Source organism: Streptomyces sp. CB01635 (assembly GCF_002803065.1).
Lineage (GTDB): Bacteria > Actinomycetota > Actinomycetes > Streptomycetales > Streptomycetaceae > Streptomyces.
The window spans coordinates 1-54,722 of record NZ_NNBL01000043.1 but is presented as its reverse complement, the minus strand read 5'-3'; the positions used below and the strand labels follow the sequence as shown (position 1 = coordinate 54,722).

61 protein-coding genes, 2 tRNA genes, 1 other RNA gene and 1 pseudogene (1 of these 65 running past the window's edge) are annotated in these 54,722 nt (G+C 70.3%); 38 read left to right on the top strand and 27 right to left on the bottom strand.

The genetic code is table 11. The features are described 5' to 3' along the window. Positions 1-82, bottom strand: partial view of a GNAT family N-acetyltransferase gene (locus CG723_RS43765; RefSeq protein ID WP_100599141.1) — the start only. The gene continues 791 nt to the left of window position 1, outside the view; 82 of the gene's 873 nt are visible here — the first part of the coding sequence; its start codon is at positions 80-82; its stop codon lies beyond the left edge, outside the window. Positions 83-378: 296 nt separating this feature from the next. On the opposite strand from CG723_RS43765, the gene CG723_RS43755 reads away from it, so the two are divergent. From CG723_RS43755 to CG723_RS43725, 7 genes are all read left to right on the top strand, one after another. Next, entirely contained in the window at positions 379-1,356 is a 978-nt protein-coding gene (locus CG723_RS43755; protein ID WP_100599147.1) for a DUF2797 domain-containing protein, read from the top strand. A 198-nt stretch (positions 1,357-1,554) separates the two neighbouring features. Beyond that, positions 1,555-1,878 carry an antibiotic biosynthesis monooxygenase family protein gene (locus CG723_RS43750; RefSeq protein WP_324907644.1) on the top strand — a complete coding sequence of 108 codons (324 nt, stop codon included), beginning with the start codon at positions 1,555-1,557 and terminating at the stop codon, positions 1,876-1,878. 127 nt (positions 1,879-2,005) lie between these two features. Next, a complete protein-coding gene (locus CG723_RS43745; protein WP_234374847.1) occupies positions 2,006-2,845 on the top strand; it encodes an amidohydrolase family protein in 840 nt (279 codons plus the stop codon). A 100-nt stretch (positions 2,846-2,945) separates the two neighbouring features. After that, positions 2,946-3,695 carry a response regulator transcription factor gene (locus CG723_RS43740; protein WP_234374846.1) on the top strand — a complete coding sequence of 250 codons (750 nt, stop codon included), beginning with the start codon at positions 2,946-2,948 and terminating at the stop codon, positions 3,693-3,695. Beyond that, a complete protein-coding gene (locus tag CG723_RS43735; RefSeq protein WP_100599136.1) occupies positions 3,692-5,173 on the top strand; it encodes a sensor histidine kinase in 1,482 nt (493 codons plus the stop codon). The genes CG723_RS43740 and CG723_RS43735 overlap by 4 nt, the downstream gene beginning before the upstream one ends. Before the next feature lie 26 nt (positions 5,174-5,199). Continuing rightward, on the top strand, positions 5,200-6,537 hold the full coding sequence (locus CG723_RS43730; RefSeq protein ID WP_100599135.1) for a bifunctional glycosyltransferase family 2/GtrA family protein: 1,338 nt from the start codon (positions 5,200-5,202) through the stop codon (positions 6,535-6,537). Further along, positions 6,534-8,762, top strand: coding sequence for an ArnT family glycosyltransferase (locus CG723_RS43725; RefSeq protein ID WP_100599134.1), 2,229 nt, complete (start codon positions 6,534-6,536; stop codon positions 8,760-8,762). Before CG723_RS43730 ends, CG723_RS43725 begins: the two co-directional genes overlap by 4 nt. Here CG723_RS43725 and CG723_RS43720 read toward each other — a convergent pair. Beyond that, positions 8,759-9,619, bottom strand: coding sequence for an endonuclease/exonuclease/phosphatase family protein (locus CG723_RS43720; protein WP_100599133.1), 861 nt, complete (start codon positions 9,617-9,619; stop codon positions 8,759-8,761). The two genes, CG723_RS43725 and CG723_RS43720, sit on opposite strands and share 4 nt — an antisense overlap. A 137-nt stretch (positions 9,620-9,756) precedes the next feature. On the opposite strand from CG723_RS43720, the gene CG723_RS43715 reads away from it, so the two are divergent. Together CG723_RS43715 and CG723_RS43710 are read left to right on the top strand one after the other, a co-directional pair. Further along, positions 9,757-11,265, top strand: coding sequence for an MFS transporter (locus CG723_RS43715; protein WP_100599132.1), 1,509 nt, complete (start codon positions 9,757-9,759; stop codon positions 11,263-11,265). Positions 11,266-11,353: 88 nt separating this feature from the next. Further along, positions 11,354-12,139, top strand: a complete 786-nt coding sequence (locus CG723_RS43710) for a TetR/AcrR family transcriptional regulator (protein ID WP_100599131.1) — start codon at positions 11,354-11,356, stop codon at positions 12,137-12,139. Positions 12,140-12,143: 4 nt separating this feature from the next. Here the strand turns inward: CG723_RS43710 and CG723_RS43705 are convergent. The 5 genes and pseudogenes from CG723_RS43705 to CG723_RS43685 form a co-directional block, all read right to left on the bottom strand. Then, positions 12,144-12,242 (bottom strand): annotated as a pseudogene (locus CG723_RS43705) (PPOX class F420-dependent oxidoreductase); the annotation flags it as partial. 74 nt (positions 12,243-12,316) lie between these two features. Next, positions 12,317-12,787, bottom strand: coding sequence for a PPOX class F420-dependent oxidoreductase (locus CG723_RS43700; protein WP_100599146.1), 471 nt, complete (start codon positions 12,785-12,787; stop codon positions 12,317-12,319). A 37-nt stretch (positions 12,788-12,824) separates the two neighbouring features. Beyond that, positions 12,825-13,643 carry a YceI family protein gene (locus tag CG723_RS43695; protein ID WP_100599130.1) on the bottom strand — a complete coding sequence of 273 codons (819 nt, stop codon included), beginning with the start codon at positions 13,641-13,643 and terminating at the stop codon, positions 12,825-12,827. 235 nt (positions 13,644-13,878) lie between these two features. Then, a complete protein-coding gene (locus tag CG723_RS43690) occupies positions 13,879-16,416 on the bottom strand; it encodes an MFS transporter (protein WP_100599129.1) in 2,538 nt (845 codons plus the stop codon). Positions 16,417-16,429: 13 nt separating this feature from the next. Continuing rightward, positions 16,430-16,924 (bottom strand): MarR family winged helix-turn-helix transcriptional regulator, encoded by a 495-nt coding sequence (locus CG723_RS43685; RefSeq protein WP_100599128.1) that lies wholly within the window; start codon positions 16,922-16,924, stop codon positions 16,430-16,432. A 174-nt stretch (positions 16,925-17,098) separates the two neighbouring features. On the opposite strand from CG723_RS43685, the gene CG723_RS43680 reads away from it, so the two are divergent. Further along, a complete protein-coding gene (locus CG723_RS43680; protein WP_100599127.1) occupies positions 17,099-17,308 on the top strand; it encodes a hypothetical protein in 210 nt (69 codons plus the stop codon). Between the two features lie 28 nt (positions 17,309-17,336). Here CG723_RS43680 and CG723_RS43675 read toward each other — a convergent pair whose 3' ends face one another. The 9 genes from CG723_RS43675 to CG723_RS43635 form a co-directional block, all read right to left on the bottom strand. Further along, positions 17,337-18,128, bottom strand: a complete 792-nt coding sequence (locus CG723_RS43675) for a hypothetical protein (RefSeq protein ID WP_100599126.1) — start codon at positions 18,126-18,128, stop codon at positions 17,337-17,339. A 69-nt stretch (positions 18,129-18,197) separates the two neighbouring features. Next, on the bottom strand, positions 18,198-19,058 hold the full coding sequence (locus CG723_RS43670; RefSeq protein ID WP_100599125.1) for an RNA polymerase sigma factor SigF: 861 nt from the start codon (positions 19,056-19,058) through the stop codon (positions 18,198-18,200). Between the two features lie 246 nt (positions 19,059-19,304). Beyond that, positions 19,305-20,144 (bottom strand): RNA polymerase sigma factor SigF, encoded by an 840-nt coding sequence (locus tag CG723_RS43665; RefSeq protein ID WP_199842119.1) that lies wholly within the window; start codon positions 20,142-20,144, stop codon positions 19,305-19,307. A gap of 153 nt (positions 20,145-20,297) precedes the next feature. Then, complete coding sequence (locus CG723_RS43660) at positions 20,298-20,591, bottom strand: Dabb family protein (protein WP_100599123.1); 294 nt, start codon at positions 20,589-20,591, stop codon at positions 20,298-20,300. Between the two features lie 31 nt (positions 20,592-20,622). Next, positions 20,623-20,799 (bottom strand): hypothetical protein, encoded by a 177-nt coding sequence (locus tag CG723_RS43655; protein WP_100599122.1) that lies wholly within the window; start codon positions 20,797-20,799, stop codon positions 20,623-20,625. 211 nt (positions 20,800-21,010) lie between these two features. Next, positions 21,011-21,095, bottom strand: a tRNA-Ser gene (locus CG723_RS43650). A gap of 82 nt (positions 21,096-21,177) precedes the next feature. Then, on the bottom strand, positions 21,178-21,699 hold the full coding sequence (tadA, locus tag CG723_RS43645; RefSeq protein WP_100599121.1) for a tRNA adenosine(34) deaminase TadA: 522 nt from the start codon (positions 21,697-21,699) through the stop codon (positions 21,178-21,180). A 38-nt stretch (positions 21,700-21,737) separates the two neighbouring features. Beyond that, entirely contained in the window at positions 21,738-22,289 is a 552-nt protein-coding gene (locus CG723_RS43640) for a tRNA adenosine deaminase-associated protein (protein ID WP_100599120.1), read from the bottom strand. A gap of 153 nt (positions 22,290-22,442) precedes the next feature. Continuing rightward, positions 22,443-22,637, bottom strand: a complete 195-nt coding sequence (locus tag CG723_RS43635; protein ID WP_100599119.1) for a hypothetical protein — start codon at positions 22,635-22,637, stop codon at positions 22,443-22,445. Between the two features lie 96 nt (positions 22,638-22,733). On the opposite strand from CG723_RS43635, the gene upp reads away from it, so the two are divergent. Next, entirely contained in the window at positions 22,734-23,369 is a 636-nt protein-coding gene (upp, locus tag CG723_RS43630; protein WP_100599118.1) for a uracil phosphoribosyltransferase, read from the top strand. A gap of 35 nt (positions 23,370-23,404) precedes the next feature. Here the strand turns inward: upp and CG723_RS43625 are convergent, their stop codons facing one another. Continuing rightward, entirely contained in the window at positions 23,405-24,049 is a 645-nt protein-coding gene (locus tag CG723_RS43625; RefSeq protein ID WP_234374845.1) for a LytR C-terminal domain-containing protein, read from the bottom strand. Between the two features lie 101 nt (positions 24,050-24,150). Then, the gene (locus CG723_RS43620) at positions 24,151-24,447 is read right to left on the bottom strand and encodes a type II toxin-antitoxin system VapB family antitoxin (RefSeq protein WP_003955420.1); all 297 of its coding nucleotides are present in this window, start codon (positions 24,445-24,447) and stop codon (positions 24,151-24,153) included. Positions 24,448-24,568: 121 nt separating this feature from the next. On the opposite strand from CG723_RS43620, the gene CG723_RS43615 reads away from it, so the two are divergent. After that, on the top strand, positions 24,569-26,314 hold the full coding sequence (locus tag CG723_RS43615) for a helicase HerA-like domain-containing protein (RefSeq protein ID WP_100599117.1): 1,746 nt from the start codon (positions 24,569-24,571) through the stop codon (positions 26,312-26,314). A gap of 62 nt (positions 26,315-26,376) precedes the next feature. Here the strand turns inward: CG723_RS43615 and CG723_RS47195 are convergent, their stop codons facing one another. The 3 genes from CG723_RS47195 to CG723_RS43605 all read right to left on the bottom strand — a co-directional run bounded on the left by CG723_RS47195 (position 26,377) and on the right by CG723_RS43605 (position 27,674). Then, a complete protein-coding gene (locus CG723_RS47195; RefSeq protein WP_199842118.1) occupies positions 26,377-26,529 on the bottom strand; it encodes a hypothetical protein in 153 nt (50 codons plus the stop codon). A gap of 69 nt (positions 26,530-26,598) precedes the next feature. Then, on the bottom strand, positions 26,599-26,955 hold the full coding sequence (locus CG723_RS43610) for a hypothetical protein (RefSeq protein WP_159032690.1): 357 nt from the start codon (positions 26,953-26,955) through the stop codon (positions 26,599-26,601). A gap of 125 nt (positions 26,956-27,080) precedes the next feature. Beyond that, positions 27,081-27,674 (bottom strand): HhH-GPD-type base excision DNA repair protein, encoded by a 594-nt coding sequence (locus CG723_RS43605; RefSeq protein WP_100599115.1) that lies wholly within the window; start codon positions 27,672-27,674, stop codon positions 27,081-27,083. Between the two features lie 99 nt (positions 27,675-27,773). Here CG723_RS43605 and CG723_RS43600 point away from each other — a divergent pair, with 99 nt between their 5' ends. Further along, positions 27,774-30,416 (top strand): GNAT family N-acetyltransferase, encoded by a 2,643-nt coding sequence (locus CG723_RS43600; RefSeq protein WP_100599114.1) that lies wholly within the window; start codon positions 27,774-27,776, stop codon positions 30,414-30,416. Between the two features lie 12 nt (positions 30,417-30,428). On the opposite strand, the gene CG723_RS43595 is transcribed toward CG723_RS43600, so the two are convergent. Beyond that, positions 30,429-31,190, bottom strand: coding sequence for a sulfite exporter TauE/SafE family protein (locus CG723_RS43595; protein WP_100599144.1), 762 nt, complete (start codon positions 31,188-31,190; stop codon positions 30,429-30,431). A 102-nt stretch (positions 31,191-31,292) separates the two neighbouring features. Here CG723_RS43595 and CG723_RS43590 point away from each other — a divergent pair, with 102 nt between their 5' ends. From CG723_RS43590 to CG723_RS43570, 6 genes are all read left to right on the top strand, one after another. Next, positions 31,293-32,189 (top strand): LysR family transcriptional regulator, encoded by an 897-nt coding sequence (locus tag CG723_RS43590; RefSeq protein ID WP_100599113.1) that lies wholly within the window; start codon positions 31,293-31,295, stop codon positions 32,187-32,189. Between the two features lie 88 nt (positions 32,190-32,277). Then, positions 32,278-32,604 carry a cupin gene (locus CG723_RS43585; protein WP_100599112.1) on the top strand — a complete coding sequence of 109 codons (327 nt, stop codon included), beginning with the start codon at positions 32,278-32,280 and terminating at the stop codon, positions 32,602-32,604. A 65-nt stretch (positions 32,605-32,669) separates the two neighbouring features. After that, positions 32,670-32,828 (top strand): hypothetical protein, encoded by a 159-nt coding sequence (locus tag CG723_RS46675; protein WP_159032689.1) that lies wholly within the window; start codon positions 32,670-32,672, stop codon positions 32,826-32,828. Further along, positions 32,825-33,649, top strand: a complete 825-nt coding sequence (locus CG723_RS43580; RefSeq protein WP_100599111.1) for an isocitrate lyase/PEP mutase family protein — start codon at positions 32,825-32,827, stop codon at positions 33,647-33,649. Before CG723_RS46675 ends, CG723_RS43580 begins: the two co-directional genes overlap by 4 nt. A gap of 33 nt (positions 33,650-33,682) precedes the next feature. Continuing rightward, entirely contained in the window at positions 33,683-34,516 is an 834-nt protein-coding gene (locus CG723_RS43575) for a PP2C family protein-serine/threonine phosphatase (RefSeq protein WP_100599110.1), read from the top strand. A gap of 62 nt (positions 34,517-34,578) precedes the next feature. Next, positions 34,579-35,529: an MASE1 domain-containing protein gene (locus tag CG723_RS43570; protein WP_100599109.1), complete on the top strand. Its 951-nt coding sequence runs from the start codon at positions 34,579-34,581 to the stop codon at positions 35,527-35,529. A gap of 19 nt (positions 35,530-35,548) precedes the next feature. Here CG723_RS43570 and CG723_RS43565 read toward each other — a convergent pair whose 3' ends face one another. Beyond that, positions 35,549-35,749, bottom strand: a complete 201-nt coding sequence (locus tag CG723_RS43565) for a hypothetical protein (RefSeq protein ID WP_100599108.1) — start codon at positions 35,747-35,749, stop codon at positions 35,549-35,551. Positions 35,750-35,920: 171 nt separating this feature from the next. Here CG723_RS43565 and CG723_RS43560 point away from each other — a divergent pair, with 171 nt between their 5' ends. Further along, positions 35,921-36,394: a DUF5994 family protein gene (locus tag CG723_RS43560; RefSeq protein ID WP_100599107.1), complete on the top strand. Its 474-nt coding sequence runs from the start codon at positions 35,921-35,923 to the stop codon at positions 36,392-36,394. Between the two features lie 26 nt (positions 36,395-36,420). Here the strand turns inward: CG723_RS43560 and CG723_RS43555 are convergent, their stop codons facing one another. Then, positions 36,421-36,807 (bottom strand): VOC family protein, encoded by a 387-nt coding sequence (locus tag CG723_RS43555; protein ID WP_100599106.1) that lies wholly within the window; start codon positions 36,805-36,807, stop codon positions 36,421-36,423. 396 nt (positions 36,808-37,203) lie between these two features. On the opposite strand from CG723_RS43555, the gene CG723_RS46670 reads away from it, so the two are divergent. Continuing rightward, positions 37,204-38,418, top strand: a complete 1,215-nt coding sequence (locus CG723_RS46670) for a PIN domain-containing protein (RefSeq protein ID WP_159032688.1) — start codon at positions 37,204-37,206, stop codon at positions 38,416-38,418. 180 nt (positions 38,419-38,598) lie between these two features. Here the strand turns inward: CG723_RS46670 and CG723_RS43545 are convergent, their stop codons facing one another. Both CG723_RS43545 and CG723_RS43540 read right to left on the bottom strand, forming a co-directional pair. After that, the gene (locus tag CG723_RS43545; RefSeq protein WP_234374844.1) at positions 38,599-39,645 is read right to left on the bottom strand and encodes a tetratricopeptide repeat protein; all 1,047 of its coding nucleotides are present in this window, start codon (positions 39,643-39,645) and stop codon (positions 38,599-38,601) included. 361 nt (positions 39,646-40,006) lie between these two features. After that, positions 40,007-40,342 (bottom strand): winged helix-turn-helix domain-containing protein, encoded by a 336-nt coding sequence (locus CG723_RS43540; protein ID WP_234374843.1) that lies wholly within the window; start codon positions 40,340-40,342, stop codon positions 40,007-40,009. Positions 40,343-40,766: 424 nt separating this feature from the next. Here CG723_RS43540 and CG723_RS43535 point away from each other — a divergent pair, with 424 nt between their 5' ends. From CG723_RS43535 to CG723_RS43460, 15 genes are all read left to right on the top strand, one after another. Then, the gene (locus CG723_RS43535) at positions 40,767-41,036 is read left to right on the top strand and encodes a DUF6284 family protein (RefSeq protein ID WP_100599102.1); all 270 of its coding nucleotides are present in this window, start codon (positions 40,767-40,769) and stop codon (positions 41,034-41,036) included. Further along, positions 41,033-42,142, top strand: coding sequence for a conjugal transfer protein (locus CG723_RS43530; RefSeq protein ID WP_100599101.1), 1,110 nt, complete (start codon positions 41,033-41,035; stop codon positions 42,140-42,142). Before CG723_RS43535 ends, CG723_RS43530 begins: the two co-directional genes overlap by 4 nt. Beyond that, on the top strand, positions 42,142-42,528 hold the full coding sequence (locus tag CG723_RS43525; protein WP_100599100.1) for an RRQRL motif-containing zinc-binding protein: 387 nt from the start codon (positions 42,142-42,144) through the stop codon (positions 42,526-42,528). Before CG723_RS43530 ends, CG723_RS43525 begins: the two co-directional genes overlap by 1 nt. Positions 42,529-42,556: 28 nt before the next feature. After that, positions 42,557-43,102: a hypothetical protein gene (locus CG723_RS43520; RefSeq protein ID WP_100599099.1), complete on the top strand. Its 546-nt coding sequence runs from the start codon at positions 42,557-42,559 to the stop codon at positions 43,100-43,102. An 84-nt stretch (positions 43,103-43,186) separates the two neighbouring features. Further along, positions 43,187-45,355 carry a cell division protein FtsK gene (locus CG723_RS43515; protein WP_100599098.1) on the top strand — a complete coding sequence of 723 codons (2,169 nt, stop codon included), beginning with the start codon at positions 43,187-43,189 and terminating at the stop codon, positions 45,353-45,355. A gap of 152 nt (positions 45,356-45,507) precedes the next feature. Then, a complete protein-coding gene (locus tag CG723_RS43510; RefSeq protein ID WP_100599097.1) occupies positions 45,508-45,801 on the top strand; it encodes a hypothetical protein in 294 nt (97 codons plus the stop codon). 5 nt (positions 45,802-45,806) lie between these two features. After that, entirely contained in the window at positions 45,807-45,995 is a 189-nt protein-coding gene (locus CG723_RS43505; RefSeq protein ID WP_100599096.1) for a hypothetical protein, read from the top strand. A gap of 10 nt (positions 45,996-46,005) precedes the next feature. Further along, entirely contained in the window at positions 46,006-46,611 is a 606-nt protein-coding gene (locus CG723_RS43500) for a hypothetical protein (protein WP_100599095.1), read from the top strand. Continuing rightward, positions 46,608-46,868 (top strand): hypothetical protein, encoded by a 261-nt coding sequence (locus CG723_RS43495; protein WP_100599094.1) that lies wholly within the window; start codon positions 46,608-46,610, stop codon positions 46,866-46,868. The genes CG723_RS43500 and CG723_RS43495 overlap by 4 nt, the downstream gene beginning before the upstream one ends. Further along, entirely contained in the window at positions 46,865-47,245 is a 381-nt protein-coding gene (locus CG723_RS43490; protein ID WP_100599093.1) for a hypothetical protein, read from the top strand. Before CG723_RS43495 ends, CG723_RS43490 begins: the two co-directional genes overlap by 4 nt. A gap of 88 nt (positions 47,246-47,333) precedes the next feature. Further along, positions 47,334-48,062 (top strand): DNA cytosine methyltransferase, encoded by a 729-nt coding sequence (locus tag CG723_RS43485; protein WP_100599092.1) that lies wholly within the window; start codon positions 47,334-47,336, stop codon positions 48,060-48,062. Then, the gene (locus CG723_RS43480; RefSeq protein WP_100599091.1) at positions 48,059-48,925 is read left to right on the top strand and encodes a bifunctional DNA primase/polymerase; all 867 of its coding nucleotides are present in this window, start codon (positions 48,059-48,061) and stop codon (positions 48,923-48,925) included. The genes CG723_RS43485 and CG723_RS43480 overlap by 4 nt, the downstream gene beginning before the upstream one ends. 313 nt (positions 48,926-49,238) lie before the next feature. Further along, positions 49,239-50,786 (top strand): YfjI family protein, encoded by a 1,548-nt coding sequence (locus CG723_RS43470; protein WP_100599090.1) that lies wholly within the window; start codon positions 49,239-49,241, stop codon positions 50,784-50,786. A 338-nt stretch (positions 50,787-51,124) separates the two neighbouring features. Then, positions 51,125-51,352, top strand: a complete 228-nt coding sequence (locus CG723_RS43465; protein ID WP_100599089.1) for an excisionase family DNA-binding protein — start codon at positions 51,125-51,127, stop codon at positions 51,350-51,352. Positions 51,353-51,441: 89 nt separating this feature from the next. Further along, positions 51,442-52,725, top strand: a complete 1,284-nt coding sequence (locus CG723_RS43460; protein ID WP_100599088.1) for a tyrosine-type recombinase/integrase — start codon at positions 51,442-51,444, stop codon at positions 52,723-52,725. A 63-nt stretch (positions 52,726-52,788) separates the two neighbouring features. Here the strand turns inward: CG723_RS43460 and CG723_RS43455 are convergent. Further along, positions 52,789-52,876 (bottom strand) — tRNA-Ser (locus CG723_RS43455). Positions 52,877-52,986: 110 nt separating this feature from the next. Here CG723_RS43455 and ffs point away from each other — a divergent pair. Both ffs and CG723_RS43445 read left to right on the top strand, forming a co-directional pair. Then, an RNA gene (ffs, locus tag CG723_RS43450) (signal recognition particle sRNA small type) lies at positions 52,987-53,081 on the top strand. An 82-nt stretch (positions 53,082-53,163) separates the two neighbouring features. After that, positions 53,164-54,722 (top strand): DNA polymerase III subunit gamma and tau (locus tag CG723_RS43445; protein WP_100599142.1); only part of this gene is annotated, 1,559 nt, incomplete at its 3' end.

Here is a 54,722-nt window from a genome sequence, read left to right as displayed (position 1 = left end):
CGGGGCGTGAGCGCAGGAAGTCTCCGGCCCGGGCGAGAAAGTCGTCGATGTCTTCGGTGAGGTGCCAGTCGTACGGTCGCATGCCTCATGGTTTCCTATGTGCTCCCGCTCCGGCCAGAGCGTCAGGAGCCATGATCCCGATCGGTATGAGTGCGCAGGTCAGGCCGGCGGCCAGGAGTACGGCGGACAGGGCCTTGAACACCCTCCGGCGCTGGGCCCGGCAGGCGGCGAAGCCCGTGAAGGCGGCGATCACGAGGCACGGCAACGTGATGAAGAAGCCCGGCGCTGCGACGGTCCCCACCCCTGATCACGTCCCCGAACAGCAGGAACGTACCGCAGCCCCTGGCGATGTCAGTGCCCGGGAGTAGCGTCCTGAGCATGACGTGGTGGTGCACCGGGGTGCGGTGGCGGGTCGGGGGCGGGCCGGCGCTGGGGTGGTACGGGGAGGGGAAGGGGGAGCGCGAGAGTCCCCTCGCCTTCGGGGACGTGCTGGCTTTCCGGGCCGTGGGCGGGCGCAGATGTCTCGGGGTGTGGCGGGGCGGCCGGCGTACGCCGTGTCCGGCGGCGGCGGTGCTGTCCGGGCGGGGGACGCGCGCGCAGTGTGCCGAGTGCGCCGGGATCGACCGGGCGCACTCCGTTGCCGCGGACACCATGGCGGACGACCCGAGGCCGTACCACGTGTATCTCGCCTGGTTCGGGAGCGGGATGGTGAAGGTGGGCATCACGGGGGTCGGGCGGGGACCCGCCCGGCTGCTCGAACAAGGGGCCGTCGCGTTCACGTGGTTGGGGCGCGGGCCGCTGATGGCGGCGCGGCGGGCGGAGGAACTGCTGCGCAGCGCGCTCGGCGTTCCGGACCGGATTCCGTACGCGCAGAAGCGGGCCGTACGTGCGGCGCTGCCCCCGGCCGGTGAGCGGGCGGGGGAGCTGGCCAGGGCGCATGCCACGGCCGTCGCGCTCGCGGGGTGGCCCGAGTCGCTGGAGCGGCTGCCGTGCGAGGTGGTCGATCACGCGGAGGTCTTCGGGATCGAGGGCGGAGTGGACGGCGCGGCAGGCGGTGGGCGGCTCGGGGGCGTGGGGAGCGTCGTGAGCGAGTTGGTCGAGGGCGGGGTGGTCGTGGGGACGCTGGTCGCCGCCGCGGGGCCGGATCTGCATCTCGTGGAGCGAATGGGGTCTCCCCCGCTCGAGCGAAGCCGAGAGCTTGGGGAAGGGCGGCGGCTCGTGGTCGACACCCGGCTGCTCGGCGGGTGGCAGCTCGAGGCGTTGGGGAAGTCGGAGCGGGAGGCGGCGGACGTGGTGACCTCCGTGCCGGTGAAACCGGTGAAAGAGGCGCCCGCGCTGCAGGGTGGGTTGTTCTAGGGCTGTTCTGAGGCTGTTCCCGGAGGAGGCGCGAGGGGCGCCGGGCTTTGTCGACCGGATGGTCAAGTCTCGCTTCCCGTAGGGCAATGGGGGTGGACACCGTCCGTCGCCGCACCGCATCGTGAGGACATGAGTGATCACGGAGTAGCACCTGTCGGGCCGGAGGGCAGTTCCGGTCCCGCCAGTACCGTCCGGCCCGTGCCCGTCTTCGAACCGCCTTACTACGCCGCCGTGTTCACCTCGGTGCGCACGCCCGGAGACAACGGGTACGGGGCGACCGCCGAGCGGATGTCGGAGTTGGTCAGGGAGATACCGGGGTTCCTGGGGGAGGATTCCGCGGTCTCGGAAGGCGGGCTGCGGATCACTGTCGCCTACTTCCGGCACGAAGAAGGGCTCAAGGAGTGGGCCGGGAACGGGGAGCACCGGGAGGCCCAGCGGCGCGGGCGCGCCGAGTGGTACGAGAGCTACTCCCTCCATGTCGCCAAGGTCGAGCGGAGCCACGGATTTGAGCGCGGAGAGTAACGCGGAGAGTGACGCGGCGAACAGCGCGGAGAACAGCGCGGCGAACGGCGCGGAGGGCGGTGCGGATACCAGCACGGCCGGCGTCGGTGAGGCTGATCGGGTCGCCCGGTTCCGGGAGCGGCACGGCCTGGCCGGACTCGTCGACGTGCACACGCACTTCATGCCCGAGCGGGTCCTGAAGAAGGTGTGGGAGTACTTCGACGCGGCGGGGCCGCTGACCGGGATGGCCTGGCCCATCGCGTACCGGGAGGAAGAGGCGCAACGGCTCGCGCGGCTGCGGGAGTTCGGGGTCGAGGCCTTCACCTCCATGCTCTATCCGCACAAGACGGGCATGGCCGAGTGGCTCAACGGATGGGCGGTCGACTTCGCGCGCCGGACGCCCGGCTGTCTGCACACGTCGACGTTCTTCCCCGAGCCGGGCGTCGACCGGTACGTGCGCGAGGCCGTTGAGGCGGGCACGCGCGTTTTCAAGGCGCATGTGCAGGTCGGGGCGTACGACCCGAATGACGAACTGCTCGACCCCGTGTGGGGGATGCTCGCCGAGGCCCGTGTTCCCGTGGTCATGCACTGCGGCTCCGGGCCCGCCCCCGGCAAGCACACCGGGCCCGAGCCCGTCGCCCGGCTGCTCGCCCGGCATCCGCGGCTGCCGGTGATCGTGGCCCACATGGGGATGCCCGAGTACACGGACTTTCTCGACCTGGCCGAGCGGTACGGGGAGGTGCGCCTCGACACGACGATGGCGTTCACCGACTTCAGTGAGCGTTTTTCCCCGTTCCCGCGCGCAGAGCTCGCCCGGCTCGCCGATCTCGGGGACCGGATCCTGCTGGGCACCGACTTCCCCAACATTCCGTACCCCTATGTCCACCAGCTGGAGGCCCTGGAGCGGCTCGGTCTCGGGGAGGAGTGGCTGCGGGCCGTGTGCCACGGGAACGGGGTACGGCTGTTCGGCCTTGACCCCTTGGCGTAACCCCTTGGTCTGACGCTCCTGAGAGACCGCTGTGCGTTTCTCAGGGAATTCACAGGTTGTCGAAAGCCGGTTCTCAGAGCGGGCGCGCAGGGTGTGCAACATGACCGCGACCTCGCCCCAGGGGCGTACCGAACTGCTGAGGCCGGACGGGACCCCCGTCCGGGTCCTCGTCGTGGACGACGAACAGGCGATCACCGAGCTGCTCTCCATGGCCCTGCGTTACGAGGGCTGGCAGATCCGCAGTGCCGGGGACGGGATGGGCGCGGTGCAGACCGCGCGCGAGTTCCGGCCCGACGCCATCGTGCTCGACATGATGCTGCCCGACATGGACGGCCTGTCCGTGCTCGGCCGGCTGCGGCGCGAGCACCAGGACGTGCCGGTGCTGTTCCTGACCGCGAAGGACGCCGTCGAGGACCGGATCGCCGGGCTCACGGCCGGCGGCGACGACTATGTGACCAAGCCGTTCAGCCTGGAGGAGGTCGTCGCCCGGCTGCGCGGACTCATCCGCCGCTCGGGCGCCGCCGACCGGCGCAGCGAGTCCGTGCTCGTCGTGGGTGACCTGACGCTCGACGAGGACAGCCACGAGGTGTCGCGCGGCGGGGACGGCATCCATCTGACCGCCACCGAGTTCGAGCTGCTCCGCTATCTGATGCGCAACCCGCGCCGGGTCCTCAGCAAGGCGCAGATACTGGACCGCGTCTGGAGCTACGACTTCGGCGGCCAGGCCAACGTCGTGGAGCTGTACATCTCGTACCTGCGCCGGAAGATCGACGCCGGGCGCGAGCCGATGATCCACACGCGGCGCGGCGCCGGATATCTCATCAAGCCCGCAGTGCCTGTCGCGTCATGAGCGGACGGCGGCAGCCGCGCAGCCTGCGCAAGCGGCTCGTCATCACGGCTGTCGCGCTGATCGCCCTGGTGTGCGCGGTCATCGGAACGGTGACCACCATCGCGCTGCACACCTATCTGTACGACCAGCTCGACAAGCAGGTGCGCGGCGCGGTCGTCCAGTCCACCGGCGGACCCGGTCCGGAGCGGCAGGCGCAGAACCTGAACTTTCTCGGCGGTCCGAGCAGGCCGGGCACCATCGGCGCCCTCGTCGAGTCCGACGGAAGCGTCACCGAGGCCGCGAAGAGCGTCGCCGACCGGGACAACCCGGTCGTCCCGCTGACGGACGCGCAGATCACCGCGCTGGAGAGCGTGCCGCAGGACGGGGGGACGCACAGCGTCAGCGTGCCCGGACTCGGCGACTACCGGATCTCCTCGAAGCCGGGCGGCAACACCATGGTCGGCCTGCCCGAGACCGAGGTGCAGGACACCCTCAGCACCCTCATCGTCGTCGAGGTCAGCGTCACCGCGGCCGGTCTCGTCGCCGCGTCCCTCGCCGGCGCCGCCATGGTCGGCGTCGCCCTGCGGCCCCTGCGCCGCGTCGCGTCCACCGCGACCCGCGTCTCCGAACTCCCCCTGCACAGCGGCGAAGTGGCCCTCCACGAACGGGTCCCCGACACCGAGGCCGACCCGCGCACCGAGGTCGGCCAGGTCGGCGCCGCCCTCAACCGCATGCTCGACCATGTGAACGGAGCGCTGGAGGCGCGCCAGCAGAGCGAGACGCGCGTCCGCCAGTTCGTCGCGGACGCCAGCCATGAGCTGCGTACGCCCCTCGCCTCGATCCGCGGATACGCCGAACTCACCCGGCGCGGCCGCGAGGAGACCGGGCCCGACACCCGGCACGCGCTGGGCCGTATCGAGTCCGAGGCCCACCGCATGACCGGACTCGTCGAGGATCTGCTGCTGCTCGCGCGGCTCGACTCCGGCCGCCCCCTGTCGTACGAGGCGACCGACCTGTCGCCGCTGGTCGTGGACGCGCTGAGCGATGCCCGCGCGGCGGGCCAGGACCACGCGTGGCGGCTCGAACTGCCCGACGACCCCGCCCTCGTGCTCGCCGACGGGCAGCGCATCCATCAGGTGCTCGTGAACCTCCTGGCCAACGCCCGTACGCACACGCCGCCGGGCACCACCGTGACCGCGCGCGTGCACCGGCAGGGGCCGTGGGTCTGCCTGGACGTGCAGGACAACGGACCGGGCATCCCGCCCGAGCTGCTCCCGCACGTCTTCGAGCGGTTCGCGCGCGGCGACACCTCACGCTCCCGGGCCCACGGCTCGACCGGTCTCGGCCTCGCCATCGTGCAGGCCGTCGCGGCCGCGCACGGCGGCGCGGTGACCGTCGACAGCGTGCCCGGCCGGACCGTTTTCACCGTCCATCTGCCGGCCTGTGGCGAACCCGTCACGCACTCACAGGCGGGCCACAGTCTCACCACACTGGCCTGACAGGGCAGTTGGCGAATGTCGGTGTCATGCGAACCGACTCTTCTCCGGGCACCGACCCCTCCCTGGGGGTGCTGCCGGCACGGGAGCACCTCCCGGCCGGCGTGGGCGATGCACCGGTTCTGGACGTAGTGATCCCGGTCTACAACGAGGAGCGGGACCTCGGTCCCTGCGTGCGCAGGCTGCACCGGCACCTCGTCGGGACCTTCCCCTACCGCTTCCGCATCACGATCGCGGACAACGCGTCCACCGACGCGACCCCGGACGTCGCCGCCTCCCTGGCGGCCGCGCTCCCCGAGGTCCGGCACGCCCGCCTGGAGCAGAAGGGCCGCGGGCGCGCCCTGCGCACCGTCTGGTCCGCGTCCGACGCGCCCGTCCTCGCCTACATGGACGTCGACCTGTCCACCGACCTCAACGCGCTGCTCCCGCTGGTCGCGCCGCTCATCTCGGGCCACTCGGACCTGGCGATCGGCTCGCGCCTCGCGCGCAGTTCACGCGTCGTGCGCGGGCCGAAGCGCGAGTTCATCTCGCGTGCCTACAACCTGATCCTGCGCGGCTCCCTCCAGGCCCGCTTCTCCGACGCCCAGTGCGGCTTCAAGGCGATCCGGCGCGATGTGGCGCGGGTCCTGCTGCCGCTCGTCGAGGACACCGGCTGGTTCTTCGACACCGAGATGCTCGTCCTCGCCGAGCGGGCCGGGCTGCGTATCCACGAGGTGCCGGTCGACTGGGTCGACGACCCGGATTCGACGGTGCACATCGTGAAGACGGCCACCGACGACCTCAAGGGCGTGTGGCGCGTTGGCCGGGCGCTCGCGGTGGGCGCGCTCCCCCTGGACCGGCTCGCCCGCCCCTTCGGCGACGACCCGCGCGACCGCCAGGTCCCGGGCGTGCCCCGGGGACTGGCCCGCCAACTGGTCGGCTTCTGCGTCGTGGGCGCCCTGTCGACCCTCGTCTATCTGCTCCTCTACTCCGGATTCCGTACGTTCACGGGGTCACAGGTCGCCAACGCGCTGGCCCTGCTCGTCTCGGCCGTCGCCAACACGGCCGCCAACCGGCGCCTCACCTTCGGCGTCCGCGGCCGCGACCGGGCCGTCCGCCACCAGGCGCAGGGCCTCGTCGTGTTCGCGATCGGGCTCGCCCTGACCAGCGGCTCGCTCGCCGCGCTCGGCGCCGCCTCCGCGGACCCGGCGCACTCCACGGAACTCGCGGTGCTCGTCGCCGCCAACCTCGCGGCGACGGTGCTGCGCTTCCTGCTCTTCCGGGCCTGGGTGTTCCCCGAGCCGCCCCCCGCTGCGTCGCTGCCCGTACCCGGTGCGCCGGACGCCTCCCGACCTACGTACGACCACGAACTGAGGACCGGACGATGACCCTGCCCCACCTCCCCGCCGACGCACCCGCGCTGCCACCGCCCACGGCCGCACCGGCCGTTCAGGGCCAGGGGCACGGCCGCCCCAAGCAGCCCCCGCTCACCCGGGTCTGGCGCGGCCGGGACGACGACCCGCGCTGGGCGCGCCCCGCGTTCCTCGGTCTGCTGCTCGTCGTGGCGCTCGCCTACCTGTGGAACCTGAGCGCCTCCGGCTACGCCAACTCGTTCTACTCCGCGGCCGTGCAGGCCGGGAGCCAGAGCTGGAAGGCGATGTTCTTCGGCTCGCTCGACTCGGCCAACGCCATCACCGTCGACAAGCCCCCGGCGTCGCTGTGGCCGATGGCGCTCTCGGTGCGGATCTTCGGCCTCAGCTCCTGGGCGATCCTCGTCCCGCAGGTCCTGATGGGCGTGGCGACGGCGGGCGTCCTGTACGCGGCCGTGCGTCGCCGGTTCAGCGCGGCGGCCGGGCTGCTCACCGTGGTGGCGTTCGCGCTGACGCCCGTCGCCGCCCTGATGTTCCGCTTCAACAACCCGGACGCCCTGCTGGCGCTCCTGATGACCGTCACGGTCTACTGCGTCCTGCGCGGCATGGAGAACGGCCGGACGAAGTGGCTGGTGTGGGCGGGCGTCGCCGTCGGCCTCGCCTTCCTCGCGAAGACCCTCCAGGCGTTCCTGATCCTGCCGCCGCTGGCCGTCCTGTACGCGGTGTTCGCGCCGGGCAGGCCGCTCAAGCGGATCGGACAGCTGCTGCTGTCCGGACTCGCGATGGTCGTCGCGGGCGGCTGGTGGGTCGCGGTCGTGGAGCTGTGGCCCGCGTCCTCGCGCCCGTACATCGGCGGCTCCCAGAACAACTCGTTCCTTGAACTGACCTTCGGCTACAACGGGCTCGGCCGGATCAACGGCGAGGAGACCGGCAGCGTCGGCGGCGGCGGTGGCGGAATGGGCGGCGGCGGCAGCCAGTGGGGCGAGACCGGCATCGACCGGATGTTCAACTCCGAGATCGGCAGCCAGATCTCCTGGCTCCTGCCGGCCGCGCTGTTGCTGCTCATCGCCGGTGTCGTCGTCACGTGGAAGGCACGGCGGACCGACACGGCACGCGCCGCGTTCCTCGCGTGGGGCGGCTCGCTGGTGATGACCATGGTCGTCTTCAGCTTCATGGCCGGGATCTTCCACCAGTACTACACGGTGGCCCTCGCCCCCTACGCGGCCGCGCTCGTCGGCATGGGCGCGACCGTACTGTGGGAAGAGCGGGCCAGGTTCACGGCGTCCGCGGCGCTCGGCATCACGGTGGCGGTGACGGCCGTGTGGTCGTACGTCCTGCTGAACCGGACGCCCGACTATCTGCCGTGGCTGCGCTGGGTGATCCTCGTCGGCGGCGTCGGGGCGGGCCTCGGCCTGGCCGTCGCGGGCCGGCTGAACCGGCAACTGGCGCTCGGCGCCGCCGGTGTGGGCCTCGTGGCCGCACTGGCCGGGCCGACCGCGTACACCATCAGCACGCTCGACACCGGGCACAGCGGGTCGATCGTGACGGCCGGTCCTGCCGGGGCGAGCATGATGGGCGGCCGGGGCGGGGGCCCCGGTGGCGGTGACGGCGGGATGCGCGGCGGCGGGATGCAGCCGCCCGGCCAGGGGCAGCAGAACGGCCAGGGCCAGCAGGCCGGCGGCGGGCAGGGCCAGCAGGGTGGCGGCATGGGCCAGCCCCCGACCGGCGGCATGCCCGGCCAGGGCCAGGGCCAGGGCCAGGGTCAGAACCAGGGCCAGGGCACCGGAAACGGCAAGCAGCAGGGAACAGGCACCGGCACCCTCCCCGGCGGCGCCCGCACGGGCGAGCGCGGTGGCATGGGAGGCGGCGGTGGCATGGGCGGCCTGCTCAACGGCGCCCAGGTCAGCGCCAAGGCCAAGGCCCTCGTCGAGAAGAACGCGGACGACTACACCTGGGCCGCCGCGGCCATCGGCTCGCAGAACGCGGCGAGCTACCAGCTCTCCACCGGGAAGCCCGTCATGGCGATCGGCGGCTTCAACGGCAGTGACCCGTCCCCGACGCTCGCCCAGTTCAAGAGCTACGTCGAGGACGGGAAGATCCACTACTTCATCGGTGGCGGCATGGGCGGGATGGGCGGCGGCAGCGGCTCCGCCTCGAAGATCCAGTCCTGGGTCGAGAAGAACTACACGAAGGTCACCGTGGGCAGCGCGACCTTCTACGACCTGACGAAGCCCAAGAGCTAACGGCTCTTGCGCGTCAGCGCCAGATCGGCGACAACCGGGCGGTGGTCCGAGGCGAGAGTCTCGGCCACCGCCGCGTCGCGTACCCGGACCCCCTCGCCCACGGCGACGTAGTCGATCCGCTTGACCGGATCCGCCGCCGGGAAGGTGTTCGCCCCCGGGTCGGCGGGCGTCAGTTCCTTCCACAGCGGTGCGAGTTCGGGCGCGTCCGGCGCGGCGTTGAAGTCGCCGAGCAGGATCTGGCGGTCCGTGGGCGACGTACGTTCCGCGGCCATGATCCTGCGCGTGTCGGCGACCTGTGCGGCCCGTACCGAGGGGTCGGACCGGTAGTCGAGGTGCGTCACGAACACCTGGACCGGCACCCCGCGCACCTTCAGCTCGACCTCCCCGAAGCCGGGCGCGGGCGCAGGAACCGGGTTCGGGTCCTGCGTCGACAGGCGGGTGATCTCGTGGTTGGCGGCGCCGCGGACCGGATACCGGGACAGAACCGCGACCCCGTACTCGCGGCGCGGCCCTCCCTCCTCGACCGGGTCGAGGCTGTATATCGGCGCGAACGACACATGCATCCCGAGCCGGTCCGCCAACTCCTCGGCCAGATCCCGGTTCTGGCTGCGGGCGTCCCAGTGGACGTCGACCTCCTGGAGCCCGATCACATCGGCGTGCAGGGCGCGCAGCGCCGCCTCCTGCCGGTCGAGATCGAAGACGTTGTCCATGCCGGAACCGGCGTGGATGTTGTACGTGGCGATGCGCAGCGGGACGGGTGGCGGTCCCCCGGCGGCCTGCGCGGGCGGCGCGGCGGCGAGTCCCCCCAACAGCCCGGCGGCGAGCAGAACATGCGGTGTGCGGCGGTGCTTGGACATCCGACCCCTCACTCATCAGGTTTCAGCGGGAGAACGCTAGCGGGTGTCCGGCGTCGAAAAGTGACTTGGCCGCCGCGCGGGGACGGCTATACGGTGTACGACGTCACTCGACATACACCGTATAGGGGAATCCGAACATGACGGCGACGACCGCCGAGAACTCAACGGCCGCCACCGGCGGCGGCCACCCGCAGCGCTGGCTGATCCTCGGCGTCATCTGCCTCGCCCAGCTCACCGTGCTGCTCGACAACACCGTCCTGAACGTGGCGATCCCCTCCCTCACCCGGGAGCTGGACGCCTCGACCTCCGACATCCAGTGGATGATCAACGCGTACTCGCTGGTCCAGTCGGGTCTGTTGCTCACCGCGGGCAGCTCCGCCGACCGCTACGGGCGCAAGAAGATGCTCGCGGCCGGGCTCGTCCTGTTCGGCGCCGGATCGCTGGTCGCCGGCCTCGCCCAGTCCACCGGGCAGTTGATCGCCGCGCGCGCCGGCATGGGCATCGGCGGCGCGCTCCTGATGACCACCACGCTCGCAGTCGTCGTGCAGATCTTCGACGACAAGGAACGGGTCAGGGCGATCGGACTGTGGGCCACCGTGAACTCCCTCGGCTTCGCCGCGGGCCCGCTCATCGGCGGCGTCATGCTCGACCACTTCTGGTGGGGCGCGATCTTCCTCATCAACATCCCGGTCGCGGTGATCGGCCTGATCGCGGTCATCGCGCTCGTCCCCGAGTCCAAGAACCCGCTCGGCGACCGCCCCGACCTGGTCGGCGCGCTCCTGTCCACGGTCGGTATGACGGGCGTGGTCTACGCGATCATCTCGGGCCCGCAGCACGGCTGGACGTCCGCGCACGTCGGCATCTCCGCGCTGGTCGGCCTCGTGGTCCTGGGCGCGTTCGTCGTGTGGGAGCTGCGCATCCCCTATCCGATGCTGGACATGCACTTCTTCCGCAACCAGCAGTTCACCGGCGCCGTCGCCGGCGCGATCCTGGTCGCCTTCGGCATGGGCGGCTCGCTCTTCCTGCTCACCCAGCATCTCCAGTTCGTGCTCGGTTACGGGGCCCTGGAGGCCGGTCTGCGCACGGCGCCGATGGCCCTGACGGTCGTCGTCCTCAACCTCACCGGCGTCGGTGCGCGCATCCTGCCGAAGCTCGGCACCCCCGCGACCATCGCCACCGGCATGTCGTGCCTCGCGGCCGGTCTCGCCGCGATCGCCCTGCTCGGCGGGGACTCGTACGGGGGCATGCTGCTCGGCCTCGTCGTGATGGGCGCGGGCATCTCCATCGCCATGCCCGCCATGGCGAACGCCATCATGAGCGCGATCCCGCCGGAGAAGGCGGGCGTCGGCGCCGGAGTCAACGGCACGCTCGCCGAGTTCGGCAACGGTCTAGGCGTGGCCGTCCTCGGCGCCGTGCTGAACTCCCGGTTCGCCGCGCTCGTATCCGTCTCCGCGGCCTCGCTCCCGGCGGCGCTCGCCGCGGCGAAGTCGGGGGCGGAGCGGGAGCGGATCGCCGACGCGTTCTCCTCGGGTCTGGAGACCAGCCAGCTGGTCGGCGCGGTCGCCGTGCTCGTCGGCGGCCTGCTGGCCGCGGCGTTGCTCAGGAGGGCGGAGCGGGCAGACTCAGCGGTGAAGGCCGCGGCGTAGCTGCACTTAGCATCGGTGGCAGCGGACCGGGCCGTTCCGGTCCGCTGCCGGAACCGGGGCCGGTACGAGGACTTTGGGAAGGTGCGCCATGGCGAAGGCAGCCGACCGTGCGGGGCGTCCGGCGCGGACGAGCGTCTGGCTGGAGGGCAAGACGCAGCGTACCCGCAGGAGCGAGGCGCCCAGCACGCTCGACCGGGAGCGGATCACCGCGGCCACGGTGAGACTCCTCGACGCGGAGGGCCTCGCCAAGTTCTCGATGCGGCGCCTCGCGGCCGAGCTCGGCGTGACCGCGATGTCCGTCTACTGGTACGTCGACACCAAGGACGACCTCCTGGAGCTGGCCCTCGACCGCGTCTTCGGCGAGATGGAACTGCCCGAGCCCGCGGCGCCCGACGGCGACTGGCGCACCCCGCTGAGGCAGCTCGCCGGGGTGTACCGCGCGAGCCTGGTGCGCCACCCCTGGACCTCCCCGCTGACGGGCCACTTCCTCAACATCGGCCCGCACTCGCTGGCGTTCTCGCGCCAGGTGCAGCGCATCATCGAGGACACCGGCCTCACCCTGCAGGGCCAGCGGGGCGCGATCGCCGCCGTCTTCCAGTTCGTGTACGGGTACGGGACCATCGAGGGCCACTTCGTGCAGCGCTGCGCGGATGCCGGGATGACCCAGGACGAGTACTACCACCACGCGATGGGCGCCTTCGGCGAACTGGCCCCGGAAATGGCCGAGGACTACGAGAACGCGCGGGTGCTGATGGCGGGCACCGAGGGGCACAAGGTGGAGGACATCCGCGAGGCCGACTTCCAGATCGCGCTCGATCTGCTGGTGGCCGGCATCGACACGATGGTCGCGGCCCAGCGGAATGCCTCCGGCTAGAACCTCACGCGAGATGTGCCGGGAATCCGCCGGTCGCGACGGGTCCCCATCGCTCCGGTGTGATCCGGATGATGGACTTGCCCTGCTTGAGCATCGCGGCGCGGGCCCCTCTTTTTTGCGTCCCTCGCACTGCTTCGCAGGCTTCGGGGCGCTGCGTCGGACTGCGTCCGTCGGTCTTTACTCGCTCGGGGCGAGATGTGCCGGGAATCCGCCGGTCGCCACGGGTCCCCATCGCTCCGGTGTGATCCGGATGATGGACTTGCCCTGCTTGAGCATCGCGGCGCGGTATTCGTCCCAGTCCGGGTGTTCGCCCGAGATGTTGCGGAAGTACTCGACCAGCGGTTCCACCGAGTCGGGCGAGTCGATGACCTCCGCGGTGCCGTCGATCTGGACCCACGGTCCGTTCCAGTCGTCGCTCAGGATGACCACGCTCACCTGCGGATTCCGCTTGGCGTTACGGGTCTTGGCGCGTTCGGGATAGGTGGAGACGACGATCCGCCCGGAGTCGTCGACCCCGCAGGTCAGGGGGGAGGCCTGCGGGGTTCCGTCGGCGCGGGCGGTCAGCAGGAGCGCGCGGTGGCGCGGGCGGACGAAGTCGAGCAACTCGTCCAGGGAGACACGGGTGTTGGTCGCGATGCTGGGTGCCATGTCCAGCACCCTACGACTTGAACCGTGCTCGAACCTCTCATACCTGCGGCAGCGCGTCCCCCTGCACGGCCTGGATGTCCAGCTCCACCTTCAGCGTCGTGCCGATCGCGGAGATGCCCGCCTGGACGACCTGGTTGTAGTTCATCGCGAAGTCCTCGCGCTTCAGCTCGGTCGTCGCCCGGAACGCCGCCCGGGTGCCGCCCCACGGGTCCGCGCCCGTGCCGAGGTAGCTGAGGTTCAGGTCCACGGGCCGTACGACACCGTGCAGCGTCAGTTCGCCGTGCACCGTCCAGCGGTCGGACCCGGCCGGCTCCAGGCCGGTCGAGCGGAACGTGATCTCCGGGAACGTCTCGACGTCCAGGAAGTCGGGCGTCTTCAGGTGCCCGTCCCGCATGCCGTTGCCCGTGTCGATGGAGGACGCCTTGATGACCGCCTCCACCCGCGACTTCTCCACGTCCTGGGCGATCTCGATGCGCCCGCCGAACTCCGTGAACCGGCCGTGCACGCTCGAAATGCCGAGATGCTGCGCGACCGCGCCCACGGAGGAGTGCACCGGGTCGATCGTCCACGGCCCGGGCGGCGGCAGTTCGGCGCCGCCCTGCCGGGCGAGGACCACCGTGCCGACGTCGGCACGGCCGCTCGCCGTCACCATCGCCGTGGACGCCGTCGGCGCGTAACCGACCGCCGTCACGATCACCACGTACGGGCCCGGGGTCAGGGTCACCGCGTCGTGCACGGCCCCCTCGTCGTCGGCCTCGGCCCGCAGCACCTGCGCACCCGTCATGTCGGTCACCGTCACGACGGCGTGCGGCAGAGCCCATCCGTCCCTGGTACGGATCCGCGCGCTCAGTCCCATGCTTCTCCCTTGCGCCGGAATACCGGCGCCGCTCTCGCGGGCGTGGTCGCCCGCCGCTGGGGTCCTCGAATTGATGGCCGAGGCCCCTTTGGTCGATGGCCCGTAAACGGGCCGGACCCCGGTCCGGTGGCGGCCGGCCGTCCCCTGCCGTAGTGCCGCCACCGGTTCCGGGGTCCTTTTCCCACTACCGGGCCGGGGCACGTCTCCGCTCGAAGCGCGCCCCGGCCCGGGGTCGTCACTCGCCGGGGTGGGCGAGCTCGATGTCGTGGCCCTCGGCGCCGCCGCCGTTGACCGTCAGACCGGTGGCCACCGGCGGGTAGCCGGTCGCGATGACCGTGTACTCGCCGCTGTCCAGGTCGGTGAAGGCGTACGCGCCGTCGTGACCGGTCGTCGCCGTGGCGACCACGTTGCCCGCCGCGTCGACGAGCGTGACCCGCGCGTCGTTCAGCGCACCGCCCGCGGCCCGGACCACACCGGCGACCTGCGCACCGGAGTGCAGCTCGATCTCGACCCGGGTGACCCCGGTGCCGCCGACCTCGACGGGCAGTGCGAGCGGACGGTGGCCCGCCGCGTTGACCGCGACGGTCACGGCGCCCGGGACCAGCTCGGCGAAGGTGAACTCGCCCTGCTCGCCGGAGAGTCCGGTGGCCAGGACGTCACCGCGGACGTCGGTCACGATGACCATGGCGCCGGGGACCGGCAGCTTGCTGTCCACGGATTTCACGACGCCGCTCAGGCCGCTGGTGCCGCTGAGCAGGATGTCGTACGCGACCGGCTCCTCGCCGACGACGACCGTGGAGGCCTGCGGCTGGTAGCCGTCGGCCGAGGCGATCAGGACGTACGAACCGGCGCCGGGGGCGTCGAGGCCGTAGGCGCCGTCGCCCTGGGAGACCGCGCGGCCCAGCTGGCGTCCGCCGAGCGAGATCAGCGTGACCGCCGCCCGCGGGACCGGGGCGCTCTCGGAGCCGCGGACGAAGCCGCGGACCGGGGTGCCGCCACCGGTGGACGCCGTCGCCGGGACACTGCCCGCCGTCGTGGCGACCGCTTGGAGACGCTGGGTCGAGCCGTCCGAGGAGGGCGCCGAGACCGCGGCCGCCATGGCCGGAACGAGCTCCTCCGTCTCGGGAGCACCGGCAACCGCGGCCACAGGCGCTCCAGACTCGGACTCGGCGGCCGGAACAGCCTGGGAGTTCGAGGTACGCAGGGGAATCTCCTTGATGAACAGCGTGGCGATGAGCGCGAGCAGCGCGATCGGGGCGGCGATCAGGAACACGTCCGCGATGCCGTGCCCGTACGAGCTCTCCATGATCGTGCGCAGCGGCGCGGGGAGCTTGTCGAGATCCGGGATGGCGCCGCCGCCGGTGCCGCCGTGGCCCAGGGCAGCGCCCTTGGGGCCGAGGTCGGTGAGGCCGTCCTTGACGTAGTGCGTGATGCGCGTGGCCATGATCGAACCGAGCGCCGAGACACCCATCGCACCACCGAGGGAGCGGAAGAAGGTGACCGTGGAGCTGGCCGAACCGATGTCCTCCGGAGCGACCTGGTTCTGGGTGCAGAGCACGAGGTTCTGCATCATCATGCCGATGCCGAGACCCATGAGGGCCATGTAGATCGCGACGTGCCAGTAGGCGGTGTCGTAGCGGATCGTGCCGAGCAGGCCTAGGCCCGCCGTGATGAGCACGCCGCCGGAGACCAGCCACGCCTTCCACTTGCCGGTCTTGGTGATGACCTGGCCCGCGACGGTCGACGAGATGAACAGGCCGCCGATCATCGGGATCGTCATGACACCGGACATCGTCGGCGACTTGCCGCGCGCCAGCTGGAAGTACTGCGAGAAGAACACGGTGCCCGTGAACATCGCGACACCCACGAAGAGCGAGGCGATCGAGGCGAGCGTGATGGTGCGGTTGCGGAAGAGCCGCAGCGGGATGATCGGCTCCGCGGCCTTGGTCTCCACGAAGATGAAGATCAGCGCGAGGACGACAGCGCCGCCGACCATCGCGCCGGTCTGCCACGACAGCCAGTCGTACTTGTCGTCGGCGAAGGTCACCCACAGGAGCAGGGTGCAGACCGCGGCGGTGATGAAGAAGGCACCGGCCCAGTCGACCTTCACGTTGTCCCGCTTGACCACGGGGAGCTTCAGCGTCTTCTGCAGAACGATGAGCGCGATGATCGCGAACGGCACACCGACGTAGAAGCACCAGCGCCAGCCGAGCCACGAGGTGTCGGTGATGACGCCGCCGAGCAGCGGGCCGCCGACGGTGGCGACGGCGAAGGTCGCACCGAGGTAGCCGGAGTAACGGCCCCGCTCACGCGGGGAGATCATCGCGGCCATGACGATCTGCGCGAGGGCGGACAGACCGCCGACGCCGATGCCCTGCACCACGCGGCAGGCGATCAGCATGGTCGGGCTCTGCGAGAGGCCGGCCACGACCGAGCCGCCCACGTAGACGATCAGGGCTATCTGTACGAGGGCCTTCTTGCTGAAGATGTCGGCGAGCTTGCCCCACAGGGGAGTCGTCGCGGTCATCGCGAGCAGCGAGGCGGTGACGACCCAGGTGTAGGCGGACTGGCCGCCGCCCAGGTCGCCGACGATCTCGGGAAGCGCGTTGGTGACGATCGTCGACGACAGGATCGCGACGAACATGCCGAGCAGCAGCCCGGACAGCGCCTCCATGATCTGCTTGTGCGTCATGGGAGTGCCGCTGCCGGGGGCGGCTGCGCCTCCATGCTTGGCGTGGCTGCCCCGCACACCTGCTGGTGTGGTTGTTGCCATGGGGTTCCTTTACTTACGCGGGTGTACGGGTGGTCTCTTCGGTGGCATCCGGAAGTGCCTGCGCGAGTCGCGGCGTGTATCGGCAGTCGCCGAAGCTGTCGCGGAGCCGGCTCATCATCGCGATCAGCTGCCCGACCTCGTCGTCGGACCAGTCGCTCAACCGGTAGGCGAGCAGTTCGGTCGAACGCTCGGAGAGCAGCTCGATCTGCTTCGCGCCCTGGTCGGTGAGGCTGAGGATGCGGGAGCGCTTGTCGGCGGGGTCGGGCGACCGGTCGATCCAGCCGCGTTCGGCGACGTGCGCCACGTGGCGGCTGGTCACGGACATGTCTACGGCGAGCAGTTCCGCCAGGCGGCTCATCCGCATCTCGCCGTACTGGCCGAGAAGCATGAGGACCGCGGCCGAACCGGCCGGACAGTCGTGCGGCAGGGACCGCGCGAGGTCTCGTTTGACGGCACCGAAGGCACTGAACTGTCGGGCGAGCTGTTCGTACTGACTCTGCTCGGCCACGGCACCTCCTACGTTCGTTGCTTAGGGCAACCATAGAGACAGTTGGTTGCCGCAGGCAAACGAAAAGGGGTGTACGAGCCTAAAAACCCGGTAAAGGGGAGGGGTTGCACATGTAAAGCCGCAGCTCAGCGTGGGTGTGGCGTCGCCCGCACGTATTCGCTAGGGTCCTTCCCCATGGCACACAACCCCCAGGGCCCGGCCCCCGAAGGCAACTACGACCCCGCGGGGAGCACCCAGATGTTCCGCGCCTTCGTCGACGAACCTGCCTCGCCGTCGCGCCAGCAGGCCGCCCCGGCGAAGTCGGGACCCGGCGCCGGTCTGATTCTCGGCATCGTGCTCGCCGTCGTCATCGTGGCCGGCGTGGCCTGGCTGGCCCTCAAGTAGGTCATCGCGGCTCTCGCGCGAGAGCCGTTCACTTCCATTTGACGGAGACGTCCCGCGTCTCCACGTGCATGCCGAGCGGCACCCGCCAGGCGTCGACACACACCGTCCAGGTCTTCTTCTTCCGCTTCCCCGCGTCGATCGGCACGGGGAGGTCCTGGGTGGACTCGACGGTGGCCCAGTCGATGCCGAGGGCGCCGATGATGTGCGTCCCGAACGTCACCGTGCCCGAACGCACCGCGGTACCACCGGTGTTGACCATGTCCAGGGTGACGTCCTCGCACCACCGCTTGTCCGCGGCCTCGCGCTCCGGGTCCCCGACCTTCAGGGCGGCGGGCCCGCTCGGGGTCCCGGTGTCCGGGGCGGACGGCGTGGTCGTCGACCCGCCGCCGGGACTGCCGCCGGCGGAGCCGCCCGCGCCGGAGCCGCCGGTGGACGGCGACCCGGACCCGTCGGGCCCCGGCGCCTCGGACGCCCCGGAGCCACCGTCGGTACGTGCTTCGGCTCCGGCGCCCGTGTCTCCTGAACTGCCGTCGCCACCGGGGGACTTGCCGCCGCCGCCTTCGGCGCCGCCCGTCCCGCCCTCCGACGGAACCGGCGGATCCGGGTCGGCCCCGTCCAGCGGCACCAGCTCCACATCACCGGTCGGCGCCACCGTGCGCCCCGGCGTCCGCTCGGGCGTGGCACCGGCCGCGCCGACCGCCACATAACCGTCACCGCCGCCGGAACTCCCGCACGCCGCAAGGAGACCGCCCAGGCAGACCACGGCCGCCGTCGCACCCGTCAGGGCGCCTCGGCGGCCGCGTATCGATGCTCGTCGCATCGCGTCAGTGTGTCTGACGGTCCGTCAATTCGGAACCCCGTCAACGGCACCGGCGGCGCGCACGGCGCGTCAGTCGGCGATCAGGCCTTCCCTGAGCTGCGACAGCGTCCGCGTGAGCAGGCGCGACACGTGCATCTGCGAGATGCCGACCTCCTCGCCGATCTGTGACTGCGTCATGTTCGCGAAGAAGCGCAGCATGATGATGCGGCGCTCGCGCGGCTGGAGCTTGGCGAGCAGCGGCTTGAGCGACTCGCGGTACTCCACGCCCTCCAGGGCCGTGTCCTCGTAGCCGAGGCGGTCCGCGAGCGAGCCCTCGCCGCCGTCGTCCTCGGGCGCCGGGGAGTCGAGGGAGGAGGCGGTGTAGGCGTTGCCCACCGCGAGCCCGTCGACCACGTCGTCCTCGGAGACGCCGAGCACCGCGGCCAGCTCGGGCACGGTCGGCGAGCGGTCCAGCTTCTGGGCCAGCTCGTCGCTCGCCTTGGTCAGCGCGAGCCGCAGCTCCTGGAGCCGGCGCGGCACGCGCACCGACCAGGACGTGTCACGGAAGAAGCGCTTGATCTCGCCGACGACGGTCGGCATCGCGAACGTCGGGAACTCCACGCCGCGTTCGCAGTCGAAGCGGTCGATCGCCTTGATCAGGCCGATCGTGCCGACCTGGACGATGTCCTCCATCGGTTCGTTCCGGCTGCGGAAGCGGGCCGCGGCGTACCGGACCAGTGGGAGGTTCAGCTCGATGAGGGTGTCCCGTACGTAGCCACGCTCGGGGCTGTTCTCGTCGAGTGCGGCGAGCCGCAGGAAGAGGGAGCGGGACAGGGTGCGGGTGTCGATGGCTTCGGAAGCCCCGGATACAGGCGGGCTGTGAAGCACGTCGGGCGCTGACGCGCTCTTGCTGAGCGTGAGCACCTTCGAGCTGCCCTGGACTGCGGACATGCCACCCCCTTGAGGTCGCGGACGGTCGCGGCGGGCGCTCCCGTCTGGAAGGAACGCAGCCTCCACCTGAATACCGGAGGCGGGGCTGCGGCAAACGCGGTTCCCGCAGAATGTCACATGTCGGCAACACGCTGTAGTGACATGTCGACATGGATGGGGTGAATCGGTGCAGGAAAAGGGGGGTGTGGCGGGGAACTGACGTATTTCGGCGGGGAAGTGCCGAGAAAGGCACTCCACTCGTTCCGGTTACGCCTCGATCCTGTTTGCGGATCGGAGCCGTGCGAAGCTTCTGGCCAGCAGTCTTGACACATGCATCTGGGAAACGCCCAATTCCGCGCTGATCTGGGACTGCGTCAGATTGCTGTAATAGCGCAGCAGCAGGATCCGCTGCTCACGCTCGGGCAGCTGAACGAGCAGATGCCGTACGAGGTCGCGGTGTTCGACGCCGTCGAGCTCCGGGTCCTCGTAGCCGAGCCGGTCGAGCAGGCCGGGCATCCCGTCGCCCTCCTGGGCCGCCTCCAGCGAGGTCGCGTGGTACGAGCGCCCCGCCTCGATGCAGGCGAGCACCTCGTCCTCGCCGATGCGCAGGCGCTCGGCGATCTCGGCGGTGGTGGGGGTGCGCCCGAACGCCGTGGTGAGGTCCTCGGTCGCGCCGGTCACCTGCACCCACAACTCGTGGAGCCGGCGCGGCACGTGGACCGTGCGGACGTTGTCGCGGAAGTAGCGCTTGATCTCGCCGACGACGGTCGGCATCGCGAACGTCGGGAACTGCACGCCGCGCTCGGGGTCGAAGCGGTCGATCGCGTTGATGAGCCCGATCGTGCCGACCTGGACGACGTCCTCCATCGGCTCGTTGCGGCTGCGGAAGCGGGCCGCCGCGTACCGCACGAGCGGGATGTTGGCCTCGATGAGGGCGGCGCGCACCCTGGTGTGCTCGGGAGTCCCCGGCAGCAGGTCCTTGAGCTGGGCGAAGAGGACCTGGGTCAGCGCACGGGTGTCGGCGCCCCGACTCTTCGCGGGCGGTGCTTGAGGCGCTGTACTGGCCGGCACGGTCAACGTCACCTCTGTCTCCGTCAGCTCGTCCATCAACTCATCCGTCAAAAGCGGTCATAGCATCACAAGACAGGTGCACTGTGTGCAAGCACCGCATAACTACGTGTTGAAGGGCAAGTTGGGGCATAGAGGCACAGAAAGGCCCTTCACCGTTCCGGTGAAGGGCCGCTTCGTCGTGCGATTCGCTCAGAACTCGTAGTCCGCGATCACCCACGTGGCGAACTCGCGCCACTGCGCGACACCCGCCTGGTGGGCCGGGTGCTCGATGTACCGCTTGAGCGCATCGGTGTCCTCGACCGCCGAGTTGATGGCGAAGTCGTAGGCGATGGGGCGGTCGGTGATGTTCCAGTCGCACTCCCAGAACGTCAGCTCCGGGATCTGCTCACCGAGTGCGCGGAAGGCCTTGACGCCCTCGACGACGCGAGGCTCGTCGCGCTGGACGCCCTCATTGAGCTTGAAGAGGACCAGATGGCGGATCACGGGCACTCCTTGCAGACGCTGACGAGGTCGCTCAGTTCCCGCCGCCGTTGACGACCCAGGTCATGAAGTCGCCGATGCTCTGAGCAGCGGACGAGACGCCCTCGAAGCCTATCTGGACGTAGTCCGCGGCCTTGGCCGGGTCGGTGATGATCACGTAGAGGACGAACACGACGACGACGAAGAGACCTATCTTTTTCGTCTGCACCACGCTCTGGCCTCCCCATTGCCCGCATCCCGTGTGGCCCCTGTGCCGGGCGTGAGTGTATCCCGGACGTCTGTTCAACCGGTTATCCGGTTTTCGACGCCAACGGCCCGGTGGGCGGGGCGTTTTGCCCGATCGGTCTGCGTGCGGCTGGACATGGCGGGACATGCAGAACGCCCCTCTTCTCCGGTGACCCGGGAAAGAGGGGCGTTGTCAGCGGTAGCGGTGGGATTTGAACCCACGGTGACTTGCGCCACACTCGCTTTCGAGGCGAGCTCCTTCGGCCGCTCGGACACGCTACCGAGAGAGATCCTAGCCCAAGTTGGGCCGTGGTCTGAAATCCGTATCCGGGAGCCCGTCCGGAGCGTTTTCCGGAGGCTCCGGCTAGCGGTCCCGGAAGAAGGAGGTGAGCTGCTGCGCGCACTCGTCGGCGAGCACGCCCTCGATCACTTCGGGGCGGTGGTTGAGGCGCCGGTCGCGGACGACGTCCCACAGGGACCCGGCCGCCCCGGCCTTCTCGTCGCGCGCCCCGTAGACGACCCGGTCGACCCGGGACTGCACGAGGGCGCCCGCGCACATCGTGCACGGCTCCAGGGTCACGACGAGCGTGCACCCCGTGAGCCGCCACTCCCCGAGCGCCGCGGCCGCCCGCCGGATCGCGAGCACCTCCGCGTGCGCGGTCGGGTCGCCGGTCGCCTCGCGCTCGTTGTGCCCCGAGGCGAGCACGGTCGTGCCGTCCGGGGCGAGCACGACGGCCCCGACGGGCACGTCACCGCCCTCGGCGGCGAGCCGCGCCTCCCGGACGGCGAGGCGCATGGCCTGCCGCCAGGGATCGCGTACGGGGTCCGGTGCCTGGTCTGCGGTGCTCACGGGCGGAATGTAGCCGACCGCGGCCGGCACCGGCATCGTCGTGGAGAAATGGACAAATGGTGGACGGGTGGGACCTATCGGACCGTTTCGAGGACCTCCGCCGCTCCCAGGACCTCGGCGATCTCGCTGAGGGCGTCGTTGGTGTCGAGGGCGAGGAGCTCCTTCTCGGAGACTCCGAGGTCGGCGAGGATCAGCCGGTCCCCGATCGGGCCCGGGGGCACGGCCTCGGCGGCGGGATCCGCCGCGTCGTCGTCCCCGGCCTCGTCCTCGTCGGCCGGGTCGGGCTCGCCGTCCTCGGTCCCGTCGAGATCCAGGGCGTCCAGCTCGTCCTGGTCGGGATCCTTTCCGAGCAGTTCGTCGGTGAGCAGGATCTCGCCGTACGAACTCCGGGCGGCCGCGGCCGCGTCGGAGACGTAGATGCGAGGGTCCTCCTCGCCGTCCACACGGACGACGCCGAACCAGGCGTCCTCCTGTTCGATGAAGACGAGCACTGTGTCGTCCTCGGCACCGGCCGAGGCTTCACGGGCCAGGTCGGTCAGATCCGACAGGGCCTCCACGTCGTCGAGCTCTGTATCGCTCGCTTCCCACCCGTCTTCGGTGCGCGCGAGCAGTGCGGCGAAGTACACCGTGACTCTCCCACTGGTCTCAGGTGTGCCGGTTGGGGTTCCCCCCGGCGGACTCGGGAGGCGGGGTGTGCAGTTCCGAGCCCCGCCCAATCGGAATCGTGGCAGAAACCATCGCTTCAGGAGAGGTCTTCCGCCCGCTGTGTTCGCGCGGCGTCACCAGCGGAACGTGCGCATGCGCATCTGCTGCCGCATTCGTGCCGCCCTGGCACGGCGTGGCCGGACCCGGTCGCGCAGCTCGCGCGACTCCGCGAGTTCCCGCAGAAACTGGGCCCGGAGCCGTCTGCGCCCGTCCTCGGCGTCCTCCGGCTCCGGGTCCTGTCGGCGGTCGCGCCGGCCCTGATCCGGCATAGACACACCACCCCCGGTCGGTCCTTCCGACTTTCCCTCCGATGGCGGGTTTGATGCCAGCACGAGGGCGCCCCGGACCCGGTTACTGTTGAGGACATGCGGATCCACGTCGTCGACCACCCGCTGGTGGCGCACAAACTCACCACGCTGCGCGACAAGCGCACCGACTCCCCGACCTTCCGGCGCCTCGCCGACGAGCTGGTCACCCTGCTCGCGTACGAGGCCACCAGGGATGTGCGCACCGAGCTGGTCGACATCGAGACCCCCGTCTCGGGCACGACCGGCGTGAAGCTCTCCTACCCGCGGCCCCTGGTCGTGCCGATCCTGCGGGCCGGTCTCGGCATGCTCGACGGCATGGTGCGGCTGCTGCCGACCGCCGAGGTGGGCTTCCTCGGCATGGTGCGTGACGAGGAGACGCTCCAGGCGTCCACGTACGCGACGCGCATGCCCGACGACCTCTCCGGGCGGCAGGTCTACGTCCTCGACCCGATGCTGGCCACCGGCGGCACGCTCGTCGCGGCGATCCAGGAGCTGATCAAGCGCGGCGCGGACGACGTGACGGCTGTGGTGCTGCTCGCCGCCCCCGAGGGTGTGGAGATCATGGAGCGCGAGCTCGCCGGTACGCCGGTGACGGTCGTGACGGCCTCGGTCGACGAGCGGCTCAACGAGAACGGGTACATCGTCCCGGGCCTCGGCGACGCGGGCGACCGGATGTACGGGGCGGCCGAGTAGCCACCCCGTACGGGATCTCGTTGCTTCGGTTCAGTTCAGCAGTGCTTCTTCGACGTGGCGGACGTCGGTGAGGTCTTGGCCAGCGCGGCCAGTGCCTTGTCGGCGTCCGCCTTCGTCGTGAGCTGCTTGAACGCGGTGCCGATGATCAGGTCGACCTCGGCCGGCTTGGCGCGGGTGTCGGTCTTCAGCTCGGCGCCGGCGAGCTGCGTGCCGAGGACCGGCAGCGCCGCGTCGGTGGCGGCCCTGGCGCCGAGCAGCAGCCCGGGGCCCTTGACCTTCTTGTCGTACGCCTTCGTCGCGTTGCCCACGTCGCCGATGGCGAAGCCGCGTTTCTTCAGCTCGTCCGCCGTCTGCTTGGCGAGGCCGCTGCGGGGCGTGGCGTTGAGGACGTTGACCGTGACCTGGCCGGGCTTCGGCAGGATCTTCGGGCTCGCCGAGGGCGACGCCGAGGTCTTCGTCCGGCAGTCGCCGGTGGCTCCCGCGGCCGAGGCCTTGTCACCGCCGCCGGTGAAGACGTCGATCAGCTGCAGAGTGCCCCAGCCGATCAGGCCGACCGCCACGACGGAGGCAACGACGGCGAGCACGATCCTGCTGCGCCCGCGGCTCCGGCGCATACGCGGGTATTTGTCTCCCGTGATGCGGTACTTGCCGCCCATGCCGGGGGGAGTGAGCATGCTCATGGGCGCAGCGTAGTGCGCCCCGGCGGTGATTCCTACTAAATGATCATTGGCCCACGCCGGGGACTACCCGAAAGGGTCAACGCGGGCGCGCGGCCCGCGGCTCAGCCCAGCTCGAGGACGCGGGCGTGCAGCACCTGGCGCTGCTGGAGCGCGGCGCGCACGGCGCGGTGCAGGCCGTCCTCGAGGTACAGGTCGCCCTGCCACTTCACGACGTGCGCGAAGAGGTCGCCGTAGAACGTCGAGTCCTCGGCGAGGAGCGTCTCGAGGTCGAGCTGGCCCTTGGTCGTCACGAGCTGATCGAGGCGGACCGGGCGCGGCGCGACGTCCGCCCACTGCCGGGTGCTTTCCCGGCCGTGGTCGGGGTACGGCCGGCCGTTTCCGATGCGCTTGAAGATCACACGGAAAGCCTACCGGGCCCGGCTCTCCGGGCGCAGCCATGGAGACGGAGTGCGAGTCTGGGAAATGACGTCCTAAACACGGGCAAACCGGGAACACTCAATCCGGGGACAGGGGCCAGAAATGAGTGACAGCGAGCCGATCCCGGCCGGGCCGGCGAATGCGAAGCCTTCATCAGGGGTAGGCGCGGGCGCCGGGTTGACGCCCGGAACCGCCGCTTCCTCAGCCCCGGGCGGGACAGGTGAAGCTTCCCCCACCGGGACCACCGGCCCCGAGCCCGTCACCACGGCCCCCGCTCTCCCCGCCCCCGCCCTGGAGATCGCCGCCGGGTACGCCTTCGCCGGGCCCGCCCTCGATCTCGGCGCGCTCGTGTGGGACGGCCGGTGCCTGCCGGACGCGCAGATCCGGATTCCGCTGGGGATGCTCAACCGGCACGGCCTCGTCGCGGGCGCCACCGGCACCGGCAAGACCAAGACGCTCCAGCTCGTCGCCGAGCAGCTGGCCGCGCAGGGCGTCCCCGTCTTCCTCGCCGACATCAAGGGCGACGTCTCCGGCATCTCGGCCCCGGGCGAGCCGGGCCACAGGGTGTCGCAGCGGTCGGCCGAGGTCGGTCAGGAGTGGCGGGCGACCGGATTTCCGAGCGAGTTCTACGCGCTCGGCGGCATCGGCTCCGGCATCCCCCTGCGGGCCACCATCACCGGCTTCGGCCCGGTCCTGCTCTCCAAGTGCCTCCAGCTCAACCAGACGCAGGAGCAGTCGCTCGGCCTGATCTTCCATTACGCGGACCAGAAGGGCCTCGAACTCGTCGACCTCAAGGACCTGCGCGCGGTCGTCACGTTCCTCACCTCCGACGAGGGCAAGCAGGAACTGAAGACCATCGGCGGGCTCTCCACCACGACGGCGGGCGTGATCCTGCGCGCCCTGACCGCGTTCGAGCAGCAGGGCATGGGCGACTTCTTCGGCGAGCCCGAGTTCGACAGCAGCGAGCTGCTGCGCACGGCCCCGGACGGCCGCGGCCTGGTCTCCGTACTCGAACTGCCCGCCGTGCAGGACAAGCCGCATCTCTTCTCGACGTTCCTGATGTGGCTGCTCGCCGATCTTTTCCAGGACCTTCCCGAGGTCGGCGATGTGGAGAAGCCGAAGCTGGTCTTCTTCTTCGACGAGGCGCATCTGCTCTTCAGCGGCGCGTCGAAGGCGTTCCTGGAGGCGATCACGCAGACCGTGCGGTTGATCCGGTCCAAGGGCGTGGGCGTGTTCTTTGTGACTCAAACGCCGAAAGACGTGCCGTCCGACGTCCTCGCCCAGCTCGGCAACCGGGTCCAGCACGCGCTGCGCGCCTTCACGCCCGACGACCAGAAGGCGCTGAAGTCGACCGCCAGGACGTTCCCCCACTCCGCGTACGACCTCGAGGAGCTGCTGACCTCGCTCGGTACGGGGGAGGCCGTGGTCACCGTGCTGAGCGAGAAGGGTGCGCCGACGCCGGTCGCCGCGACCCGGCTGCGGGCGCCCGAGTCGCTGATGGGGCCCATCGACGCGGCCGCGCTCGACAAGGCCGTGAAGGAGTCGGTCCTGTACTCGCGCTACGCGAACGCCGTCGACCGTGAGTCCGCGTACGAGAAGCTGACGGCCCAGGAGGCCGAGACGCAGGCGCGCAAGGACGTCGAGGCGCAGGCCGCGGAGGCGGAGAAGGCGGAGAAGGCGGAGAAGGCGGTGGCGCGGGGTTCTGGGGGGCGTGGGAAGCCCAAGGAGGACGCGTCGGTCGTGGAACAGGTGGTGGGCAGCGGGATCTTCAAGTCGCTTGCCCGGTCGGTCGGTACGCAGTTGGGGCGGGAGATCTCGCGGTCGCTGTTCGGGACGCGGCGGAGGTAACGGTCTCGGTGGTGGTCCCGGTCCCGCGGGTGCGGGGCCGGGACCTTTGTTGTGCGGGCGGCTCAGGTGCGGTCCTGCGGGTCCGTGTCCTGTGCCTTGTCGTCGGTCGGGGGCGTGGGCTCCGGGGTCTCGCGTGCGGGGCGTACGGCGCGACCGTCGCGTACCGCTTCGGCGCGCAGGAGGGCGCGCAGGACCGCGTAAGGGTCGATGGGCATGGGGGTGTCGTCCTTGTCGTGCGTGGGGGGTGTGCAGGCTCGGTCCGCCGGGAGGGCGGAGCCGGACTGTCAGCAGCGCAGGACGACGCAGCGCAGGGCGTTCAGGGAGTTGAGGGTGGCGCGGGGCGCACGGGGGCGCTCGGGTGGCGCGGGAGGGCGCGCGGGGAGCACGTGGGTGGCGCGTTCGGCGGGGAGGCGAGTGGCGTGCCCCGTCGGCAGGCGCAGCGCGGTGTCGGGGGCGTCCTGGTGGAGCTCGCCGGGTTCGGTGGAGGTGGACGCGGCGTGCGAGGGCGCCGCCTCGGCGCACGGGACCGTGGACGCGAACGCCGCGCCGAGCAGGGTGAGGAGGACGAGCAACGTCCGGGCCCACGCGGGCCGTCGCGCGGTGCGGCGGCCCGCGCCCGCTGGGGAGGCGCGCGTGCTCATGGACGTAAATGTCCCCCGGTGGCGCCCCGAAGACGATCAACGCGGACGAGATCCGCCCTCATGGGCTACGGGACGCGGCGTGTGCTGACGCGCGGCGGGACCTGCTTCGGGACCTGCTTCGGGCCCTACTTCCCCGCGGCCTTGGCCGCCTTCGCCGCCGCCTTCATCTCCTGCTTGTGCGCCCGCACCTTCGTGAGCGACTCGGGTCCCGTGATGTCGGCGACCGACCGGAAGGACTTCGCCTCGCCGTACGCACCCGCGGCCTCGCGCCAGCCCTTGGGGCGCACCCCGAGCTGCTTGCCGAGCAGGGCCAGGAAGATCTGGGCCTTCTGTGTGCCGAAGCCGGGCAGGTCGTTGAGGCGCTTGAGCAGTTCCTTGCCGTCCTTGACGCCGTCCCAGACGGCGCTCGCGTCCCCGTCGTAGTGCTCGACGAGGTACTGGCACAGCTGCTGGATCCGCTTGGCCATCGAGCCGGGGTAGCGGTGCACGGCCGGCTTGGTGGACAGCAGCTCGGCAAAGGCCTCGGGGTTGTGAGAGGCGATCTCGTGCGCGTCGAGATCGTCGGCGCCCAGGCGCTGGGCGATCGTGTGCGGGCCCGCGAACGCCCACTCCATCGGTACCTGCTGGTCGAGCAGCATGCCGACGAGCGCGGCCAGGGGGCTGCGGCCGAGGAGTGCGTCGGCGTCCGGCTCCTGGGCGAGGTGAAGAGTGGCGTCCATGTGTCGATGATCGCGCGGCGTGGGCCGGGGCGCACCCCTTTCCGGCTTAGGTTAGGCTGCCCTAATCTGCAGGGCGGGTGAAGGCGGGGCGGGGAAAGCGTGAGCGTCGAGGTCTACCGGGACGAGTGGGGCATACCCCACCTCCGTGCCGACAGCGCGCGGGAACTGGCCCACGCCCAGGGGCGCAACGCCGCCGCCGACCGGGCCTGGCAGATCGAGGTCGAGCGGCACCGCTCGCAGGGCACCTCCGCCGCCTTCCTCGGGCAGGAGGCCGCCGGCTGGGACCGGTTCGCCCGGCAGGCCCGTATCGACGACACGGCCCGGCGCTGCTACCGCGCGCTCGACGAGGAGACGCGCGGCTGGCTCGACGCGTACGTCGCCGGGGTCGACGCCGGACTGCGAGAACTCGGCGGTTCCGCACCGGAGTTCGCCCGCGCCGGCCTCGAACCGGGCCACTGGCAGCCCTGGACCCCCCTCGGCATCTGGCTGTCCACGCACATCCTGTTCACCGGCTTGCCCGGCAAGCTCTGGCGCGACGAGGTCGTACGCCGCATCGGGCCCGGAGCCGTCGGCCTCTTCGCCACGGACGGCCCCGGCACCTCCGGCAGCAACGGCTGGCTCGTCACCGGCGACCGCACCGCCACCGGCGGCCCCCTGATCGCCGGCGACCCGCACCGCTACATCGAGGCCCCGGGCGTCTACCAGCAGATACGGCTCGCCTGCCCGGATTTCGACGTCGTGGGCCTCGCCGTCCCCGGCGTGCCCGGCATCGGCCACTTCGGCCACACCGGAACCGTCGCCTGGGCGATCACCAACGCGATGGCGGACTACCAGGACCTGTACCGCGAGCGGCTGCGGCGGCTCCCGGACGGCGGCGTGGAGGCGTTCGGCCCCGACGGGTGGCGGCCTGCGTCTCGCAGCGTGGAGACCTTCGAGGTGGCGGGCGGGCGGCCGCAGGAGGTCGAGGTGGTCGAGACCGAACGCGGGACGGTCGTCATCGGCGGACCCGACGAGGGCGAGGGCATTGCACTGCGCCAGCCACCGCGCGTACGCGAGGACTTGGGCTTCGCCGCGCTGCCCGCCCTGCTCCGCGCCCGCACCGTCGGCGACGTGGACCGGGCCTTCGACCGCTGGGCCGAGCCCGTCAACGTCGTCCAGGCCGCCGACACCGAGGGCGGTCTCCTGCACCGCGTCGCGGGCGCCGTGCCCGAGCGCGACCCCGAGAACCTGCTCCGCGTCGTCCCCGCCCACGAGCCCCGGTACGCCTGGCGCGGCCTGCGCGAGATGCCCCGCGAGCCGGTCGGCACCGTCGCGGTCATGGCGAACCAGCGGGGCCTGGCCGCGCCCCTCGGCATCGAGTTCGCGCCGCCGCATCGGGCCGACCGTATACGGGAGTTGCTCGACGCGCGGGAGGAGTGGACGGCGCCCGGCATGGCCACCGTCCACACCGACACCCGCCTCGCCTCCGCCCGCCCGCTGCTCGACCTGGTGGCACGCCTCGACGGCCTCGGCCCCGAAGCGGCGGCACTGAGGAGGCGGCTGCTCGCCTGGGACCGGCACATGGACGCGGACAGCGCGGACGCCGCCGCGTACGCGCGGGTGCGGGCGGCGGTCGTACGGAAGCTTGCCGCGCACTCCGCGTTCGCGCCCCTCGCGGGGATGGGGGAGGCGTACCCGGAGGTCTTCCGGCCGTGGCTGGCCCTCGCGCCGCGTATCGCGTTCGCGCTGGAGACGCTGCTGACGACCAGTCAATTCCCTGATGTCGACCGGGAGACGGTCGTCCGCGAGGCGGTCGAGGAAGCCGCCGGGGCCACGGCGACCGGCGAGACCTGGGGCGACCGGCACCGGCTCGCCGCCTGGCGGGCACTCCCTGACGGCGATGAGGTCGGTCCGGGCCTGCCCGGCGACCACGACTGCGTCCTGTCCACGTCGAGCGTCCCCGGCGTCACCGACCTCAGCGCCCGCGGCCCGGCCGCCCGCTACGTGTGGGACGTCGCCGACCGCGCGAACAGCCTGTGGGTGGTTCCGCTCGGCGCCTGCGGGATCCCCGGCTCGCCGCACCGCCGCGACCAGCTTCCCCTGTGGCTGCGGGGCGAACTGGTCCCCGTAGTCACGGACTGGGCCCGCCTCACCAGAGAAGACCACCCTCATCAGGAAGACCACCCTCATCAGAAGGAGCACCGCGTGTACGAGCAGACCGTCGAAGGGTTCGGCACCGTCAGCGTCAGCCCGGTCGACCCCGCCGCCGACCTCGACGTGCTCCACGGCTGGGTACGCGAGGAGCGCGCCCGGTTCTGGGGTATGGAGGGCGCGAGCCGTGAGCAGGTGCGCGAGACGTACGAGCACCTCGACTCGCTCACCACGCACCACGCCCACCTCGTCCGCCTCAACGGCGAACCCGTCGCGCTCTTCCAGACGTACGAGCCCGAGGCCGACCGGGTCAGCGAGTGCTACGAGGTCGAGGACGGCGACATCGGCGTGCACTTCCTGATCGCCCCGGCCGGGGACGGCGCCGTCAGCGGCTTCACCGGAGCGCTCATGACCGTCCTCATCGCGTACGCGCTCGAAGGGCACGGCAAGCGGCGGATCGTGGTCGAGCCCGACGCGCGCAACGCGAAGGCGGTCGCGCTCCTGGAGCGCGCGGGCTTCGAACTCGGCCCCGAGATCGTGCTCCCGGAGATCGACCTGCCGGAGGTGTTTCTCCCGGAGAAGCGCGCCCGGATCGCCTTCCTCAAGCGCTGACGGCCCGCGGGCTCAGCCTCGTACGAGCATGATCACCGAGGCGGTGACGCCGACCACGACGATCACCGCGCGAAGGACCGCCGGGGGCAGCCTGCGGCCGAACTTCGCGCCGGTCAGGCCGCCCAGCGTGGAGCCGACGGCGATCACCGCGGCCGCCGCCCAGTCGACGTCGGCGACGGCGATGAAGATGACCGCCGCGACCCCGTTCACGATCGAGGCCAGGACGTTCTTCGCCGCGTTGAGGCGCTGGAGGTCGTCGTGGATGAAGCTGCCGAACATGCCCATGAGCAGCACGCCCTGGGCGGCGCCGAAGTAGCCGCCGTAGACACCCGTCCCGAGCACCCCGAACCACATCGGGACGCCGCCGTCGGCGCGCGTAGCCGTGGCCTGGCGCTTCTTCGACCAGCGGCTGAGCCGGGGCTGGAGCACGACGAGGACGCAGGCGGCCAGGATGAGCACGGGCACCACCGCCGTGAACGCGTCGGCGGGCAGCTTCAGCAGGAGCAGCGCGCCCGTGAGCCCGCCGATCAGCGAGGCCGTGCCGAAGCGGAGCAGCCGCTTCTTCTGCCCCTTCAGCTCGCGCCGGTAGCCGTACGCGGCGCTGAGCACGCCCGGCACGAGGCCGATGTTGTTCGACACGTTGGCGAGTACCGGCGGATAGCCGAACGCGAGGAGCGTAGGGAAGGTGATCAGCGTTCCGGAGCCGACCACCGCGTTGATCGCGCCGGCGGCGACACCGGCCGCTCCGACGGCCACTGCTTCAAGTGCATCCACATCCGAGATCGTTTCGGAGGCGGACACCCAAGTCAATCCTCGCCATTTCTTGGGAAGTTCCAAGGTCTGGCTTGGGGGCGACCGAATGGCTACGTTGGCGCCGTGACCCTCGACGATCTCCGCGTCTACGTCGCCGTGTGCGCGGCGGGCAGCCTCAGCGCCGTCGCCCGCGACCTCTCCTGCACGCAGTCGGCGGTGAGCCAGCACATCCGGCGCCTCGAACGGGAGGTGGGCGTCAGCCTCCTCGAACGGCACGCGCGCGGTGTCCTGCCGACCGCCGCGGGGCGCATCCTGCAGACCGCGGCCGCCGAGGGCATCGGCGGCATCGATGTCGCGCTGCGCCGCCTGCGCGACCTGGCCCGCGGCGAGCGCGGCGCGGTGCGCGTCACCACGGGCGCGACGACCGTGCGCCACTTCATGTCCGGGGCCATCGTCGGCTTCCGGCGCCGCCACCCCCAGGCGAGCCTGGAATTCCAGACGGTCAGCTCCAGCCACAGTGCCTACGAGGCGCTCGCCGCGCACGACCTCGACCTCGCGTGGGTCACCATCGGCGCGCCGGAACGCGGCGTCGAGCAGCGCCCCGTCGTCGAACTCCCCTGGGTCCTCGCGGTGCGCCCCGACGACCCGCTGGCCGGCCGGACCCGGATCGGCCCCGGTGACCTGGCCGCCGCCCACCTCATCAGGCCGCCCGAACAGTCCACGTCGCGCTCCCATCTCGACCGGCACTTCAGCGGGCTCGGGATCGTCAGGCCGGCCGGGTCGGACGCGGGCGTCGCCGACTGGGCCACCGCCGTGCACCTCGCCGAACTGGGCCTCGGCCACGCGCTCGTCCCCGAACTGCCCGGCTGGCGCGACCCCGACCGCGCGGGCGGCCCGGTCCTGGTCCCCGTACCGGACCTGCCGCCACTCGCGGTCGGCTGGGCGGTCCGGCGCTGGTCCACGCTGACCCCACTGGCGAGGGCCTTCGCGGACCTGGTGGCGGAGCACTGCGGGAGGTAGGGGCTTCACGTGGTTGTGGCGGGGTCCGGGACCGGGGAGATGTCTCGTGCCTGTGGCGGGGGCCGGGTCCCCGGGGGACGCTGGAAGCATGACCACGACGTACGACCTGAACGCTCTCGCCGACAAGCATGTCGCCGCCGCCCGGACCTCCCCCCACGGCCGCAGCGCGCACCTCCTGCTCCGCGAGGAGACCCTCCGGCAAAGCGTGATCGCCCTGACGGCGGGCGAAGTTCTGGAGGAGCACAACGCGCCTCCCGCCGCGACACTCCAGGTGCTGCGGGGCGAGGTCGTACTGACAGCGGCCTCGGGCGACGTGACGCTCCACGAGGGCCGGCTCCACGCGCTCCCGCAGGAACGGCACGGGCTGCGCGCGGTCACGGACGCGGCGGTGCTCCTTACGGCGGTCAACGACTGAGGGGCGCCCGCCGCTCCCGGACGCTTCGGCCGGCGCCGAACGGTTCCGCGCCTAGCGTGCGCTGCATGACACAGCGATACCGGTTCAACCGGTACGAGGACATGCGCCGGGCGCCGGCGGACCCCTGCCTCGTTCCCGCCCCGGTCCCGGCCGTCGCGCCCGCGGCGCCCGCCGGAGGCGTGGCCCTCGCGGCCGGCACCCTCGAAGGGACGACCCCCCGATGAACCAGCCCGCCTGCGCAGCCTTCGAAGCCCTGCACCACGACCCCGGCGGCCCCCTCCTCCTCCCCAACGCCTGGGACCACGCCTCCGCCGCCGCGCTCGCCGGGCAGGGGTTCACCGCGATCGGTACGACGAGCCTTGGCGTGGCCGCCGCGGCCGGGCTGCCCGACGGCGCCGCGGCCACCCGCGAGGAGACCCTGCGCCTGGCCCGCCGCCTGGGCGGGGACGCGTTCCTGCTGTCCGTGGACGCGGAGGGCGGGTTCGGCGACGACCCGGCCGAGGTCGCCGGCCTCGCCCGTGAGCTGGCGCAGGCGGGCGCGGTGGGGATCAATCTGGAGGACGGCAGGGCCGACGGCACCCTCACCCCGGCCCCCGTCCACGCGGCGAAGATCGCCGCGGTCAAGGCCGCCGTACCGGACCTGTTCGTCAACGCCCGCACGGACACGTACTGGCTTCCGGACCCGCGGACCGCGCCGGAGCCGGAGACCCGCCGCCGGCTCGACGCCTACCGGCAGGCGGGCGCCGACGGAGTCTTCGTACCGGGCCTGACCGACCCGGCCGCGATCACCGCACTGGTGGCGCACCTGCGCCCGTCCGGCATCCCCCTCAACATCCTCTACTCCCCCACGGGCCCCACCGTCCCCGAGCTCGCCGCCCTGGGCGTCCGCCGCGTCAGCCTCGGCTCGCTCCTGTTCCGCGCGGCCTTGGGCGCCGCGGTCACGGCGGCGCTCGGCGTACGGGCGGGCCGGGATGTGGCCCCCGTGGCACCGACGTACGGCGAGGTCCAGGAGCTGAGCGGCGGTGGAGACGCCACGCAAATATGATGAAGCCGGGGTTTTCCGTAACCGGAGCGGTCCATGACGCAGCGTCGTCCCAGCCAGCCCGAGAGCGCCGACGACCTGCTGACCAGGCTCGGCCGCCTTGCCGCACAGGCACGCGCCGGGGCGGAACTCCAGCACGCCCGGGTCGAACTGGCGGAAGCCCTCCAGCGTGAAATGCTCCCCGTCTCGCTGCCCGCCCTGCCGGGACTGCGGACCGCCGCTTGCTACTCGCCGGCCCGCCACGGCCTGGACATCGGCGGGGACTGGTACGACGGGTTCGCCACCCCTGACGGCGCCCTCGGGTTCTCCATCGGGGACGTCCAGGGCCACGACGTCGAGGCCGCCGCCTTCATGGGGCAGATCCGCATCGCCCTGCGCGCCGTGGCCGCCTTCGCCCCGGACCCGGGCGAGGCGCTCGCCCAGGCCAACGACCTGCTGCTGTCGATGCGCCACGAACTCTTCGCCACCTGCAGCTTCATCCGCTTCGACCCGACGACCTGGGTCCTTGAGTCCGCCCGCGCGGGCCACGTCCCCGCCATCTGGGCCACGGTCGACGGCCGGTACGGCGTCTCGACGGACGAGGGCGGGCTGCCGCTCGGCATGCTGCCCGGGTCCGAGTACCCGGTCACCCGGCACCGCCTCTCGACGGCGGGGGCTTACGTCCTGGTCACCGACGGCGTGGTCGAAGGGCCCTCGTTCCCGATCGAGGCGGGCCTGGAGCGCGTGGCCCGGGTCGTCGCGGCCGGGGCGGGCGCCGACGCCGCGGAACTTGCCGCCGCGGTGATGGAGGTCGCCGACTGCACCGGCCACCAGGACGACTCCGCGGTACTCGTCCTGTGCCACGACCCGCCACCCGTCCTGCCCGGGTGACAGCGGGCCCCCGGCAGCGCGTGTCACGCTCCGCCACGGAACGGGAGTGATTGTGTGATCCAGTGGTGCGCACCGAGGAACTCCGACGCCTCTCCGAGGCCCTGTTGAGGATTCTCGCCGTCGCCGCCGCCTACTACGCGACCGGACGGCTCGGCCTGTGGCAGCGGATCGCCCTCGAAGGCGCGGTCGTCACCCCGCTCTGGCTCCCGACGGGCGTCGCCGTCACCTGTCTGCTCTGGATGGGCCTGCGGATCTGGCCGGGCATCGCGCTCGGCGCCTTCTTACTCATCGACTCGATCAACCCGTTGCGCCTGTCCGACCTCGCGATCGTCGCCGCGAACACCCTTGCCCCGATGTGTGCCTGCGTGCTGCTGCGCAAGGTGGGCTTCCGCCTCGAGCTGGACCGGCTGCGGGACGGGGTCGCCCTGGTCTTCCTGGGCGGACTGCTGCCGATACTGCTGAGCGCCACCGTGGGCACGTGCGTGCTGGTGCTCAGCGGCAGTCTGGAGTGGAGCGCGTTCTGGACGGTGTGGGCGGCGTGGTGGGCCGGCGACGCCATGGGCGTACTCGTCGGCACCCCGCTGCTGATCGCGCTGAGCAGGGCCCGGCCCCCCTGGAACACCCGCCGGTGGCCGGAGGCAGCGGCCCTGCTGGTGACCGCGGCCGTCATCACACCCCTGGCCACGAGAAGCCCACTCGCCCTGCTCTTCCTCGTCTTCCCGCTGCTCACGTGGGCGGCGCTGCGCTTCCAGCTCGCGGGAGCGGCGCCGTGCGTGCTGTTCGTGTCCGTACTGGGGATCTCCGCGGCCACCGACCACGTCGGCCCGTTCGCCCACCACACCCTCTTCGAGGTCATGGTCAACCTCCAGGCCCTCAACGGCTCGGCCGCGCTCACCGGCCTCCTGCTCGCGGCGATCGTCACCGAACAGAAGAGCGTCCGCCAGAAGATCGAACAGGCGGTGAGAGACCTGACGGAAGTGGTGGGACACCTGGCGCCACGGCGGGACGAATGACGGACGGGCGTCGTCCCTGTCAGCTGCGGTCGACCGGGCCGGACGCGTCGTCGGGGATCCGCCGGTGGTTCTTGCGGCTCCGTCTGCCGACACCCGGCATGGGATCGCTGAAGGTGTGCGAGGCGATGTGTGCGTCGTGCCGGGCGTTGATCCGGTGGATCAGGCGCATTCCCATGAGGGTCACGAGGACGATGGCGCCGATGAGGATGATCGCCTCCATGGCCGTCACCTCCCGCTTTCCACTGCTTTAACCGTAACTCCGGCCGCGGCGGGCCGCGGCCCCCGGGGTTACCGTAAAGCTACGACGGCATCGCGCCGGTCGACGCACGCCCCGACATCGGCACGGCCGCTCGGTGGGCGTCGGCCGTACGACCGAGGCGGGCGAACCACCATGGCTGAATCCGACACCCCCCACCAGCCCCCAGTGCTTCTGCCGGACGCCCCCCATCCGGAGGCTGAACCCGGAACGGCCCCGCTGAGGCTGGAGACCACCCAGTCCCGCGAAGGGCTCCTGGACGGCGCCTGGTGGCCCCGGTCCCACGACATCACGGCCGAACTGCCCGCCCTGGTCGCGGAGCTGACCTCGCACCTCGGCCCCATCACGCGCGTCGGCCTCGACTCCGACGCCTGGGAAGAGCTGCCGACCCGCCTGATCATCGACGACCGGGTCGTGCATCTCGACGCCCACCAGGTCGGTGACGGCACCGCACTCGTCACCCGCGACGACGAGGACCTCTTCGTCCTCCTGGTCGTGCCTCCCGAATCGGAGCCCGAAGCGGCCCGTGCCGCGATGGCCCGCGCCGTACGCCCCGACAGCATCCCCGAGGCCGCACAACTCATCGTCGCCAACCCCGACGAACCCTGAGCCGGGAAGCGACGTGCGCGCTCCGGTCAGGGGCGGCGGCCCGCAAGGACGCAGAACTCGTTCCCCTCCGGGTCGGCAAGTGGGACCCAGCTCACATCGCCCTGCCCGACATCGACGTGCCGGGCACCCAGGTCGAGCAGGCGACGGACCTCTTCGTCCTGCTCCCTGTCGGTCGGGTTGACGTCGATGTGGAGCCTGTTCTTGACGGCCTTGCCCTCGGGCACGCGCGCGAAGGTGAGCGCCGGTGGCACCGGGCCGAGGCGGTCCTTGCCCTCGGGCACCTCGGGGGAGCCGATGGTGACGAGCCCGTCCTCCCGGTCGTGCACCTCGTAGCCGAGGACGGAACACCAGAACCGGGCGAGAGTGTCGGGGTCGGCACAGTCGATCGCAAGCTCGGTGAACTTACTGGTCATGTGAAGGACCTCCCAGTCGAGTAGCCGCTACGCAACCACAGAACGTCGAAGGGCCCCACCGCAAGCGGTGGGGCCCTTCGACGTATTGCCCGGTGAGAGCAATGGCGGAGGATACGAGATTCGAACTCGTGAGGGGTTGCCCCCAACACGCTTTCCAACTGTGCGTATGGCCGTACAGGGGCGTTCGTAGGGGTTCATGGGGCAGGTCAGGAGGGGTGCGCGTACGGCGGCGAACGACGGCGGCCGTCGGCGCACTGGACAAAGAACAGGACAACAACCGGCTTGCTGTCGAGACAAGATCAGCAAAGGCGTGGCACCACGCGGCGACAGGCGCCACGATGGAGCGGCTAAGGCCACGGCCCCATGGGTGGCGCTGCGTATTTAGGGGGGAGACCAATGATCCTGATTCTTGACACCAACGCCGTCCGAATGTTGAACCCGAAGGGGAGTAACGCCAATGTGTTGCGAATTATCAAGACTTCCGGAACGGCGAAGGTTGCGGTGCCAGAAATGGTGTTGCATGAAATGATTGCGCAACAAGTCATCGAGTATCGAGATGCCTACGAGAAGGCCGAAGTCGCAGTCAAGCGAGTTCGCGGTCGACACCCAGACTTGGAGCCAGCGTTTAAGGGAACGTATCGCGGCCTAGACATTGAGGAGGTAAAGGGAGGATGGGAGAGGCAGTACAAGGCGATATTCGATCTCATCCCCACTACTGGCGAAATGGCGCTTCAGGCTCTGGTCCGAGAAGCTAACGGCGAAAAGCCAGCGAAGTTGACGGAAAAGCAGGGTGAGAAAAAGAAGGAGGGTGCAAGGGATGTAGCAATTTGGCTTTCCGTGGTCGACTACATGAGGAGAAATCCGCACGAACAAGTTTACTTCGTCACCAAAAACTCTAAAGATTTTGGTGACGGGATTGATTGGCCCGCCCCCATGGACGCCGATCTTCAGGGTATGGGGGATCGCATTAAGATACTGCCAGACATGGATGCTGTGATTTCGGCGCTTACCGAGGAGGTTCAGGCCAGCGAGTTGAGCGCGGAAACATCTGCAGCGCTCAATGGGTTGTCTCAAACGATCGGTGAATTGGCGATCAAGTTGATGCGGACGGGTGCTTACCAGCAGGCAACGCTCCTCTCCAAGCTCGATCGTAAGGGGCAGCTCAAAAGGGTGACTTTCCGCCGATGGGTGGCCCCTCCCGATGCTGAACTTCTCGGAGTTTCTAACGTAACCGGCCACAGGATCAACGATAGCGTCTGGTTTATCGCGGACGTGGAGTGGCTGCTGTGGGGGGTGTCGCAGTCCTTTGTTCCAAATTTTGGAGTAGTTCCCGTTGCGTGCATCTGGGAAACCAGAGTGCTGATGACTACTTCAGGAGTTGAGCGGCCCACGATCCTGACTGATAGGACGATTACTAAGCCGCTACCCCCGGAACGTCGCGACACGTGGGGGCCTATTGTTGAGCGTGTTTTCGGTCCGCTTGATGAGCTAATGACGGAGGAGGGGCAAAGCCTCGTCGCTAAGCTGCTGATGGACTACAGCGAAGAAAACCGCGACCTGCTTTCTTTCATTCCAACTCTAATTGTGGATGATGAGGGTGGAGGCGGCTGATTCATGTTCGGCTTTCCCTGTCAGATTGGAGTCAGGCTCAACTGTTGCGTGGGAAAGCTGAGTGGAGGTCCGTGAGGGTTAACGCAATGCATATTTGGTGGCGGCTGTCGGCCCGCGGACAGATATTAGAGACGGGCGCGGCCTCCAATTGAGGCCGCGCCCGTTTTCTGTTCGTGCCGCTCAGGAGGGGAGGAATCCCGGCTTCTCCCTGCCTAGGTCTTGCAGGTGGTTCAGGTAGTCCTGTGCAGCCGGTTCGGTGCTGTAGCGCTGCCTCATGACGGCCGCGAGTTCTCGACTGGTCATGATGAGGGAGGGGACGGACTGCCGGTCCCCCTGTAGCGCCCGCTCGCCATGGATGAGGGCTTGTTCGAGGTCGCCGTCTCGCGCTGCGGCGACCCCCAGGGTGACCCGCGCTTCGGCGTTCCGCATGGGGGACCGCTCCGTACCGTCGAAGTCCGTGCCGGCACGCAGAACCTCCTCTGCGAGCGTCCGCGCGAGCTGGTCCTCTCCGACCAGCCGATAGCAGTCCATCGAGTAGAAGTCGAACTTGGCGGGGTCCACCACGAAGTGGTTGTCCAGGTTCTCGGGATACGGCATTCCCTCAAGGAGTCGCCGTCCCTTGTCGAGGGCCACCTCAACCTGCCGGCGGTCGCCGAGTCGTGCCCACGCTTTGGCTTCCTGGCCCGCGAGTTGCACGGCCACGCCATGGTGCGGTGCCGCCGCCGCTCCGGCCTGTGCCGCCGTGATGACACCGCGATAGTCGCCGGTCGTGAGGGCGAACCACGCCCGCATCTCGTGCGCCCACCCGGCCACCTCGCCATGGTCGGACTCCGTCGCGAGCGAGAGAGCGGCGCGGCGCGTCGACTCCGCCGCGTGACGGTCCCCTGAGTCGTACTCGACACAGCCGACCAGTAGGGCGAGCCAACCTGACAGTGCGAGCACTTCGCGATGCTGGGCAAGCGTGAGGCTCTTCGTGTGCAGGTCGACAACGCGGCGAAGCCACTGCCGCCCCTCGATGAGGAGCTGACCGCTCGGCATGAACGGGTACTCAGAGCAGAGGCGGTCAGTGGTGATCCGGAGGGCATCGAGAGTCGCGCTGTCGACGTCGGACCGGTTCAGGCGACTCACGATCTCCAGAGTCTCCATTCCGCTCGCTGCCAAGATCTCCTTGTCCCCGTCCCGACGAGACGGCGCGGGGAAGAGGGCGTGCGTCACCGTGCCGAACACGGCCGCGATGATCGGTTGATAGAAGTCGTTCGGTGCCTGGCCAGACTCCCAGCGCTTCCACTGGCGAATCATGCTGTCGTCTGCCGGCAGCTCCGTGGGCGCGTGCGCACGCAGGGCCCTGACCGCGTCACGCTGTGACCAGTCGCGTGCCTGTCGCTCGGCAGCGATGCGTCGTGCCCATGCGGGCCTGTCGTCAGTCATGCGCCCTCCTCTGAGTGCCTCTGCTCCGAGTCTTGCGCGCGGGCCGGGGGGACAGGGAAGGGGACAGGGGGGTGTCACTGGACATGTCCCCACCTCCCCTTCGCCGCCCCCTAGCTGTCACTTACCTCACACGCTCCGTGACTCCCATGCTGGTTGCAGATCAAGCGCCACCCGGAACGGAGCGGCTTTCCAGCGCTTCGAGCCGTTCGGTCAACGTCTTGAGTTGGGAGCGGATTTCCTTGATGTCATCGCGTACGTCGCCACCCGGGGCAGACCCGTCACTGACGAAGTTGCCTAGGTTCCCCGCCGACACGATCAACCCCTCGGTCCGGAGTGCGGCTAGCCCGTTCTGGATGGTCTGACTGGCGTACCCGAAGCGGTCCATCAGCTCTCGCTGAGAGGGGAGTTTCTCCCCCGGCTTCATCTTCTTGATGTCGTCGCGGAGCGCGTCTGCGACCTGCACCGCCTTTGGCTTGGGCCCTCCTGTGACAGTCATGCCTTGAGGGTACCCACCACAGCGAACTAGTGCGCATCACCTCGCGAGGGTTGTGCACCACAGCAGACTAGTGCAAGCTAGTTAGCGAGAAGTCGCCCCGATCCAAAGGGCAACCGCTTGACCAGCGTCAACGCCCGGAGAGGCCCCGTGGAAGCGGGCTCCCTCAAAGGAAGCGTCAGTTGTTTGAGAACTGAACAGGGTTACGAGGCTGCCGCCTCCTACGTAAAGGCGGCCGGCGCGGCTCAGGTCCGCGCACTCTCAACGTCGCCGCCGCACACATGCGGCGGCCGGTTGCCTCCGCTGCTCGTCTCGTACGAGCGGCGCCGAGGGGAGCCGGATCACCCGACTTCAACGCCGCGCGGCCCCGGTGCGGGAACACCGGGGCCGCTTTCGAGCCGCCTACCTGCTAGGGAGAACACGACTCATGGGGAACATCGTTGCACTTCAGGCCGTCGTTACGACTGACGGGTTCGACCGCGAACCGACGGCCGCGGAGCTGGACGCGATCGAGGCCGAGATGCCCGTCATCCTGGCTCGCGTTGAGCTGCTGGACGCGCAGATCGTCACGCTGGACCACACCCCGACTGAGCTGGACCAGCGGCGCATCCGCCGGGCCCGTCGCAAGGTTCTGGCCGCCCGGCGCGAGCTGGCGAACCGGTCCGCCACGCTCGCACAGACGGGCGGTGTGGCATGACTGCGCAGGCTCGTAAGCCGCTGACCAAGGTTCAGATCATTGTGCTGAGCGCGGCGTTCGTGCCGATGCTCGCCACCGGGGTCTTCGGTGGAATCGGCACGTACTCCAACATCAGTGGGGCGTACGGCAAGGGCACCGCGCTCGGGGCCGTGTCCGCGGGTGAGGGCGCCACCGCCGTCCTCGCGCTCGTGCTGCTCGGGCTGACGATGCTGGGTCAGTCCTCCCCGCGCATCATCCGACTCGGGCTGTGGGCCCTGCCGGCCGCCGCGTCCGCGATGGCTGCGATGGCGGCCGACGACCGGGGTACGACCGTCATCTACGCCATCACTCCGATGGGCATGTGCGTGTCGGCCGAGGGCATGGCGTTCCTGGCCCGTCGCATCGCGGTGCACACCGACGGTCGGGACGCTGAGGGCGAGCGTCGGGCGGTCGAGGTCGTCCAGCGGCTGGCCTATCACCGGGCCCGCGCCACCAACCACCCCGACGCGAAGATGCGCAAGCGCTCCGATCGGGTGTCCTGGAGGCTGGCCCGCAAGGTCGGATCGGGCGATGCGGTCCTTGGATCGGCGCTGCTCGATGTGCAGCGTCAGCGCGTCACGATCGGCGCAGACGCCGCGCTCGGAGCCATGTTCCGCCTCGCCCCGGACGCTCTCCCGCCTGTGGGCGCGAATATGGAGGAATCGGCCGAGACTGTGAGGATTCGGTCTACGGCTGACCTGCCCGAATCGACCCCGGCACCGATCACCGCGAAGCCGATCGTTCTGCCGTCTCCGGTCGCGGTCGGCTTCCTGAAGTCGACCCTGCCGAGCAAGCCCGTACGGGCGATCGAGTCGGCCCCGGTCCGGCCGATCGAGAAGCGCACTGTGCCCGCCGAGTCGACCCGACCGCGCGGCGCCACGGGCCGCGTGCCCGACGCTGCCCGATCGAGTCGGCCCAAGCGGACCGCGGCCGAGCTGCTCGATGAGGCCCGCACCGAGACGGAAGATTGGCCGGACGCGAAGCTGACCGCCGAGGGCATCCGACTCGCGGTCCACACCTCGCCGAAGAACGCCCGGCTGCTGCGAGACACCCTGCGGGCCGAGCGCGCCGGTGAGGCTGCGGCCTGATGTCCGCGGCGTTCGGCAAGTGCTACGACCCGTCCGGCGCCCGCTACGGCGTCCCTACCTACCCGTGGCGCCTTGCCCCGGAGGGTCTGGCCACGCGCCGACAGCTCCGTGAGCAGGGGTTACGGCCGGGTGGTCAGCCGATAGCGGCCCAGCTCATGCGTCGCTCCCGTCGCCGCAAGGCGGGCGTGAGCGTGGCGTTCCTGTACCGGGTCGACCTCGCCAAGCCTGTGCGGCCGATGACCTCACGCATGTGGGGCGCGCTCGCCCTGGCGATGCTCGCCCGCCGCACCTGCCCGGCCTGCCACTTGGACGCCGGATACGTCATCCCGACCTCGCTCGGCATGTGCGTGACCTGCGCCTACCCCACCGAACAGCGCGCCGCCTGAACCCTGCTACTTGTCAAGGAGTTCGATCGTGAAGGTCACCGCCTACCGAGTCTTCGGCCGCCGCAACATCCTGCGTGAGGCTCAGCACGCCGCGCCGTCGGCCGCCGACCTGGTCGCGCACAACGTCCGCGGGCGACTGCCCCGCGTCGAGATCGTCCTCACCACCCCGCAGGGCATGGGGGAGCTGGCGACCAGGGCGGAATCCTCCCTGGTGCCCGGTGCTTCCCCCAGGGCTGTGGACAAGAACCGCCGCATCGTCGTCCGCAATGCCCGCCGCGTCTTCGGCCTGACCACGGCCACGCGCAACGGGGTGCTGATCCTGCTCAACGTCCACAAGCTCCCCCACCCCGACCTGCTGGCGGTCACCCTCGTGCACGAGCTGGTGCACGCCATGCAGTTCTCCCGCCCCGGCGTCCTGGAACGGCACCTCGACCGCGTGCGCAACAACCTCGACATCGCACCGCTGTCCCGGCGCGAACTGCGTTCCCTCGACCGGCACATGAACGCCGACGAGGACGAGGCGTACCGCATGGAATCGGCGCTGACCCCGCAGCTCAACGCCTACGCCGCCTGAATCTCGGCAGGGCCCGGCCGCCCACCTCCTACAGCGACGGCCGGGCCCTTTCCGCCCCACTCGACCAGAGGGAGCAGACCCACCGTGTCTGAGAACACCGTCACTGGCCAGCCCGAAGAGCCCGAGCGCGCAGGTGCCGAGGTCTTCGACATCACCACCGGACTGCCCGCCGCTCCGGCCCCCGATCCGGCGCCGGCCGAACCGTCCGAGCCTGCCGTGCCGATCGAGGCGGATGACGACGAGGACGAGTCGCCCCGGCCGCGGCCGGTCGACTCGCCCGACCTGCCCGCCCCGGGCATCACCACCTACAAGCGCAAGCCGATCCTGCCGAGTTGGCTGACCTCGAAGCCGGGATTCGTCTCGACCACGCAGCGCGCGGCCGGCAACGCGTTCTATGCGGCCGTCTTCCACGGCATCCGCACCCCCTGGTACGCGCTGCAGCTCGGGCTGCACGCCCCGCGCGGTGCGGCCCGGATGGTCCGCAACACCAACCGGTGGGTGTGGGACGCGGAGGCGGCCCCGCTGCGCGCCTACGAGGTCTACAAGGAGAACACCGCCGAGTACCTGAAGCTGTCGCGTCAGCGCGACCACCGGGTACGCCTGCGGGTCCTCGTCACGACCGTCGGCCTGATCTTTGGTACAGGGTTCGCGCTGACCATGTACGTCATGGCGCCGGGCTGGCTCACCGTGCTGGCTTCGGCTGCGGTGCTGGTCGCGGGGTTCTGGGGTGCGCCCCAGGATCAGCCGGTGATCGGCCCTGCGGTCCTGAAGACCGAGATTCAGAAGCTCACTGGTTCGATCGTGCTGCGCGCGCTGGACAACATCGGCAACGCGAAGCTGTCGGCCGCCATCAAGAAGGGCGCCGACATGAACGGGATGCGCTTCACCTCCGAGATCACCCGCGATGGGCCCGGATACCGCGCTGACCTGGACCTTCCCTGGGGTGTCACCCCGGAGGACATCATGGAGGCCCGCAAGCCGCTGGCGTCCGGTCTGCGCCGCAAGGTCGGCTGTGTGTGGCCCTCGGCCGACCCGACCGAGCACGAGGGGCGGCTGATCCTGTGGGTGGGCGACAAGCCCATGAACGAGACCACCAAGCCTGCGTGGCCGCTTCTCAAGTCGGGCAGCGTGGACCTGTTCAAGCCGGTCGTGTTCGGCAACGACCAGCGCATGGGCGATGTGTCCGTGACCCTCATGTTCGCCTCCGTCATCGTCGGCTCGATCCCGCGCATGGGCAAGACGTTCCTGATGCGCTTGTTCCTGCTGATCGCCGCACTCGATCCGCGTGCGGAGCTGTACGCGTTCGACTTCAAGGGCACCGGCGACTTCGGCGCCCTTGAGCCGGTCTGCCACCGCTACCGCGCAGGTGACGAGGACGAAGACATCCTCTACGTCCTCGAATCGCTGCGGGAGCTGCGCACCGAGCTGCGCAGGCGGGCGAAGGTCATCAAGTCCCTGCCGCGCTCGCGCTGCCCGGAGTCGAAGGTGACTGCGGAGCTGGCCAACGACAAGTCCCTTGGTCTGCACCCGATCGTTGCCGGGTTCGATGAGTGCCAAGTCCCTTTCGAGCACGAGAAGTACGGGGCGGAGATCGAGGAAATCTGCACTGACCTGGGCAAGCGCGGTCCCGCCCTGGGCATGACGATGCTGTTCGGCACGCAGCGCCCGGACGCGAAGTCGCTGCCCACCGGCATCTCAGCCAACGCGGTGCTGCGGTTCTGCCTCAAGGTCATGGGTCAGCCCGCCAACGACATGGTGCTGGGTACTTCGATGTACAAGGCCGGGTACCGGGCCACAATGTTCTCCCGCACCGACCGCGGTATCTGCTGGATGGCCGGTGAGGGCGACGACCCGCGCATCGTCGCTTCCGCGTTCGTGGACGCGCTCGGGGCTGAGCAGGTCGTGGGCCGGGCCCGCGCGATGCGCGAGGAGTACGGCAACGTCACCGGCCACGCCATCGGCCAGGCGCCCGAGAGCGGTGAGGCCACTTTCGATCTGCTGGCCGACATCCTCAAGGTCGTGCCGGCCGATGAGGACAAGGTCTGGAACGAGAAGGTCGCCGCCCGCCTCGCCACCCTGCGCCCCGACGTCTACGGCGGCTGGAAGGGCGAGACGGTCACCTCGAACCTCAAGCCGCACGGCGTCGCCGCGCAGGACGTCTGGGGCACGAGCGACAAGGGCAAGGGCACCACCCGGCGCGGCATCGCCCGCGCCGACATCACCAAAGCCATCACCGTACGTGACGGAAAGTAGCCCGAGAGGCGCCGCGCACGAGTGCTAGACCTAGCAGCCATCGCTGCTAGGTCTAGCACCCCCGCTAGCACCCCAAACCGGCCCCCATCTGCGGACTCGCACCTAGCACCCCACCTGCGCAAACGCCGGAAACCCCGCCTGGAAGGCACCCCATGACCCTCATCCTCCTTGCTAGCGCCTGCCTACTCGCCGTCACTCTCGGTTACGCAAGTCTCTGTGCGGGCAGTCCGTTCGGCGACTGCCGCAAGTGCAAGGGCTTCGGCTTCGCGATGAAGACCGACCGCAAGGGACGGCCCAAGCGCGGCAAGACCTGCCGCCGCTGCAAGGGCCACGGCAAGCGCATACGCGTCGGACGCCACCTCTACAACGTGTGGCTGCGCCTGTACCGCGACGGCACCGACACCCCCACCAAGCAGCCCGCCTTCAAGCCTGCCGCGAAGGGATAACCCCGATGGTCATCACCGTCTCGCTCGTGGCCCTGTTCGGTCTCGTCCTGTTCTTCCTGCTCCGCTCCCACAGCCTCGGCTACGGCAGCGCGTTCATCGCCACCGGGTTCGGGTTCTTCCTCGCCTCCACCGGCGCCGCCGGGCCCATCAACCAACTCACCACCGCCGTCATCCACGCCATCGGCAACCTCTAGGAGACCGGTCATGAACGAACAGATCATCGCCCGGCACTGGCTTGCCCTCATCGCCCCCAAAGCCGCGCCCGTGCTCGCCACCTCCACCGTCCTGATCCTGGCGAGGATCTGGAACGCCAACGGCGCCGAACACTCCACCGGCAACGCCGTGCTGATGGCCGCGCTGTCCCTCGCGGCCGGAGCGGCCGGCGTGTTCGCCTCCACCGGCTACGCCGGAGACAAGGTCATCGCCGGAACCGCGTTCGCCGCCTCCGGCGCCCTCGCCTTCACCGGCATCGCCGGATACTCCGACGGCCTCTCCCTGCCGCTCCTGCTGTGGGTGCTGGCGACCGTGGCTGCGTACGGGCTGGCTGCCCGCTACTGGCGCACCGACCGCCGCAACACGGTTGCCCACGAGCGGCACACAGCCGAACGCCGTGCCGAGCACGCCCACATCGAGCGCATCACCGCCATCGAGGCCGGAGCCCAGATCGAAACGGCTCGCGCCGGCGCCGCCTATGCCGAGCAGCTCGCCACCGCCCTGCTCACCCGGGCCGCGCTGCCCGGCTTCAACCCGCAGGCCCTCACCGATGCGGGCCTGCCCCAACTCCCCGCCACCGACCAGGAGGCAGCGTGAACCGCCGCACCTACGCCGCACTCGTCATGACCACCAGCGCCGTGGCCATCCTTGCCGGGTGTTCCCTGCCCGACGGCCCGGCCGGCGTCGTCGTCGCCAAGGCCCAACGCACGCCCCCGGCCAGCGCGACCCGCCCGTACTTCCTGACCGTGCGCACCGCCGACGGCGACCGCAAGGACTTCCAGGTCTACATCGACGACTACGACCGGTGCTCCGTCGGCGAGCGCTACCCCCATTGCAAGGAGACCCACGCATGACGAACGCCAACCCGACAGACCTCGCGGGCAAGGCCGCTGAAGCGGTCCGCAACCTCAACCACGCCACGCAGGCCGCCAAAGGAAACCTGATCTACCCCGGCGACGCGTACAAGGTGGTCGCCTCGCTCAGGACGCTCACGCAGCGTCTGCCGCAGAGCTTCGACCAGCTCTCCGGCTTCCTGGGGACGCTCGTCAAGACCGGTGCGGTCACCGCGGACTACGGCGCCCCGGGCGACCACCTCGCCGAGGCCCGTTCCGCCCTCGCCTCCGCCGCGATCATCACCCAGACCCTCACCGAGCACCTCGACCGCACACACAACGCGCTCGCCCCGCTCGGCTGGTCCGGGCCCCTCCCCGACGACGACCACGACCTGTAGCTACGCCAAGGGCGGCCCCCGCATCTCGCCAAAGTCACGGGGCCGCCCTTGCCAGCCAGTACCCACGAAGGAACTGGAGACCTCCAGCATGACCCAAACCACCAACATCAGGCGAGAGCGCTCCCGGCCCCGCCTGCTCGACCTGTTCTCCTGTGCCGGCGGCGCCGCCATGGGCTACCTCCGAGCGGGATTCGTCGTGGACGGCTGCGACATCGCCGACCGGCCCAACTACCCCTTCCCGCAGCACCGGGGCGACGCGTTGGAGTACCTCGCCCGCCTCATCGCCACGGGAGAGATCGAGCGGTACGCGTTCGTCCACGCCTCCCCGCCCTGCCAGGACCAGTGCGCCCTGACCGTCGGCACGAACCGGTCTCAGGGATGGGGCGGCGTTCACGTCGACCTGGTCGCCCCCTCACGGGACCTGCTCGAAAAGACCGGCCTGCCGTACGTCATCGAGCAGCCCAACGGCCGCGCGAGGATCCGCAAAGACCTGACCCTGTGCGGCGAGATGTACGGGCTCGGGGTCATCCGGCACCGCAACTTCGAATTGGGCGGCTGGACCGCCCCGCAGCCGACCCACGTGCCGCACCGGGGCCGGGTTCGGGGATACCGGCACGGCCGGTTCTACGACGGCCCGTACGTCGCCGCGTACGGCAACGGCGGGGGCAAGCCGACCATCCCTCAGCTTCAAGAGGCCCTCGGCATCACCTGGACCGATGTGCGCGAGGAGCTGACGGAGGCCATCCCGCCCGCCTACAGCGAGTACATCGGCCGGGCCTTCCGCGTCTCTCGCGCCGGCCTGGGGGTGGCGGCATGAAGGAGCACCTGCACACCGCCCTGAGTCTCGCCACATCCGGCGTGCCCGTGCTGCCGCTACGGGCCGGGAAGGTGCCCTTCGGCAACTGCTGCGAGTGCGCCAGGAACGCGTGCGGCGGCCGACCGAACATGAAGATGGCTGGCCCGTGCCGCTGCCTACGCCCCTGCCACGCATGGGCCGCCGCCACCACGAACCCCGACGTCCTCACCTCGAAGGCATGGATGTTCGCGTTGGTGCAGGCCTCGGCCGTCGCCTACCACCCCGGCGGGGCCGGGCTCACGGTCGTCGACCTGGACGACGCCGACGCGGTCGCGTGGGCCCGCGAGAGCCTGCCGCCGACCCGGACCGTGCCCACCACCCGGGGAGAGCACTGGATCTACCTGGGGCCGATGCGGTCAGCCAACGCCGTACGCCCCGGCGTCGACATCAAGTCGCTCATGCAGTATGCCCGTTGGCTCGGTCCCGGCACTGGCACCATGACGCCCCTGCCGGACGCCGTCCGCGCCCTGGTCGAGAAGGAAGAGACCACCCCCGCCCGCGGGGACGTGGTCTCTTCACTTGGCCGCGCCACGTGGGACGCAAGAGTGGCCACAGGCTGCCGCCACACGCCGGCCTATGTCCGCACCGGCCTGGAACGCGGCCTGGCCCTGGTCCTGGCTCGTACCGAAACGGGTGCCTCGTCGCAGGCGTTCGGGGTGGCCCAGTTCCTCGCCAAGCAGCACGCACAGTGCCCCGGCCCCTGCGGCCTGGACGCACTCGGGCAAGAGGTCATCGCCGCCGCCGTCTCCGTCGGCGTCCCCGAGCCGTACGCGGCACGCGCGGTCGCTAACGGCCTCAACGGCCCTGCGGGGAGGGCGGCATGAGCAGCCACCCCCACCGCCCGCGCGCCGCCGGGCGGCGGCACCTGCGGTTGGTCGTGGGCGACCGAAAGGGCGTCGCCGAAGGCGTCCCCATTGCTGTTCGCCTTGACCCGCAGGCGGTCACCGTCACCGGCATCACCCCGGGGCTACGGATCCAATGCGAGGGCGTACCCGTCGCGGACTGGCTCTGCGTCTGTGGGCAGCACGAACACGCTCGGGGCCGCGCTGCTGTCATCAGGCTGACCGCCCGCGTCAGCGTCGGCATTTGCCCCCACACCACCGCTGAAGGGAGTGCGGCCTCATGACTACACAGCCTGTGGACAGTCCCGACCTGTGGGCCGGACTGCCCACCCTGGAAGAAGTGCCCGGCGAGGACGAGGCGGCACCGGACGTGTGGGAGGACCCCATTCCTCTCACCGGCCGGCGTGAGCGTCCGGCGTTCCCCGCCCACGTCTTCCCTGCCTGGCTGGGGGAGTTCGTGTCGGCCGTCGCGGAGGAGACGCAGACCCCGGTGGACCTTGCCGGTTCGATCGCCCTCGCCGTGCTCGCCACAGCGGCCGGCGGCCGGTCGGTGGTCCACGTGCGCGGCAACTGGCGTGAGCCCACCAACCTCTTCACCGTGGTCGCACTCCCGCCCGGCAACCGCAAGTCCGCCGTCTTCAGCCTGCTCACCGACCCCTTGTACGAGGCGGAGAAACAGCTCAAGTCGGCTATGAAGCCGAGGATCGTGGAAGCGGAGCTGACGGCGCGACTGGCGCAGGAAGCGGCGGACAAGGCAACCGCCAAGGCTGCGTCCGCCGACGGCGACAAACGCGATGAAATGGTGGCCACCGCCATCGGCCTCGCACAGACCGCCGACACGCTCACCGTGCCAGCCGAACCGGTCCTGCTGGCCGACGACTCGACACCCGAGACCGTCACCTCGCTCATGGCGGAACAGGGCGGTCGGCTGTCGGTGATGAGCGATGAGGGCGGCATCTTCGACATCATCGCCGGCCGCTACTCGGGCAGTCCCAACATGGAAGTCTTCCTCAAAGGCCATGCCGGGGGACGCCTGAGGGTGAACCGGCAGACCCGCCGCGAGTACATCGATGCCCCCGCCCTGACCATGGGTCTGGCCGTCCAGCCCGACGTGCTCTTGGACATCGGAAAGATCAAGGGCGCCAAGGGGCGCGGCCTACTAGGCCGTTTCCTGTATTCGCTGCCGATGTCGACGGTCGGTGATCGGAAGGTCATCACCGATCCGGTCCCCGAACAGACCGCCGCCACCTACACCGCCCGGGTCATCGACCTCACCCTGTCCCTCGCGGACTGGACAGACCCGGCCATCATCCAGCTCGCCCCTGAGGCGGACGCGGCCCTGATCGCCTATCAGGAACGGGTCGAACCGTGGCTCAAGTCGCGCGGGGGGAGGCTGGGTCACATCGCCGACTGGGCCGGGAAACTCGTTGGAGCGACCGCCCGCATGGCCGCGCTTCTGCACCTCGCCGAGCACGGCGGCAACGCCTACGCCCATCCTGTCACCGAAGACACCGTGCACACGGCCATCGAGCTGGGGGAGTACTACACCGCCCACGCCCTCGCCGTGTTCGACGCCATGGGCGCCGACCCGGTCGTCGGCCGCGCCCGCAGTGTGCTGGAAGCGCTGAGGGACAACGGATGGGAGGACGTCAGCAGGCGGGACGTCTTCACCGTCTTGTCTCGCAGCGAGGTGCCCACCGTCGCCGATCTCGAACCCGCCCTCGCGCTGCTGGAAGAGCACGGATACGTGCGGTCCTACCAACCCGAGCGCACCGGCAAGCGCGGACGTCCCCCGGCGCCCCGCCTGGTGGCCCACCCCACCCTGCGGCAGGGCGGCCGGTGACCCCGGCCGCGCCCTCAATCCCTCCCGCACAAACCGCAAAATCCGCAATAAGCGCCGCACACCCCAGCTGACCTGCGACGCGTCCCCTGCCCTATACCGGCCGGGGCCGCGTCGCACAATGCCGCGATATTCCGCAAAAACCGAGCGCCCCGCAGCCCGGGGCCGGTCGACGGCCGCCCCTGATTTTTTGCGGAATATCGCGGGTTTCTGCGGAGCACGGTCCACCCTCGCCCGCGAACCGCATCACCGCAGGTCAACGACCTCCCCCGGGATTTCTGCGGATTTTGCGGTTTGTGCGGCGGCACCTGCCCGTGAACTCAGCCCTTCAGGAGTGAGCCGTGGACGAACCCATCACCCTCCCTCTCGCCCCCGCCGAAGACCCGACCCTGGTTCTCCTCACAGTCGAAGAAGCCGCCCGCCGACTCCGCATCGGCCGGACCACGTGCTACCAGCTCATCCGCGCCGGAGAGCTGGAGTCCGTACCCGTCGGTCGTCTCCGCCGCGTCCCCGCCGACGCCCCGGCCGACTACGTCACCCGTCTCCGCACCGCGCAACGCGCCGCTTGACGACGCCCGGAGGTGGCGGCACTCCCAGACAGGACAGGCCGCCGCCCCCGGTCCACACCATCTCGAAACCAAGAAACAGGAGTCTGTCTGTGGCAGAGAAGAAGAAAGGCACCCGCCGCGCCAACGGCGAATCCGCAATCTACTTCGGGAAGGACGGCCGTTGGCACGCCCGTGTGCCGATGGGCTACAAGGACAACGGGGAGCCGTACCGCCGACACGTGACGCGCCCGACGCGCGATGACCTTGTTGAAGAGGTCAAGAGGCTTGAGAAGCAGCGCGACGCGGGTTCGGCGCGTCAGCCTGGCAAGCCGTGGACGGTTGAGAAGTGGCTTCAGCACTGGGTCGAGAACATCGCAAAGCCGACCGTCAGCGAGAACACGTACGACGGCTACGAGGTCGCCGTTCGCGTCCACCTCGCGCCTGGTGTCGGCAAGCACCGCCTTGACCGCTTGCAGCCTGAGCACCTGGAAAGCCTGTACCGCCGTATGCAGGCGAACGGGGAGCGCAAGGCCGGTACGGCTCACCAGGCGCACCGCACCGCCCGAACCGCGCTGGGGGAGGCGGTACGGCGCGGCTACGCGGCGAAGAACGCCGCCGCGTTGGCGAAGCCGCCACGGATGGAAGAGGACGAATCAGAGGTTGAGCCCTACTCCGTGGAAGAGGTTCAGCGCCTGTTGCTCGAAGCCAACAAGCGCCGGAACAGCGCCCGTTGGATGCTGGCCTTGGCGCTCGGACTGAGGCAGGGCGAGACGCTCGGGCTGCGCTGGTCTGACGTCGACCTGCGCAACGAGTACCTGAAGCTGCGCCGGAACCGTTTGCGCCCCCGTTATGAGCACGGGTGCCCGGAAGCCTCATCGTGCGGCCGGAAGGCGGGGTTCTGCCCCGACAAGGTGCAGGTCCGGCGTGAGACCAAGAACACAAAGTCCCGCGCAGGCCGCCGCGCCGTGCCTCTGCCGGGGCCGCTGGTTTCGATGCTCCGTGCACATGCCGAGTCACAAGCGCGCGAACGCAAGGCTGCCGGCGACCTGTGGGCCGAGTCGGACTACGTGTTCACCAAGCCGCTGGGCGGCCCGCTGAGCCCGAACACGGACTACCACGATTGGAAGCGACTACTGGAAGACGCGGGGGTTCGGAATGCCCGGCTGCACGACGCCCGGCACACGGCCGCCACCGTCCTCATGCTGCTCGGTGTTCCGGATCGCGTCATTGATCAGATCATGGGGTGGGAGCCGGGCACGTCCGCAAGCATGAGGGCGCGGTACCTGCATGTGCCGGACGCCATGCTCAAGGACGTCGCCCGGAAGATCGCTGAAGCCATCTGGGGGCCCCCAGAAACCCTCGCTGTGGACAAAAACCAGGACAACGAAGTCTGAGGACAACGTCGAAGGGCCCCACCGTGAGGTGGGGCCCTTCGACGTATTGCCCGGTGAGAGCAATGGCGGAGGATACGAGATTCGAACTCGTGAGGGGTTGCCCCCAACACGCTTTCCAAGCGTGCGCCCTAGGCCACTAGGCGAATCCTCCGCCGCAAACAATACAAGACGTTGGGGGGTGCTCGCGAACATGATCCGGGGGCGGGGATCGGGCCGGGGACCGGGCTCGTGATTCCGGCCGGGCATCCGCTACTGTGGAGCTCAGCCCCTCACGTGGCGCTATCTGACTGAACTCCCCCAGGGCCGGAAGGCAGCAAGGGTAGGTCGGCTCTGGCGGGTGCGTGAGGGGCGTCTTGCGTTCCGGGGCGGCTCGCCCCCGGCGGCCGCGGTCGTCAGCGGCGGCCCTGGTTGTCAGTGGGCGCCTATAACCTCGTATACGTGTCGTCTCTCGCGCTCTACCGCCGCTATCGCCCGGAGTCGTTCGCCGAGGTCATCGGGCAGGAACATGTGACCGACCCGCTGCAGCAGGCGCTGCGGAACAACCGGGTCAATCACGCGTACCTGTTCAGTGGCCCGCGCGGCTGCGGCAAGACGACGAGCGCGCGCATCCTCGCGCGGTGTCTGAACTGCGAGCAGGGGCCCACACCGACGCCGTGCGGCGAGTGCCAGTCCTGCCGCGACCTGGCGAGGAACGGGCCGGGTTCGATCGACGTCATCGAGATCGACGCCGCTTCGCACGGTGGTGTCGACGACGCCCGTGACCTGCGAGAAAAGGCCTTCTTCGGGCCCGCGAGCAGCCGCTACAAGATCTACATCATCGACGAGGCCCACATGGTCACGTCGGCGGGGTTCAACGCCCTTCTGAAGGTCGTCGAGGAGCCCCCGGAGCACCTCAAGTTCATCTTCGCCACCACGGAGCCCGAGAAGGTCATCGGGACCATCCGGTCGCGTACGCACCACTACCCCTTCCGCCTCGTGCCGCCCGGGACGCTCCGGGACTACCTTGGAGAGGTCTGCGGCAAGGAGGACATCCCCGTCGCGGAGGGTGTCCTGCCGCTGGTCGTGCGGGCCGGCGCCGGTTCCGTGCGTGACTCCATGTCCGTCATGGACCAGCTGCTCGCCGCCGCGGCCGAGGACGGTGTGACGTATGCCATGGCGACGTCCCTCCTCGGGTACACGGACGGTTCGCTGCTCGACTCCGTCGTCGAGGCCTTCGCCTCGGGTGACGGCGCCGCCGCCTTCGAGGTCGTGGACCGCGTCATCGAGGGGGGCAACGACCCGCGCCGGTTCGTTGCCGACCTCCTGGAGCGGTTGCGGGACCTGGTGATCCTGGCCGCCGTCCCGGACGCGGCCGAGAAGGGCCTCATCGACGCTCCTGTCGACGTCGTCGAGCGGATGCAGGCCCAGGCCGGAGTCTTCGGCGGCGCCGAGCTCAGCCGCGCCGCCGACCTGGTCAACGAGGGGCTCACGGAGATGCGGGGCGCCACCTCACCCCGCCTCCAGCTCGAGCTGATCTGCGCACGCGTGCTGCTGCCCGCCGCGTACGACGACGCCCGCTCCGTGATGGCCAGGCTCGACCGCCTGGAGCGCGGCGGCCACTTCGTACCCGCGGGACAGGGCTCCGGCCCGGCCATGGGATACGTGCCGTCGCCCGACGCCCACCCCGGTGCGGCCGCGCAGGTCCCTGCGGGGGGCGGTCCTGCCGCTGCCCGGGCCGCGGTGCGAGGGCCGGGACCGGGCGGGGAAGCGGCGCCTGCCCCTATGGCTCCAGCGCCCGCTCCTGCCCCGGCACCTACTCCGGCTCCGGCACCTACTCCTGCTCCGGCACCGGCTCCTGCTCCTGCTCCTCAGGTATCCGCGCCGCCGGCCGTTGCTCCGGCAGAGCCCGCGCCCGCGGCGCCGCCCGCCGGGGCCGCACCCGGCGCGTGGCCCACGGCCGCCCCCGCCGGTGGCGGCAGGCGCCCCGGCGGCTGGCCCACGGCCGCGCCCACCGGCGG

Excerpts from the sequence above, each read along its gene's own strand:
- CG723_RS43755 (WP_100599147.1), top strand. The coding sequence starts at position 379 with ATGACGTGGTGGTGCACCGGGGTGCGGTGGCGGGTCGGGGGCGGGCCG.
- CG723_RS43740 (WP_234374846.1), top strand. The coding sequence starts at position 2,946 with ATGACCGCGACCTCGCCCCAGGGGCGTACCGAACTGCTGAGGCCGGAC.
- CG723_RS43735 (WP_100599136.1), top strand. The coding sequence starts at position 3,692 with ATGAGCGGACGGCGGCAGCCGCGCAGCCTGCGCAAGCGGCTCGTCATC.
- CG723_RS43730 (WP_100599135.1), top strand. The coding sequence starts at position 5,200 with ATGCGAACCGACTCTTCTCCGGGCACCGACCCCTCCCTGGGGGTGCTG.
- CG723_RS43725 (WP_100599134.1), top strand. The coding sequence starts at position 6,534 with ATGACCCTGCCCCACCTCCCCGCCGACGCACCCGCGCTGCCACCGCCC.
- CG723_RS43720 (WP_100599133.1), bottom strand. The coding sequence starts at position 9,619 with ATGTCCAAGCACCGCCGCACACCGCATGTTCTGCTCGCCGCCGGGCTG.
- CG723_RS43715 (WP_100599132.1), top strand. The coding sequence starts at position 9,757 with ATGACGGCGACGACCGCCGAGAACTCAACGGCCGCCACCGGCGGCGGC.
- CG723_RS43710 (WP_100599131.1), top strand. The coding sequence starts at position 11,354 with ATGGCGAAGGCAGCCGACCGTGCGGGGCGTCCGGCGCGGACGAGCGTC.
- CG723_RS43700 (WP_100599146.1), bottom strand. The coding sequence starts at position 12,787 with ATGGCACCCAGCATCGCGACCAACACCCGTGTCTCCCTGGACGAGTTG.
- CG723_RS43695 (WP_100599130.1), bottom strand. The coding sequence starts at position 13,643 with ATGGGACTGAGCGCGCGGATCCGTACCAGGGACGGATGGGCTCTGCCG.
- CG723_RS43690 (WP_100599129.1), bottom strand. The coding sequence starts at position 16,416 with ATGGCAACAACCACACCAGCAGGTGTGCGGGGCAGCCACGCCAAGCAT.
- CG723_RS43680 (WP_100599127.1), top strand. The coding sequence starts at position 17,099 with ATGGCACACAACCCCCAGGGCCCGGCCCCCGAAGGCAACTACGACCCC.
- CG723_RS43675 (WP_100599126.1), bottom strand. The coding sequence starts at position 18,128 with ATGCGACGAGCATCGATACGCGGCCGCCGAGGCGCCCTGACGGGTGCG.
- CG723_RS43670 (WP_100599125.1), bottom strand. The coding sequence starts at position 19,058 with ATGTCCGCAGTCCAGGGCAGCTCGAAGGTGCTCACGCTCAGCAAGAGC.
- CG723_RS43665 (WP_199842119.1), bottom strand. The coding sequence starts at position 20,144 with ATGGACGAGCTGACGGAGACAGAGGTGACGTTGACCGTGCCGGCCAGT.
- tadA (WP_100599121.1), bottom strand. The coding sequence starts at position 21,699 with ATGCCGGTGCCGGCCGCGGTCGGCTACATTCCGCCCGTGAGCACCGCA.
- CG723_RS43635 (WP_100599119.1), bottom strand. The coding sequence starts at position 22,637 with ATGCCGGATCAGGGCCGGCGCGACCGCCGACAGGACCCGGAGCCGGAG.
- upp (WP_100599118.1), top strand. The coding sequence starts at position 22,734 with ATGCGGATCCACGTCGTCGACCACCCGCTGGTGGCGCACAAACTCACC.
- CG723_RS43625 (WP_234374845.1), bottom strand. The coding sequence starts at position 24,049 with ATGAGCATGCTCACTCCCCCCGGCATGGGCGGCAAGTACCGCATCACG.
- CG723_RS43615 (WP_100599117.1), top strand. The coding sequence starts at position 24,569 with ATGAGTGACAGCGAGCCGATCCCGGCCGGGCCGGCGAATGCGAAGCCT.
- CG723_RS47195 (WP_199842118.1), bottom strand. The coding sequence starts at position 26,529 with ATGCCCATCGACCCTTACGCGGTCCTGCGCGCCCTCCTGCGCGCCGAA.
- CG723_RS43610 (WP_159032690.1), bottom strand. The coding sequence starts at position 26,955 with ATGAGCACGCGCGCCTCCCCAGCGGGCGCGGGCCGCCGCACCGCGCGA.
- CG723_RS43605 (WP_100599115.1), bottom strand. The coding sequence starts at position 27,674 with ATGGACGCCACTCTTCACCTCGCCCAGGAGCCGGACGCCGACGCACTC.
- CG723_RS43585 (WP_100599112.1), top strand. The coding sequence starts at position 32,278 with ATGACCACGACGTACGACCTGAACGCTCTCGCCGACAAGCATGTCGCC.
- CG723_RS46675 (WP_159032689.1), top strand. The coding sequence starts at position 32,670 with ATGACACAGCGATACCGGTTCAACCGGTACGAGGACATGCGCCGGGCG.
- CG723_RS43580 (WP_100599111.1), top strand. The coding sequence starts at position 32,825 with ATGAACCAGCCCGCCTGCGCAGCCTTCGAAGCCCTGCACCACGACCCC.
- CG723_RS43575 (WP_100599110.1), top strand. The coding sequence starts at position 33,683 with ATGACGCAGCGTCGTCCCAGCCAGCCCGAGAGCGCCGACGACCTGCTG.
- CG723_RS43565 (WP_100599108.1), bottom strand. The coding sequence starts at position 35,749 with ATGGAGGCGATCATCCTCATCGGCGCCATCGTCCTCGTGACCCTCATG.
- CG723_RS43560 (WP_100599107.1), top strand. The coding sequence starts at position 35,921 with ATGGCTGAATCCGACACCCCCCACCAGCCCCCAGTGCTTCTGCCGGAC.
- CG723_RS43555 (WP_100599106.1), bottom strand. The coding sequence starts at position 36,807 with ATGACCAGTAAGTTCACCGAGCTTGCGATCGACTGTGCCGACCCCGAC.
- CG723_RS46670 (WP_159032688.1), top strand. The coding sequence starts at position 37,204 with ATGATCCTGATTCTTGACACCAACGCCGTCCGAATGTTGAACCCGAAG.
- CG723_RS43540 (WP_234374843.1), bottom strand. The coding sequence starts at position 40,342 with ATGACTGTCACAGGAGGGCCCAAGCCAAAGGCGGTGCAGGTCGCAGAC.
- CG723_RS43535 (WP_100599102.1), top strand. The coding sequence starts at position 40,767 with ATGGGGAACATCGTTGCACTTCAGGCCGTCGTTACGACTGACGGGTTC.
- CG723_RS43530 (WP_100599101.1), top strand. The coding sequence starts at position 41,033 with ATGACTGCGCAGGCTCGTAAGCCGCTGACCAAGGTTCAGATCATTGTG.
- CG723_RS43525 (WP_100599100.1), top strand. The coding sequence starts at position 42,142 with ATGTCCGCGGCGTTCGGCAAGTGCTACGACCCGTCCGGCGCCCGCTAC.
- CG723_RS43510 (WP_100599097.1), top strand. The coding sequence starts at position 45,508 with ATGACCCTCATCCTCCTTGCTAGCGCCTGCCTACTCGCCGTCACTCTC.
- CG723_RS43505 (WP_100599096.1), top strand. The coding sequence starts at position 45,807 with ATGGTCATCACCGTCTCGCTCGTGGCCCTGTTCGGTCTCGTCCTGTTC.
- CG723_RS43500 (WP_100599095.1), top strand. The coding sequence starts at position 46,006 with ATGAACGAACAGATCATCGCCCGGCACTGGCTTGCCCTCATCGCCCCC.
- CG723_RS43490 (WP_100599093.1), top strand. The coding sequence starts at position 46,865 with ATGACGAACGCCAACCCGACAGACCTCGCGGGCAAGGCCGCTGAAGCG.
- CG723_RS43485 (WP_100599092.1), top strand. The coding sequence starts at position 47,334 with ATGACCCAAACCACCAACATCAGGCGAGAGCGCTCCCGGCCCCGCCTG.
- CG723_RS43480 (WP_100599091.1), top strand. The coding sequence starts at position 48,059 with ATGAAGGAGCACCTGCACACCGCCCTGAGTCTCGCCACATCCGGCGTG.